Raw genomic sequence first — 55,664 nt, forward strand, 5'->3', positions numbered from 1 at the left:
CGGGAATATCAAGGCGCATGCCCTTGGCCTTGTCCCGGTCAAAGGCAAGGCCTGGATTGGTTTCGGCAAAGTGATAGTGGCTACCGACCTGAACCGGCCGGTCGCCGGTGTTGGAGACGTCCAGTTCGACCGTTTCCAGCCCGCTGTTCAGTTCGATCTCGCCATCGGCGGGGAATATTTCTCCAGGGATCATGGCGTTTTCCTTTTGAGTTTCAGCTCAGCCAGCTTTTCATGCTGCCTTGCTGTTCAGCGGTAAATTTCAAAAAATGATCGGCCCGCTGTTGGAGGCTTCAAGCAGGCGTCTGAGCCCTTTATACTGCTTTAGCGGATTGGCTCGTGCACGGTCACCAGTTTCGTCCCGTCCGGAAACGTTGCTTCCACCTGGACATCGTGGATCATTTCCGCAACCCCTTCCATGACCTGGTCCCGGGTGAGCACCTTGGCACCGGCGGCCATCAGATCGGCCACACTGCGCCCGTCGCGGGCGCCTTCCACGACAAAGTCGGTGATCAGGGCGACCGCCTCCGGGTAATTGAGTTTCACGCCGCGTTCCAGCCGGCGGCGGGCCACCATGGCGGCCATGGAAACGATCAGTTTGTCCTTCTCGCGAGGGGTCAGGTTCACTCGATAATCCTCCGAACTAGCAGGACCAGACGCGCGGCAGCTCTGCCGCGCGGTAACCGGTCAAAAAAGAAATCAGGGCCTTGCGCAGGGCACGGCTATCATTGGACACAAAGCGGGCAGTCAGCAAGCCGTTCCAGGCGCTGACCGCCGCTGCGACCTGGTGGCTTGCTGCTGCTGTGCGGGCGTTTTCAAGGCAGGTCCGGGCACCCGCAAGCCGGTCTTCGGCGTCCGGGTGGACATCGGCAAAGGTGGCAAACACATGCCCGCCCGCGGCGGTTGCCGGTCCGGCCAGAACGTTGTCTGGCCGGCCGGTCAGCCGGACATCGTCGGCAAAGATCAGTTTGCCGCCGCGCCGGATGCGCCAGCGGTCCTTGAAAGCAAGCGTGGCGATCGTCTCGTTCATGGCTGTACGGCCGACAATCACCGTTTCCAGCATCATCAGCCTGGCGTCTTCGGCAAGCTCTGCTGTCAGGGTCCGGGACAGGCACGAGCGGTCGAACAGGATGGTTTCCTGGGGCAGCCATTCCAGGGTGGCGCCGGGGCCGACCGTTAGCGACCCTGTTATTTTTGCGGAGCCGGACACGCTGCGATAGGCGCGTTCTGCGGTCTGGCTGGTCACAATTGCGTGTGTGTTTTCCGCAGCCTCGATCTTGTAAGACAGTTCATCCCCGCCGGTCAGGCCTCCGGCTGTGTTGATCAGGACCGCCGTCGCCGGGCTGTCATAGACCTTTGGCAGGCGCACTTTGGCCGAGCCCTTCTGATAAAGGTCTGCCAGCCGGGTGGTGCCGTTGCTGCATGCAAACCGGACGCGCGCGGCGCCCTTGACCCGCTGCAGATCCGGCGTCTCCGGTTTCAATTGTGATGCTGCCGCAGCATCATACATCCTGTTCCGCCTTTCAGGCCCGTTACGCCACTGCACTTTGAATGGGGTCCCGCCATGCTGTGTGAGAGGGGCATGGCAGGGAGGGGCACGTCAACCTGTCTGATGAAGCAAGAGCCGGGCCAGATTCCTGTGCGGCGATGAGCCTGTGCAACAGTTCAAAAAGCAGCTGCGTTTTCAAATGGCCCCGCACACCCGGCTTGTAAACTGCCTGGTAAATAGTCTTGTGCTTAAAAAAACACCACGCTGGGACTTTTCACAAGGGGTTGCCCTTACCCGTGCAATCCGGTTTTTTAGGGACACAGCAAAAAGGCAAACAGTCCTTAACCTGTGTGCGTTTCTCATGAGCAGTGTGACCAGAGAGGGATACACGTGTTTGCGAGCTCAATTGGCCGCCTGACCGTCTTTGTATATGTGCTTCTCCTGTCGGTGACCGGCGGGATGATGGGGCCTGCGCGCGCGGATATTGGCGCTTTTATCCTTGTTGATGCTACGTCCGGTGCGGTTCTTGAAGAAAAGAGCGCCACACGGAAATGGTATCCGGCGTCCCTGACCAAGATGATGACAGCCTATGTCACGTTCAAGGCGGTCCGCGAAGGCCGCATCACTTTGAACTCCGCCGTCGTCCAGTCCAAGAATTCCATTTCAGAGCCGCCAAGCAAGATGGGCTTCAAGGTGGGGACCCGGTTCACCGTTGATACGGCGCTGAAGATCATTCTGATCAAGTCGGCCAATGATGTTGCCGTGGCGCTGGGCGAGGCCGTGGGCGGATCGGAAGCAGCGTTCATTGACCAGATGAATGCGGAGGCCAAGCGTCTCGGCATGACCAGCACCCGTTTCACCAATCCGCACGGGCTGCCCGACAACCGTCAGGTCACCACAGCGCGGGACATGGCCATCCTGGCCATGGCGCTTCGGAAAGATTTTCCGCAGGCGCGGGAGTATTACAATCATCCGGGCATCCGCTTCGGCAAGAAGACTCTGCGGTCTGCCAACCGTGAATTTCTGCTGCGGGTGCCCGGCGCCAACGGCATGAAGACCGGCTATATCTGCAATTCGGGCTACAATGTTGCTGCGTCTGTCACCCGTCGGGGACGCACTTTGATTGCCGTGATCCTGGGGGCCAGTTCGGGGCTGGAGCGTACGGCGTTTGCCCGTCAGCTCTTTGACAAGGGATTCAAGAAGCGCAAAGGCGGCAAAACGGTCACTGCCTTGTCCGGACCATCCGCCAATCCACCAGCCGATGGCTATTGCCGGCGCAACAAAAGCCCGGGGGCCAAAAGTTACATGGCCCGGTTCGACATGCAGAACAAATCCGGCGGCGGATTTTTGTTTTTCAAGAAAGCCGACGACAAGCAGCTGAAAAAAATCGACGACAGCGGCTTCATGCTGGCCAATGGCAAGGCAGACTGGGCAAAGATCCTGGACCGGACCATTGGCCCGCGCCGCATCGCCTACCGGCCACTTCAGGTCGGGCTCGGCAATCCGGAGGGAGCACCGTCCGTTGAGGCTGCTGCTGCTGCAGGTTCTGCGGCGGAAGGTGCGGTTCCGGTGCCCACTGCCAATCCGGTGCGGCTTGCGGAGACCAAAATCCGTTCAAAACTGCTGGCCTCTGAAGACATTGGCAGTGCCGGGGCTATTCCCCAAACGGCCGCAGCCGCCTCTTTGGCGGGCACGGATGCCGTCCAGGCAGCGCCCGGGTCCATCTTCCGCAAAGGCCTTGATTTCACCGTGCCGGTCCCAACTCCAAGTCCGCGCAAATAACCGGTGACAAACGGGCTGGCGCGCGCCGTAGCGCTTGATCCGGATGGCTGGTTAACTGTTTATTTACAGTGATGCTTAACACTGGAGTAAGCATTTATTCGAAAATGGCAGGCTTTGGGCGCAGTTTGCAGTGACGCCCGTTAAGTCATCTTTTGCAGAGCGCTTGCCGGGACCCGTCAGATCGAGAGATCGCATGATGATTGAACCGAGATCCACTGCTACCATCCGGGCTCTTGCCAGCCTTGCCGAATTGTCTGCCGATCAGCTGGAAGATGGCGTTTCGGTTGATCAGGTCGTCGCGACCCTTCGAAAGGCCGCCGAGGCTGTTCGTCTTGTTGTGGATACGGACTCGATGGACGAGGACGGCGCTGCAGGGGAAACCGGCCTGGTTCAGGATCTGACCCCGATGGATCTGGCGGAAGAAGAGACAACAGCCGATGCATCCGGCGGCACTCCCGAAGAGGTGGTCGAGGACGAACCGGTTCTGAACGCCGGATAAACCACTTCCTCGTCACCTTCTCCTCTTAGACCAATCTGTCTGCCTTTTTTCTGCCCTTTGACGCTTGGGGGGAAAGGGTGTTAGCCGTGCGTCTTCAAAATCTTCAGCGGCGATACGACGGGAGACAGGCGCATGGGTGCCTCTGAAAATGCAGACAAGCCGGCCCGTGGGCCCAAACCGCCCATTCCCCTTTCGGTCATAACCGGGTTTCTCGGTGCGGGCAAAACGACGCTGCTCAACCGCATTCTGAAAGATCCGGAGATGGCGGACACGGCCGTCATCATCAACGAATTCGGGGAAATCGGGCTTGACCACCTGTTTGTGGATCAGGCAGGAGACGGCATTATCGAATTGTCCTCCGGCTGCCTGTGCTGCACGATCCGTGGGGATCTGGTCACCACCCTGGAAAATCTTCTGCGTCATCTCGACAATGGCCGCACGGAGCGCTTGAGCCGGGTGATCATCGAGACGACCGGTCTTGCGGACCCGGCTCCGATCCTGCACACGATCATGCTGCATCCCTATCTGGTCATGCGCTACCGGCTCGACAGCGTGGTCACGCTTGTCGATGCAGTCAATGGCCTGTCGACGCTTGCGGCCCATGAGGAGGCGCGTAAACAGGCGGCCGTTGCTGACCGGATTGTGTTCACCAAGACGGATCTTGTAACGCCGGGTGCTGCTCAGGCAGATTTTGACAGCCTGCACAAGCGCCTGGCCCAGCTTAATCCGGGAGCCAAACGGCTGGACGTGCAGTCGGGCGAGGCTGTGCCGGTCACCCTTTTCAATGCCGGTCTTTATGATCCGGACAGCAAGATTGCTGATGTGGCGGCCTGGCTGAATGAAGAGGCCTATGCGGCGGATCACGGCCATGCGCATCATGATCATCACCATGGCGGACACGCTCACAGCCATGGCCACAGCCACAGCCCCTCTCACGCTCATGGAGCCCATGCTCACGGGCATGACCATGCGCATGACGTCAACCGCCACAGCGAGACCATCCGGGCCTTTACATTGGCCACCAGCCGGCCTGTTTCAGCCTCAGCGCTTGAAATGTTCCTGGACCTGTTGCGTTCTGCCCATGGGCCGAAACTGTTGCGGGTGAAGGGCATTGTGCAACTGGCGGAAGATCCTGACCGGCCGGTCGTTATTCACGGGGTTCAGCACGTGTTTCATCCCCCCGCGACGCTCGAGGCCTGGCCGGATAAGGACCGGCGCACGCGCATGGTGTTCATCACCAAGGATCTGCCGGAAGGTTTTGTGCGCAAGATGTTCGAGGCGTTTTCAGGCGCGCTTCTGCCGGATACGCCCGATCCCAAGGCCATGACCGACAACCCGCTGGCAATTTCGGGCTTCACCAGCCCCTGACCGTCTCCGGGACCGGCAGACAGATCCTGGCTGGTCTGCAGAAGACCAGGGGCTTTGAAGAGAATTTAGTCCTTCTTGCGCAGCCGGATCAGACCTTCCTGGGCGGTGGAGGCGACAAGCGTACCGTCCATTGCATAAAGGGCGCCCCGGTTCATGCCGCGTGATCCGGAGGAGGAGGTGCTGTCGGTTGCGTAAAGCAGCCATTCGTCTGCCCGGAACGGCCGGTGGAACCACATGGCATGGTCCAGGCTGGCTGCCTGGATCTTCGGGCTGAAAACCGAGGTGCCATGGGGAAACAGCGACGTGTCCAGAAGCGTGAGGTCCGAGGCATAGGCCAGAACGCATTGGTGAATGCGTTTGTCCTCCGGCAAGGTCCCGGTTGCGCGCACCCAGACATATTGCGCCGGTGGCAGCGGTTCCTTGCTGAAATAGTGGGTCAGTTCCACAGGCCGCATTTCAATCGGCCGTTCCCGCTCCCAATAGCGGCGGACATTTTCAGGGGCAACGGACAGGAACTTGTCCTTCAGATCCTGATCGCTCGGCAAGTCATCGGGTTTGGGCACATCCGGCATTTCCGCCTGATGGCTCAGGCCGTCTTCCTGAACCTGGAAAGAGGCGGACATGGAGAAGATGGCTTCCCCATGCTGGATGGCGACAACACGCCGCGTGGTAAAACTGCCGCCATCGCGGATACGGTCAACGTCATAAATGATCGGAACCTGGGGATCGCCCGGACGCAGGAAATAGCCGTGAAGCGAATGGACATGGCGGTCTTCAACCACCGTACGGGACGCCGCCACAAGCGCCTGGCCAATCACCTGGCCGCCAAATACGCGCTGCCAGCCAACCTGGGGGCTGCGACCCCGGAACAGGTTGTGTTCCAGCGGTTCCAGATCCAGAATCTGAAGAAGATTGTCGATGGCGGTGGTCAACGGCGATATCCCTGTTACATAGAGCGGCACAAGAGGTGTCCGGACCGGGCGGCCCTGATCTGCACTCTTGGACGGGACCTCACCTTGAAGTCAAGATGCCCTTTGGGAAGCTGAGGGCCGGGAGAAAAGCAGTGGCGAAGAGCAAAAAGAGCGCCGGAATGTATGATGTGGTGATTGCCGGTGGCGGCTATGTGGGCCTGTCGCTGGCCGTTGCCCTCAAACAGGGAGACCCGGACTTGTCCTGCGCGGTGGTGGATCCCAAACCGATGGATCAGCTGCACAAGGACCCGCGCGCTTCGGCCATTGCGGCTGCAGCCTCACGCATGCTGACCCAACTGGGCATCTGGCAGACCATTCAGGGCAAGGCCCAGCCGATCACCGAAATGATCGTGACGGACAGCAAGCTGCGCGATACGGTGCGTCCGGTGTTCCTGACCTTTGACGGCGAGGCAACGGCCGGGGAAGCCTTTGCCCATATGATGCCGAACGGGGTGATGATGCCGGCGCTTTACAAGGCGGCCAAGGCGCTGGGTGTAGCCTTCCATGCCCCGGTGACGGCCGATACGTTCCGCACTCAGGCGGATCACACTGAGTTGATCCTGGACGATGGTACGGTTCTCAAAGGCCGCCTTCTGGTGGCTGCCGATGGGGTGCGCTCCAAATTGCGGGACCTGGCCGGCATCCGAACCGTCAACTGGGACTATGGCCAGTCGGGCATCGTCACAACCATCCGGCACGAGCGGCCCCATGGCGGCCGGGCGGAGGAACATTTTCTGCCCGCCGGTCCCTTCGCCATCCTGCCGCTTCCCGGCAACCGGTCATCGCTTGTGTGGACCGAAAAGACGGCAGATGCAGACCGGCTTTTGCGCGCGGATGATTTTACCTTCGAACTGGAACTGGAACGCCGGTTTGGCCACCATCTGGGCACGCTGGAGCTGGATGGCCCACGCCGCGCCTATCCGCTTGGCCTGAAACTGGCCCGGGACTTTGTGAAACCGCGCTTTGCCCTCATTGGGGATGCGGCCCACGGCATTCATCCGATCGCGGGCCAGGGGCTCAATCTCGGCTTCAAGGATGTGGCCGCACTCGCAGAAGTTATTGTGGAGGCCCGCCGTCTTGGCCAGGATATTGGCGGCTTTGATGTTCTTGAGCGCTATCAGCGCTGGCGCCGCTTCGACACATTCCAGATGGGGGTGGTCACTGACGTGCTGAACCGGCTGTTTTCCAACGACAATGATGTGTTGCGGGCCGTCCGGGACTTTGGACTGGGGCTGGTGGACCGGATGCCGTCCCTGAAAGGACAGTTCATCAAGGAGGCTGCAGGGTTTGCCGGACCGGTGCCGAAATTGCTTTCCGGCGACCCGATCTGATAGGACTCGGGCGCCAGGTGCGTCGTGCCTGTTGTCTATGGATCTTTTGTATTGGATCGGCCCGCAATGAATGACCTGCCAGAGGGGGTGTCTGCGCCTTGCTCCATCCTGATTACGGGGTGTTCTTCAGGAATTGGCGCGGAAGCGGCCCATATTCTGCGCGGCCGGAACTGGCGGGTGTTTCCGGCAGCCCGCAAAAAGGCCGATGTGGAGCGGCTGACCGCGCAGGGCTTCGAAGCCTGCCAGCTTGACTATGAAGACCCGGCTAGCATTGAGGCGGCCGCCCGGCATGTGCTGGACCTGACCGGAGGCCGGTTGACGGCGGTCTTCAACAATGGCGCCTATGCGGTGCCGGGGGCCCTGGAAGACATTCCGGTGGACGCCATGCGGGCCCTGTTTGAAGCCAATTTTATCGGCTGGCATGATCTGACCCGGCGCCTGATCCCGGCCATGCGGGCCAACAGGCAGGGTCGGATTGTGCAATGCTCGTCAGTTCTGGGTCTTGTTGCGATGAAATATCGCGGCGCCTACACAGCCTCCAAATTTGCCGTGGAAGCCTATAGCGATACCCTTCGCCAGGAACTGAAGGGCAGCGGCATTCATGTGTCGTTGATCGAGCCGGGGCCCATCGACACCAGATTTACCGAAAATGCTTTGGCCGGGTTCGACCGCTGGATTGGCGAGGATGGCCTCAAGGCATCTGTCTTCCGGGCGAGCTATGAAAAACGCCGCAAGCGTATGGAAGCGGGCGAGCCGGGGCCCTTCAAGCTGCCGCCAGGGGCGGTGGTCAAGCGGTTGGTGCATGCCCTGGAGGCGCAGCGCCCGAAAGCGCGTTACCATGTCACGGTTCCAACCAGGATCATGGCCGTGGCAAAACGGGTTCTGCCCACAGGCCTTCTGGATGCGGCCTGTATCAGGGCCGCAGATTCAGAAGAATAATCCGGGGCGCCGTACACGCGCTAAGACCCGATAAGGACAGATTATGGCGCAAGTGATCGATTTTCTCATTCCCGTCGGCATGGCGGCCGTGGCCCTGGTGCTGGTGCTCGGGCTTTTGAACATGTTCCGCAACGGACCTGCAAACCGCTCTCAAATGCTGATGCGCTGGCGGGTGGGATTGCAGTTTCTGGTCATTGTCCTGGTGATGGGTGGGCTCTACTTCTTTGGGTCCGGACGCTGATCCGGGGGAGATTTGGTCCAGTAAGCAGGGCCGTACGTACAGCCAGACGCTTTTGGGCGCAGCACGGGGAAACGCGACGACATGGTTGTTCTGAACAAGATCTACACAAAGACCGGGGATGACGGCACAACGGCCCTAGGCTCGGGCGAGCGGCGGCCGAAAAACGATCTGAGGATCGAAGCCTATGGCACGGTGGATGAAACCAATGCGGTGGTCGGAGTTGTGCGTCTGCACACGGGGAGCCGGGTGGAGGAGGTCGACGCGGTCCTGGGCCGGATCCAGAACGATCTGTTTGATCTGGGCGCGGATCTGGCCACTCCGGATACTGGAGAGGATCTTGGCTATGAGCCTCTGCGGATGACAGATGGCCAGGTGAGCGCCATTGAAGAGGCCATTGATGTGCTCAATGCGGACTTGTCGCCGCTGCGCTCCTTCGTGCTTCCGGGCGGCAGTTCTGCTTCTGCCCATCTGCACCATGCCCGCACCGTCTCCCGCCGGGCCGAACGGCTGATGGTGGAACTGGCGGCACGGGAGACCGTCAACCCGGCCGCAGTGCGCTACATGAACCGACTTTCGGATTATTTCTTTGCGGCCTCCAGATATCTCAATGCCAAAGGCGCGCAGGATGTTCTTTGGGTTCCGGGGCAGAACCGCTAAGGTCTGATCCTTCCCTGGTCTGTTTTGCCGTCCTGCCTCCAGACCGGTCTTGTCTTAACGCCGTTTCCCCGGAGCGCTGTTTGTGTTCATTCCGCTGCATGATCAAAACCGGCTCAAACATGTGCCGCGCCCTTATGTGAACCTGGCAATCATTGCCGCGAATGTGCTGATCTTTCTGGTTTTGCAGGGGGCTGGAGATGTGAAGACGGTCAATGCCTCTTCGGTTTCTCATGGCCTGATCCCGGTGGTCCTGTTTGATATCCGTGACCTGGCGCCTCAGGTTCAGGTGCTGCCGGATTGGATGTCGGTGGTCACCTATGCGTTTCTCCACGGCAACTTCATGCATCTGATTGGAAACATGCTCTTCCTGTGGGTGTTTGGCGACAACGTGGAAGATGCGCTCGGACATGTCCGCTATCTGGTTTTCTATCTTCTGTGCGCGGCGGCCGGGGGCCTGTGCTATGCTGGTCTCGACACGCAGTCTGCCGTGCCCTTGATCGGTGCATCGGGTGCCGTATCCGGTGTCGTGGCCGCTTATTTGATGCTGCATCCAAGGGTAAAGGTCTGGGTGTTGGCCTTCGGGCGTATTCCGCTGCGTCTGACGGCCCGGTGGTTGCTTGGGGCCTGGGTTCTCTATCAGCTGGTCAATGCGGTTTTTTCCACGGAAAGCCAGGTCGCCTGGAGTGCCCATGTGGGCGGCCTGATTGCCGGGGCCCTGCTTGTTGTGGTCATGCGCCGTCCGGGGGTTGCCCTGTTCGACAGGGAGCTCGCCTGAGGCAGCTGACCGCCTCTTTTCAGATAAGAGCAAACCGCGTTTCGCGTTAAAATGGTTTCAATCTGTTTTGTCTTCTGCCTGAAATCAGAGACTTCAACGCAAAAGACAAATCCGAATGATCGCGACACGCCACTGCCTGCCGCGGTCTGAAATTAAGTGTTGGGGGCAAGGCTCAGGCGGATTGCCAGACCGCATTTGCGGACCGGCAGGCAACGCCGCGGCGGCTCATGGCTTTGCCGGAGGCCAGAATAATCTTTTCACTGAAAGAGCGGCAATAGGTGCCGTTCGACGTCTTCCAGGTTTTCAGGGGGGTCACGCTGCCACTGGCACCGCTTTGCGGGTTTTGCCATCGGGTGGATTGGCCGGAGAGCGTCTTTTCCAGGGCCGTTTGAAGTTTTTGATCCGCGAGGGTCTTGTCGGACCGGGCAAGTTTTTCGGGCTTGGCCGGTTCCAGTATCTCGCTTGTTTCCTGTGTTGGCACGACCGAGCAAGCCGACGCCAAAGTGACGCAAATAGCTGCAAACACACCTCTTGCAGAGAGCAGATTTTCAAAAAGTCCCAACGCGATCCCGCCTCTTGGATCTACTTCCAGCCGCTGTCGATCGCCTCCCTTTCCTCGCTTCTGGACAAGGACCCACCGGAAGGCTCGCTGTCGCCGTTAAAACGGCGACCACCGACGACGCGGTTCAGAAGATCGTTAGATGTAGACTTTTGTGAGGCAGATTGGCTCGATTTTTGAGCTGATTTTGCGGCAGCTTTCCTTTGCTCGTCGGTCATCTTGCTCCGGTCCCGGGACGAATCAGCGCCCGACGACCCGCCACCGCCGGAGCCGCTGCCACCATTGCTTGAACTGCCGCTGCCGCCCGAGCTCCCACCGTTGGATCCGCCACCGCCTTTTCCACCACCCGAGCTGCTGCTGCCCCCATCCCCGGACTGGGCTTGGGCTGTCCCTGAAAACGTGAGATCGATCAGGGGGTTAAAGCAGAGAAAGGCAACAGTCAGAGCGGCCGTTACGGCAAAGCTTACACAGCGCGGAGCAGCTGAAACCCGGCCTCGCAGCGGCGTTTGACTTTTGCATGTCTTTCGGTGATGGGTTTTCGGCATCTGGCTCATTCTGTGGTCACGGTCGGGAACTGTACGGCTCCTCGCATTCATAACACTTGAAGGTCTGACTTCTTCCGAATCATAATTCAAAAAAAGCTGGGATTAAATGATCACTTTGCGGGTTGTGACCTTAGGGGTGGTTTGGCGGAGAACTCCTTGTCTGATGAAACACTGAAAGCGGAGATGATCCGTTTGCTCCCGAAACTGAGGAGTTTTGCGCTGAGACTGTGCCGGAATCCTGATCAGGCGGATGACCTGGTTCAAACCACGTGCGAGCGGGCCATCCGTTCTCTGGATCAATTTGACCCTGCGACCCGGCTTGACAGCTGGATGTTCCGCATTCTGCAGAATTTTTACTTTAATTCTGTCCGGGACGGGGCCAACCGGGCGCGCTTGTTTGATCTGGCCATGATCGACTTTGAAGAGAGTTACGACGGTGCAAAAGCCGCCGCCAGCAGTCTGGAACTGCAAAAGGTACAGTCCTTTATTGGGCAGCTTGAGGAAGACAACCGTGAGGTTCTTCTGAAAATTGCCGTTGAAGGGCAAAGTTACAAGGATGTTGCTGCAGAGCTGGGCGTACCGATTGGAACGGTGACAAGCCGTCTGGCCCGCGCCCGACTGAAACTAAGGGAATTTCTGGACGCAAAGGAAGCTGCGCCGGAAGCGGCGCTGCGCAGCCTGCCAGGAGGGGTGTCATGACGTTTGACAAGAAACGCGAGCAGATCACGTCGGCAGAAAAGGCTGGCAGGCTTCTCGACCGCGAGGGAAATGACAGCGAGTTGCTTGCGCTTTTGAACGAGGTCAAGCAGTCGGAGGCGTCCGGGCGCCTCCTGCGAGCGCTGGCGCATGATGATGCGGTGCTGCACAGCGCGATGCCCGCTGACGTGCCCGGCCGCAGCATGGACCGGTATCTGGAGGTCATTGACCGGGAATTCGACAAACGCAGCCCTCAGCATCTGCGTCGGGCCCAGCCCTTCTGGTCCAGTCCGATGGTGCAGATTGCCGCTGCGCTGGTTCTAATCGCCAGCACTTTCATGACGACCTCATTCTGGATGCAGTCCAGAATGGACACCGCAATGGTTGCACTGGCGGCCCATATGGAAACGGAACGCATGCTGCTGGCCAAAACGATCCAGGAAACCCTTGAGACAAAAGTCAGCGGGGAGCCGGTTTATATCGGTCAGGACGGCGCCTGGAGTGATGTGCTCACCCCGGTCAGGACCTACAAGAGCAAAAGCGGCCACTGGTGCCGCGAATACACACGTCAGACCACCTTCAGCAAACGGGCCCTGACCATTCGCGGCACCGCCTGCCGGGATGAAAATGGCACCTGGACGACTGTGTTTGCAGAACCCGTCTCGGACAAATTTGCCCCTGACCCAGGCGAAGCCGGTATCTGACGGCGATTTGTCTCCCGTCGCCCGGCCGGGCCGTTTGGCCCGGAAAGCTATGGCTGCAAGCTGGGGCGAGGTTTTTTTGAGCGGCGCGTTTGTGGCCAGCCGGACAGACTTGTGATCCCTAACATTTCCAGCCCTGGCCTGCTGCATTGCAGCGTTTCCTTGCTGCACTGCGCTGCATCTTCATTGCGACGCCGGTTTTTCAATGTCCGGCAAATCGCTCTTTTACCCCTCTTACAGCAATTGACAGCCGCTGTGCTGGTCAGTACCGTCCCCCGCCATGCGCCACAGTTGGCTTGAAACTGCCGTTTATGACCTTGCGTCATCCCGGTAGGTCGGCCGGGGTATGCGGTGCGGTGCATTCCGCCCATGAAGAGGTTGAGACCAAATGAAAATCCTCGTGCCCGTGAAGCGGGTCATCGATTACAATGTGAAAGTCCGAGTCAAACCGGATGGTTCCGGCGTCGATCTTGCCAACGTCAAGATGTCCATGAACCCGTTTGACGAAATCTCCGTTGAAGAAGCGCTCCGGCTCAAGGAAGCCGGCAAGGCAAGCGAAGTTGTTGTTGTCTCTGTCGGACCGCAGCAGGCTACCGAGACCCTGCGCACGGGCCTTGCCATGGGGGCCGACCGTGGCATTCTGGTCAAGACCGACGAAACCACGGAACCGCTGGCGGTTGCCAAGATCCTGAAAGGGATTGCCGAAGCCGAAGAACCGGGCCTGGTGATCCTCGGCAAACAGGCAATTGATGACGACTGCAACCAGACCGGCCAGATGCTTGCCGCGCTGCTCGGCTGGAGCCAGGGCACGTTTGCCTCGAAGGTCGATCTGGATGCGGAAACGGTGGATGTGACCCGCGAAGTCGATGGTGGCCTGCAGACGGTCAAGCTGAAGCTTCCGGCCATCGTGACCACGGACCTGCGCCTGAATGAGCCGCGCTATGCGTCGCTGCCCAATATCATGAAGGCTAAGAAAAAGCCGATTGATGAAAAGACACCGGCTGATTTCGGCGTCGATATTACGCCGCGGCTGACCGTTTTGAAAACCGCCGAACCGGCGGCACGCGAAGCGGGCATCAAGGTGGGTTCTGTGACGGAACTTGTCGACAAGCTGAAAAACGAGGCCGGCGTCCTTTAAGGGCCGTTGCAGGAGGATAGACCATGACAACACTTCTTGTAGCTGAACATGCCGCTGGCGCCCTGAATGATACCACCGCAAAGGCCCTGAGCGCGGCTGTTGCGCTTGGCGCCGACGTTCACGTGCTCGTGGCAGGCAAAGGGGTTCAGGCGGTTGCAGAAGAGGCAGCCAAGCTAACGGGCGCAGCCAAGGTGCTGGTTGCCGAAAGCGATGCACTGGAGCACCAGTTGGCCGAGCCGACGGCCGATCTGATCACAGGTCTCGCCGCTGGCTATGACGCCATCCTGGCGCCTGCGACCGCGAACGGCAAGAACACCCTGCCCCGTGTGGCGGCTCTGCTGGATGTGATGCAGATTTCCGACATCACAGCTGTCGTAGATCCGGACACTTTCGAACGTCCGATTTATGCGGGCAATGCTATCCAGACCGTGAAGTCCGGGGATGCGAAAAAGGTGATCACCGTGCGGACCTCCACCTTCCCGGCAGCGGAAGCGGGCGGATCTGCGGAGATTGAAATCGTTGCCGGCTCCGAAGGTGCCGGGCTGTCGCAATTCGTCGGTGAAGAACTGTCCAAGTCCGACCGTCCGGAACTGACCTCTGCCAAGATCATCATTTCCGGTGGCCGGGCGCTGGGCTCTGAAGAGAAGTTCCAGGAAGTCATCATGCCGGTGGCTGATGCCCTTGGCGCGGCTGTCGGTGCGTCCCGCGCGGCCGTTGATGCGGGCTATGCCCCCAATGACTGGCAGGTTGGCCAGACCGGCAAGGTGGTCGCCCCGGACCTTTATATTGCCTGCGGCATTTCCGGTGCCATCCAGCACCTGGCCGGCATGAAGGATTCCAAGGTGATCGTTGCCATCAACAAGGACGAAGAGGCTCCGATCTTCCAGGTTGCCGATTACGGTCTTGTGGCAGATCTGTTTGAAGTTCTGCCTGAATTGAAGGCGGCGGTCAGCTAGTCAACCTCATCTGAAGTTCGTCTCCTTTTCCAGCGCGTTCAGAACGAACTTCAGAGTCATGAGGGTGACTAGAAGGCTTATGTTTCTAATGTGGTTGTCGGATTTGAAATACGCTTCGGCGCGCGCTGCACAAATCAGGCGTATTTCAAGTCCACCACACTAGGATCTGCGGCAAATCGGACATGACCTCCAGCGCGGGAGCGCGTTTTCGCACTGTGGTTCTTGCCGTTCGGCAAAAGACTTGCCACAAATAACCGCGGACCGGTTTAGCGCGGTGTTTCTTACAGACGGAAGTTCAGGATGGCAGTCGAAATCAAAAAAATCGGCGTGATTGGCGCAGGTCAGATGGGCAGCGGGATCGCACATGTGTGTGCGCTTGCAGGCTTCGACGTCGGCTTGAGCGATATTTCCATGGAACGGATCGAATCCGGTCTGGCCTCGATCAATGGCAACATGGCCCGCCAGGTCTCCAAGTCCCTGATCACGGAGGACGAGCGCAAGGCGGCCCTGGACAGGGTCAAGCCCGCCGAGGATCTCGATCTTCTGGCGGAAGCGGATCTTGTGATTGAATCCGCTGTCGAAAACGAGCAGATCAAGCGCAAGATCTTTTCCCAGCTGTGCCCGATCCTGAAGCCTGAAGCTATTCTGGCCACCAACACCTCGTCCATTTCCATCACCCGTCTGGCCGCGACCACGGACAGGCCGGAACGGTTCATCGGCATTCATTTCATGAACCCGGTACCGCGTATGGAACTGGTGGAGCTGGTGCGCGGCATTGCAACGGAAGACGAAACCTTCGAAGCGTCCAAGGTCTTCTGCGACAAGCTCGGCAAGCAAATTGCCGTGGCTGAAGATTTTCCGGCCTTCATGGTCAACCGCATCCTGCTGCCGATGATCAACGAGGCGATCTATACGCTCTATGAAGGCGTCGGCTCGGTTGAATCCATCGACAAGGCCATGCGGCTGGGGGCGAACCACCCAATGGGGCCGTTGCAGCTTGCCGATTTCATCGGCCTGGACACCTGCCTGTCGATCATGCAGGTGCTTTATGAGGGCTTGGCGGATACCAAATACCGCCCCTGCCCGCTTCTGGTAAAATATGTCGAGGCCGGCTGGCTTGGCCGCAAGACCCAGCGCGGCTTCTATGATTACCGCGGAGAGATCCCCGTCCCGACACGGTGACGGGCTGATGAACCTTGCCCGCCACTGCCTGACAGCTGCCGGAGCCGATCCGGACAAGACCGCGCTGGAAGTGGCCGGGCCAGGGGGCGCCATTCAGGAAAGCTGGTCCTATGGTGCGCTGAAAGCTGCCATTCTGTCTGTGGCTGCAGGCCTGTCGCAGGCCGGGCTGGTGCCGGGAGACCGTATTCTTCTGCGCATTGGCCATAGCAGTGATTTTCCGCTGATGTATTTCGGCGCCATTGCCGGCGGATTTGTTCCTGTCCCCACATCCGATCAGCTCAAGGGCCCGGAGATTGCGGGTTTTTTGACGGATAGCGGGGCAAAGCTGGTTCTTCATGACGGCTGCAGCCCACTGCCAGAGGGCCTGGAGGTTCCGGTTCTGGACCCCGATGCGCTTGCGCAGCTCAAGGCCTGTGCACCGGGATCGTTTTTTGAGGCGGATCGCAATGATCCGGCCTTTCTGATTTATACGTCCGGTACAAGCGGAACCCCAAAGGGTGTCCTGCATGCGCACCGGGCTGTCGAGGCCCGGGCCTGTGCCCATGCCGGTTGGCAGGGTCTTGAAGCGGATGACAGGCTTTTGCATGCGGGTGCTTTTAACTGGAGCTATACGCTTACGGTTGGGCTGATGGATCCCTGGATCTGCGGGGCGACAAGCGTGGTCTATCAGGGGCCGCGCGAGCCTGACCTCTGGCCGCAGCTGCTGTCGGCCTCCGGGGCGACAGTCTTTGCCGCCGTTCCAAGCCTTTACCGCCGCATCCTGAAATATGGTGAGGTTTCCAAAAAAGCGTTCCCGCTGCTCCGCCACGGCCTCTCGGCTGGGGAAGCCCTGGCGGAAGGGATTTACCGGGATTGGCGGGACAGGACCGGCCGGGAACTCTATGAAGCCTTCGGAATGAGTGAGGTGTCCACCTTTCTCTCCAGCGGCCCCGGCTTTGCGGTCCGGCCTGGGGCGACCGGCCGGCCGCAGCCCGGCCGGTCGGTTGCCTTGCTGGAGGCGGAGCTGGACACGCCGCAGCCAGTTGCGCCTGGGGAAACCGGGTTGCTGGCCGTCCACCGTGACGAGCCGGGCCTGATGCTTGGCTACTGGAACCGTCCGCAGGACACAGAAGCGGCCTTCCGGGGCGACTGGTTCCTGACCGGCGACCGCATGCGGAGCGATGAGGACGGCTATTTCTGGTATGAGGGCCGGGCTGACGACTTGATGAACGCCTTCGGCTACCGGGTGGCGCCGGAAGAGGTGGAGCGGGTTCTGGCAGCGCATGAAGGGGTACTGGAAGTGGCCGTGACCGAAGATACGGCTGCCTCCGGGATCAGCCTGATCACGGCTTTTGTTGTGCCCAGGTCTCCGGACACTTTCCGGCAAAACGAGCTTGCCGCCCATGCGGCCCGGCATCTGGCCGAATACAAGTGCCCGAAAGCCTACCGCCTGCTTGAACAGCTGCCCCGCACGGGCTCCGGCAAAGTGCGCCGCGCTGCCTTAAAGTCCGGATAACCCCCGCTTCAGACTTTTCTCATGCAGAAGTAAGTCTTTGTTAACCCTTGATTAAGGGGAGGGGAGGTAGGCTGATCTGCAACCTGGGGATTTCTTATGGACAGCGCCGGAATTGCCACCAGCTACGCCGCAACCATGCAGGCGCAGACAAGCCAGTCGCTTCAGACAGAGATGCTGAAGATGATGGCGCAGCAGGATGCTGGCCTGGTTGCCCTGCTTCAGGAAGGCGCAGCCAATCTGGAGTCTGTTCAGGCCGCTCCCCCTTCAGGCCTCGGCGGCCAGGTGGACGTGACCGCCTGATCCAGGCTTTTTCTCCGTTCAAAGATTAAGATCCGCTGCTGAATAACGTCGGCATTGCTGGTGTTTGCATCCGGTAAAGCCGTGTTTGTGGGAAGGTGTGGCGGGTCGCGCTCATGCGTATGTGACGGTCTTGATCCTTTGAAATCAGATGCTTCAAGTCAAATATTTAAATTTTTAAGAAAAGTAGACAGAAACTATTTAATTTCTATTTTCTTATTCTGAGAGAAGATTTGAATATTTACGTTTGAAGTCAGATGTTCGGGCAAACTGATAGGGAAAGATTATCCCGAGTTTGGACCCACATGTCAGACGCGATCGCAGGCACAGCATCACAGGTTTTTCAGCCCTCCCTCAGGACACCGCGCACGGAGCAGGTGGCCGAGCAGGCGGAGACTGTGCAGGCCCGCCGCACGGAGGCGGCTGCCGAAACCGTGTCGCTTCAGGCAGATCAGAGTTCGAACCGGGCCGACTACCTGAGTGATCAGGCGGAAAGACTTGCAGAACGGGCGGCCTCGCGCAGCCCGCAAGAAGGCCTTGGACGTCTCGTGGACATCACGGTCTGATCCAGGAGCAGCTGTCCACAAAGGAGTGCGAGAATGGCGAGTGTCTCAGACAGCAGTTCAGCATCTTATGATGTTGCGCGTATCCGCAATGAATTTGCTGTCAATGCGGTGCGTAACCAGGCGGAACAGGAGCAGCAGGTGGCTGTGCGCCTGGAAGAAGCCCAGGAAACAGCAACCCAGGAAGAAGACCGCCGCGAGTCCCGTAAGGTTCCCGGCCTTGGTGAAGCGGTCGACGTCACGGTTTAGAGCGGAGCGTGCTCACCCGGCCATCACCCGGTTTGTCGGTTGCGCTGGCATGTCTGATGCCTTTCAGCGACAGGCAAATCCGGTGAAACACGATGTGCCCTGAAGGCGGGGCAGGACCAAAAGTCAAAGATGTCACTGTCCAGACTTACGAGCGGGTGCCCGTGCGGGCGCCTGCAATCAGCGCTTTTGCTTCGCCGGAGGCCCATTCGGCAGGGCCGTACATGGTTCCGATCTCACAGCCCTCCGGGCCCACCAGGATGGTGGTCGGCAGGCCGGTGGCGCGGCTGACCTTGCGCAAGTCTTTCAACAATCCGTTTGAGCTGTCCTGATAATAGGTCAGGTTTGACACCCCGATCTCATCCAGAAATGTCTTGGGCTTGTCCGGCCCGCCCCGATCCAGGTTCACTGCGACCACTTCGAATGTGTCATCGCCGAGATCGGCCTGGAGCTGATCCAATGCGGGCATTTCCTTCCGGCACGGGGCGCACCAGGTTGCCCAGAGGTTCAAGAGGATGGTGCGGCCCTTGAAGTCTTCAAGGGTGACGGGGCCGCCGTCAGGGCCTTTGAAGGTCAACCCGGTCAGGTCAAGGGGATGGCTGGCGGGCAGAAAGGCGGCGACCTCCCCCTTGGCAAAAGGTTTGGCGGAAGCGGCAGCCGACAGGGCCACCTGGCAGCTTTGGCCACCGGCGATATTGCCATTTGGGTCAGCGATCACGTATAGAGCCGCTACGGCGGCCACCACGCCTGCAAGCCCTGCGGCAAGGATGCCGCGTCTGGAGCTTTTCGCCGGGTCGGTTGGCTTATTCATTCGTTCACACCTCGCAAGGGGCGCCTTTTTGAAGGACAGGACATGAGCAATCGCATGTGGGGGGGCCGGTTCGCCGAAGGACCGGACGCCATCATGGAAGAAATCAACGCCTCCATCGACTATGACCGGAAGCTATATAAGCAAGACATTGACGGCTCGAAAGCCCATGTGCGCATGCTCGCAGAAAAAGACATCGTTACGCAGGACGATGCCGACAAGATTGTCCAGGGTCTAGACACAATTCTGTCAGAAATCGAAAACGGCACATTCACCTTCTCGCGTGCGCTGGAAGACATTCACATGAATGTGGAAGCGCGCCTGTCGGATCTGATCGGCCCGGCGGCTGGCCGTCTTCATACAGCCCGGTCCCGGAACGATCAGGTGGCGTTGGATTTCCGCCTGTGGGTGCGCGACACGCTGGACACGCTGGATGACCAGCTGAGCGAATTGATGCAGGTGCTTGCGGAAAAGGCGGAAACCCATGCAGGCGACGTCATGCCGGGCTTTACCCACCTGCAATCGGCTCAGCCGGTCACGTTCGGGCACCATCTTCTGGCCTATGTGGAAATGTTTGCCCGCGACCGCAGCCGGGTCCGTGATGCCCGCAAGCGGATGAATGAATGCCCGCTCGGCGCTGCTGCCCTGGCCGGAACCTCCTTCCCGATCGACCGGAAAATGACCGCCGAGGCCCTGGGCTTTGACCGGCCTTCGGCAAACTCGCTCGATGCCGTGTCCGACCGGGATTTTGTTCTTGAAGCTATGGCCGCCGCGTCGATCACCGCCATGCATCTCTCCCGTCTGGCGGAAGAGATTGTCATCTGGTGCTCGGCCCAGTTCGGCTTTGTCAAACTGTCGGACAAGTTTTCTACCGGTTCGTCCATCATGCCACAGAAGAAAAATCCGGACGCGGCCGAACTGGTGCGCGCAAAGTCCGGACGGATCTACGGCTCGCTTCAGGCGCTTCTGGTGATGATGAAGGGCTTGCCGCTCGCCTATTCCAAGGACATGCAGGAAGACAAAGAACAGGCTTTTGACGGGCTGGCCAGCACCTCTCTGGCCCTTGCAGCCATGACCGGCATGGTGCGCGATCTGGAGCCTGTCACCAAGGCCATGAAAAAGGCTGCCGGGTCTGGCTATTCCACGGCAACCGATCTGGCGGACTGGCTGGTGCGGGCGCTGGGCATGCCCTTCCGCGATGCCCACCATGTGACTGGCCGGATTGTCGGTCTGGCGGTTGAAAAGGGGATTGAGCTGCACAAGGTGCCTCTTGAGGACATGCAGGCGGTTGATGCCAAGATCACCCAGGACGTCTTTTCGGTGCTCTCCGTCGACAAATCTGTGCGCAGCCGGACCAGCTATGGTGGCACGTCGCCGGTCAATGTGCGCAAACAGGCGCGGCGCTGGCTGAAGGATCTGGCCAAAGGTTAGGCAATTGTGTGTCAGGGTGCCGAGCGGCCTTGCCGAACGCGCCCTGTCATGCGAGGACAAGGGCCGGAAACGCGATGACTGAAAAGGGCCTTTAGCGAATGACGATCCGGTTCAGAACCCTTGCACTGATCAGCCTGTGCCTGACACTGACTTTGGCAGGGTGCGGGCGAAAGGGCGCGCTGGAAGGCCCGGATGTGTCTGCGGCGCCGCAAGGTGCTGCGGCGGACCCGGCCGCTGCGCCGGCCATGGCGGGGCCCGAGAGCGAAGACGAGCCCTTTTTTCTCGATTTTCTGATCAACTGACGGCCGCAGGTCTGAACCGGGACAAAGTCCCTTTTGACGCGGCCCTGTTCTGCGAGGCATGACTTGCATCACTTTCACTACAAGAATGGCGTCCTTCACGCTGAAGACGTGGCTGTTGAAGAAATCGCCCGCGACGTTGGCACGCCATTTTACTGCTATTCGACCGCGACGCTGACCCGGCACTACGAAGTGTTCTCGTCCGCGTTTGACGATATTCCCTCGCTGGTCTGCTATGCCATGAAGGCAAATTCCAACCAGGCGGTTCTGGCCACGCTGGCCCGGCTGGGGGCCGGTATGGATGTGGTCTCGGAAGGCGAATTGCGGCGCGCACGGGCAGCTTGCGTTCCGGCCTCCAAGATTGTCTTTTCCGGTGTCGGCAAGACCGAAGCCGAACAGGCTTTTGCGCTGGAAGAAGACATCCTGTGTTTCAATGTGGAATCTGAGCCTGAGCTGCTTCAGCTCTCCCGCGTGGCGCACAGCATGGGACGGACAGCGCGGGTGTCCATGCGCATCAATCCGGATGTAGATGCCAGGACCCACGCGAAAATTGCCACCGGCAAGGCGGAAAACAAGTTCGGCATTCCCTGGCAGCGGGCCCGCGAGGTCTATGCGGAAGCCGCCAGCCTGCCCGGGATCGAAGTCACCGGGATTGACATGCATATCGGATCCCAGATCACCGAGCTTAAGCCGTTTGACGATGCTTTTGCCCGTCTTGGGGAGCTGATTTCGGACCTGCGCGGCCAGGGCCACACCATCGATCATGTGGATCTCGGCGGGGGGCTGGGCATTCCTTATGTCACGGACAATGATCCGCCGCCCCACCCGGACGCCTATGCTCAGGTGGTGAAAAAGCATGTGCGTGAGCTGGACTGCAAGGTCATGTTCGAGCCGGGCCGGCTGATTGCGGGCAATGCGGGCATTCTGGTCACGAAAGTGATTTACGTAAAAGACGGTGCGGACAAGACCTTCGTGATCGTGGATGGGGCCATGAATGACCTGATCCGGCCAACGCTTTACGAGGCCCATCACGAAGTGCGGCCGGTGTGCGAAGAAGACAGTGGCGCAGAGCGAATCAAGGCTGACATTGTCGGTCCGGTCTGTGAAACCGGCGATTTTCTGGCCCAGGACCGGGATATGGCGAGAGTGGCAAGTGGCGACCTTCTGGCGGTCTATTCGGCCGGCGCCTATGGAGCAGTTCAGTCCAGCACCTATAATTCGCGTTTGCTGATCCCCGAAGTCCTCGTAAATGCTGACCAATTTGCCGTGGTCCGGCCTCGTCCATCCTATGAGGATCTGCTTGAACTGGATGTCCTTCCGGACTGGTTCAACGCTTCGTGACGAAATCAACCCGGAATTAGTCGCTCGACCCTGTTGCCCGATGGCCTCCAATGCCTCACCTTAAAGAATGGTGAGACGATCCTGACCGTGTGGTATTTTAAAGTTGCGGCCGGATCAGGACCCGGAGGTGCCTTTGAGCCAGCATGACAGCAAGCAGGACCCCGAACGGCTGACAGACCCGACCCTGTCCGGCTGGCAGCGCTTCATCCGGACCCGTCTGGACCGGTTGGTGCGGCACAGCCGGCTGGCGCTCTTTGTGGAGCGGCTCTGGCGGGCGCTGTTGCCTGTGCTTGTTGTCATCGGTCTGTTTGTCGGCCTGTCCTGGCTGGGGCTCTGGCTGGTGCTGCCTGCCTGGGCGGGACCGCTCGGCGTGCTTGCCTTCGCCGGGGCCGCCATCTGGTCGGCGCGGGACCTCTTTCATCTCACGTGGCCCAGCCGCGAGGACGCCCTGCACCGGGTGGAAGAGGCCTCCGGATTTGACCACCGGCCGCTAACAGCGCTGGAAGATGAGCTATCTGCCGGGTCTGACGATCCATCGACCCGGGCCATCTGGGCGCTGCACCAGCGCCGGATGGCAGCCACCGTGGCTGCGATCCGCTCCAAGGGTCCCAATCCCCAAGCGTTTCGCCGAGACCCCTTTGCCTTGCGGGTGGCGGCGGCCTGTGTGCTCGTGATCGGGTTTGCAGCGTCCAGTGGTGACCATTTGGGGCGGCTGGCATCCGCTTTTCAGAACCCGTTCAACACGGTTGAACCGCCAAGCCGGCTGGATGCCTGGGTGACGCCGCCGATCTATACCGGTGAGCCGCCAATCTATCTGACCGGAGAAAGTGCCCAATTGCGTGACCCCGGTGCCCCGGTCACCGTTCCGGAAGGCTCTCTTTTCGTGGTCAGGGCCCAGGGTGCCAAGGACCTGAGCGTGACCTTCAAGGGGGCTGAGGACGAAGAACCGAAGGTGATTGCGCCGGAAACACCCGCCGAAGACACCGATCCGGAGCTGGCGAAACTGCTTCCTGAAGAACGGCGCCTGACGCTTGAGATAACCGGGGCCGTCACTCTCTTGAGCGCTGGTGAGCCGTTCCAGAGCTTTGTTTTTTCGGTGAACCCGGACCATGCGCCGGACATCCGGCTGACGGATGATCCGGAAGCACAGCTCAGCGGCGCGCTGAAATTCTCTTATCTGGTCAATGATGATTATGGGGTTGTTTCCGCCGAAGCGCGGATAACGCCGCTGCCGGATCCGGACCACAAGGACCGGGTGCCCCGGCCGCTGGTGGAGGCGCCGCAGTTTCCACTGTCCCTGCCGCCGCGCTCCGGCACGGCCAAAACGTCTGAGACGATCCGCGACCTGACGTCCCATCCCTGGGCGGGTAGCGAGGTGGATCTGACCTTGCTGGCGCGGGACCAGGCGGGGCAGGAAGGGGTCTCTCCGGCCTACCGCATCACGCTGCCCCAGCGCCGCTTTGCCAAACCTCTGGCGCGGGCCATCGTGGAACAGCGCCGCACCCTGGCGCTGGACGCCCAGAACCATGACCGGGTGATCATGGCCATGGACGCACTGATGCTGGCACCTGAAAATTTTGGCTTCAAGCCGCGCAACTATCTGGGCATGCGTTATGCCTATGGCGAACTGGTCGCTGCCGGAAACGACGAGGAGCTGAAAGCGATGCTGCCGCTTCTTTGGGAGCTGGCGCTCTCCATTGAGGACGGGGACCTGTCGGCAGCGGAAAAGAAGCTTCGCGATGCCCAGGAGGCTCTGCGCAAGGCACTGGAGGACGGGGCAAGCGATGAGGAAATTGCCAAGCTCACCCAGGAGCTTCGTGAGGCCCTGAACGAATATATGCAGGCCCTTGCCGAGCAAATGCGTCAGAATCCGCAAGCCATGCAGCCTTTTGACGGCAACCAGCAGACGCTGAACCAGCAGGATTTGAGCGAAATGCTGGACCGGATCGAGGAATTGGCCCGCACCGGATCGCGGGACGCGGCCCGTGAGCTGCTGGCACAGATGCAGCAGATGCTGGAGAACCTGCAAGCCGGGCGTCCGCAGATGATGCCTGAAGGCATGAGCAGTGAAATGATGGAAATGCTCAATCAGCTTGGCGAAATGATCCAGCGCCAGCAGCAGCTGATGGATGAGACACACCGGTTCAATCAGGACCAGCAGCGCCAGCGGGGCAACCAGCAGGGCCAACAGCAACAGGGGCAACAGCAGGGCCAGGGCCAGCAGATGACCCAGGAGCAGCTGCAACAGATGCTCCAGCAGCTTCAGGAGGGCCAGGGCAATTTGGCCCAGCAGTTGCAGGAGCTGATGGATCAGCTGAACCAGAACGGCATGGGACAGAATGAAGCCCTTGGCGATGCAGGTGACTCTATGGGCGAGGCGCAGCAATCCCTCGGTGATGGGCAGGGCCAGCAGGCGCTTGGCCAGCAGGGTGACGCCCTGGACGCGCTGCGCCGGGGGGCCCAAAGCATGACCGAGCAGATGATGGGACAGGGCGAAGGTGCAGGCAGCCCAAATGGCCCCTCACCTCTTGATGAGGACCCGCTTGGTCGTCCGCGCCGCACCGAGGGCCCGGATTTCAACAACCGGGTCAAGATCCCCGACGAAATCGATGTGCAAAGGGCCCGGCGGATTCTGGAAGAGCTGCGCAAGCGCTTCTCGGACCCGTCCCGGCCGAAACTGGAGCTGGATTATCTGGAGCGGTTGCTGAAACGCTATTAATCTTGCTAGGCTTTGGAAGGGCCGTTCGGTCCCCGGGGAGGCCATCGGAGGGGCTGCTGCTCTTCGGGTGGTGCTGGCGGCGGCGGCTAATACCAACCTCACTAGATAGGAACCGATCTGACCGTGTTTGGGGACTGTTCGGCAAGGAGCAGGTTGCAGGGCGATATGGTTTATCGTTCAAAACCTGGGACGCAGCTGAACAGTCCCCAAACACGGCCTCGGTGGCCTGCTCCGGCCCGCCGGACTGCGTTGCGCCGCTTGAACGGCCAACCAGGCCGTCCTGCGCAACGCGCCTTGCCGGCCAATCCGGACCAGCGCCATCAGATGGGTTTCTATCTAGTGAGGTTGGTATTATCTTCCAACCTATCCCTTTCAGCCCATCCCTTTCAGCTCAGGCGGTGCAGCCCGTTCCGCCGATGGAACATCCAAGTGAAACAGACCTTCAATCCCCCAAGCGTGCGCGCACCTTTCGGCAACTACAATCATGGACTTCTGGTGCCTCCGGGGGCCAGCCTTCTGGTCACTTCCGGCCAGCTGGGCATTGCCGTCGATGACTGCATTCCTCCGGATGTTGCCGGGCAGGCAGAACTGTGTTTTCAGGCCATTGAGGCGATCCTGCGAGAGGCAGGCATGAGCTTTGACGATGTGATCCGGATTTCGGGTTTCGTCACGCGCCGGGAGGATTTTCCCGCCTATATGGCCGTCCGGGACCGGTTCACCGGGCCGGTGAAGCCGGTGTCCACATTGCTTGTGGTGGGCGGCTTCACCCGGGAAGAGTTTCTGGTGGAAGTGGAAGTGACTGCCGCGAAAATCGTCTGATTTTCGTGGCTGGACGAAGCGTCAGAAGGCTTCCATTTCGCTTTTGACCTTGCTCAGAAAGGCGGAGCGGGTCTCAGGCGTGCAGTTGTTCATGTCGTAATGGGCCAGATATCTTACCGGGGCCCCGATCTTGATCTGGGCCCGGATGACCCGTTTGACGATCTTGCGCGGCGGGTCGCCGACGGCCAATGCCCGCCAGCGGCTGCCGCCATAGGTCATTACGGCACCCAGTTTGCGGATGTGGCGCAGGGTTGGCGTCAAGGATCCGTCCTCGAGATGGAAGGAGACGCCGGGCAGCCAGACCCGGTCAAAATAGCCTTTCAGCATGGCGGGAAAGCCGAAATTCCAAACCGGGGTGACAATCACCAGCCCTTCGGCTTTCAGCAGCCGCTGACAATAGGAATCCACTTTGGCCCGGTTTTGAGGAACGTCATGATAAATGTCCCGGTCTTCGCGCGACAGAACCGGATCGAAACCTTCCGCATAAAGATCGCAGCCGTCGACCTCATGACCGGCTGCGGCGAGGCTTTCGCAGGTCTGGTGATAAAGAGCCCGGCCGTAGCTGGTGTCCTGGGGGTGAGAGTGCAACACAAGAACCCGCATGACTTAAGCCCCGGCAAAGGATTGCAGCCCCGGAAAGAGATAGGTCTTCCCGGAATTGAAATCGAAATCGGGATTGTCCCAGGCGATCATCTTGCCTGGATTGAGCAACCCTTTGGGATCGGTTTCCTTCTTGAAATCCAGCTGTACCTGGTCGGTCTGCTTCATGCCGCCTTCTTCCAGCGTGTAGCGGTGCGGGTTGAAGATGCGGCAACCATTGTCCTCATGCAGGCGGATGATCTCTTCCAAGCGGTCTTCGCTGGTAAATTTCACCAGCGGCAGGCCGGAACACTGGATCTGCCCGTCAAAGCGGAGGAACTCCAGATGGCCGAAAATTTCGCCGGGGAACATCGCAGTTGATTTGCGCACCAGTTCCACATGGTTCGGGCCGGGATACTGCACCTGCAAATAGGTGAAGGCATTGTCGAATTTCAAAGCCCGCAAGGTGGTGTGGTTCCAGGCCAGCTCATAGGCATGGGGAATGCCCTTCATAGATTCCACTTCATCGGAGCGGAAGCGGATTTCGCCCTTCATCCTCTCGGCAAGCGCCACGACGGAGGACATGGAATGGGGGGCGACCATCAGCACGGTAACGGCCTCGCCATCCTTCAGCCAGGGTTTGTGGCGGGTGAAATAGTCAAACGGGATCGGGGCGGCAATCGGAGCGACTTCCTTTAAAAGCAGGCCGTTGCTGCGGGCCAGCTTGTCGGAAAAGACCACCGCATCCATGAAACTGTCATGGCCGACAATCACATCCACCCAGTCATAGGCCGGGGCGAGCGGCATTTCCACTTCGGTGATGATGCCGTTGGTGCCATAGGCGTGGCTGACCTTTTGGAGGTCCCAGGCCGAGAGGTCCAGCACCCGGGGTTCGGCTTCCATCGTCACGATCCGCAGTCGCAGAATGTTGCCGAGATCCCGTAAGCCTCCCCATGTAATCGACCCGACGCCGCCGGAGCCACCGGCAATGAAGCCGCCAATGGTGGCTGTTTGCGCCGTTGAAGGATGAAAGCGCAGCTCCTGTCCGGAATGTTCGCGCGTGTACTTGTCCAACTGGGCAATCACGATGCCTGCTTCACACACGACGCGGCCCGGATGAACCTCCTTGACCGCGGTCATGCGGGACATGTCGAGGACAATTCCGCCGGAAAGAGGCATGGCCTGGCCGTAATTGCCGGTTCCGGCGCCGCGCGGGGTCACGGGCACCCCGTGGGCATAGGCGGTCTTCAGAACGCGGATCACCTCTTCCTCGTCCTTCGGGGCGGCGATGAGGTTTCCGGTTACATGCTCCAGCTGCGCCTTCAGGATCGGGGAATACCAGTAGAAATCGCGGCTCTTGGCCTGAACCAGCCGGGGATTGTCTTCCAGGGCGATGCCGTCAAGATCTTCCATGATCTGTTTGTAGTCAGCCATTTTCAGTCTTTCATCAGCGGGTCAAGGTCGCGGTAGTCCGGCAAGCTGCGGTCGATGCCCATGCCATTCCGCATCACGATGCGGTCTGCCTGCGGACGGGATAGAAATTCGCTCCAGCTGCGCGCGTTGAACAGCACCAGATCGGCCCGCTGTCCGGCGGCAATCGTGCCCAGTTCCGGCCGCCCCAGGCAGCGCGCCGGGCTGGTGGTCACCACTCTTGCCGCCTCATCCAGTGGATGGTCCAGATGGAGAATGCGCACCGCTTCACGGAACACTTCCACCATGTCCAGATCGCCATAGGCGTAGAACGGGTCACGTGTGTTGTCGGAGGCAACGGCGGTGCGCACACCGGCGGCTGTGAGTTCATGCAGCAGCGTGACCCCTCTGGAGCGTGGGGTGCGGCGCGGTGCGTCTAGGCTGCCCCGGTCCTGAAGATACATGTTGCACAGGGGCAGGGAGACGACGGAGAGATCCGCCTTGGCCACCCGCTCAATCGTGCGGGCCGCGGAGGCCTCGTCCTGGCGGGCCAGGGAGCAGCAATGGCCCACGGTCACCATGCCGTCAAAGCTGTTGCGCAGTTTCGCCTCGGCAACGCCGAGCAGGGTCAGCACATTTGCATCCTGGGTCTCGTCCACGTGAAGGTCGATGCCCAGATTGTGTTTGGACGCTGCGCGGAAGAGCGTGTCCAGGCGCCGGTCCAGATCCGGCCCCGGCTGGGTTACCCCGCCCAGCAGGCCGCCTGCCCGGGCCACCACATTCACCAGATCGGTGAAATAGACCTCATCGTCCACCGCCTCCAGCGGAAACAGCGCGACGGCCTGAAGCGCGATCCGGCCTTTCCAGGTGGTGCGCATCTGTTCAAACACCTCAAAGGAGATTCGGTGCTGCGGCGCCAGACTGTCCAGATGGGTGCGCAGAAGGTTGGTGCCATGGGCATAGGCGCAGCGCAGGGAAAAATCCATGCGGGTTGCCACATCCTCTGCCGACCAGTTGGCCTCCCGGTCCGCACGCACTGCCGACAGGGCCCCGTCGAAGTCCCCGGTGGGATTGGGTTGCCGGTCCCAGATATGGCCCTTGTCGATATGGGTGTGCATGTCGGCAAAGGCGGGCCAGACCATAGCCCGGCCAAGGTCAGGTCCTTCGATCTCCGAAGGGGCAGCTCCGGCTGGCAGGACTGCTTCCAGGGTTCCGTCCGCGATGATCAGATCGGCCAGGGCAAGGCCTTCTTCTGCCCGCGCCTCCAGACCGGGGGCGGTGCACAGAGGCAGGGTCGCGGACCGCAGAACGAAGCGCGGGCTGCGGGGAAGGTCGGTAAACATCAGTTTTCCCGTTTCAGACTGCTTTCATGCCAGCGGTGCAGGCACCACCAGGAAATAAACGACGTGATGGCAAAAATGAGGACGCCGAGGGCCGCCAGAAGGATCAGGGCGGCAAAGAGACGTGCAATATTCATGCGGAACTGCGCTTCCAGAAGCCGGAAGGCGAGCCCTGATCCGGCTCCGGCGGATCCGGCCGCGAATTCGGCAACAACAGCTGCAATCAGCGCCAGCCCGCCGCCGATGCGCAGGCCGGTCATGAAATAGGGCAGAGAGGCGGGCAGCTTCAGATAGACCAGGGTCTGCCAGCGCGAGGCGCCGTAGAGCTCGAACAGGTTCAAAAGGTTATGGTCCACGCTTTTGAGGCCCTGCACCATGTTGGACAGGACCGGGAAGAAGGCGACCACGAAGGCACAGATCAGGAGGGCGACCTGGGTGGAGGGTGCGTAGATCAGGATCAGCGGTGCAATGGCAATGATTGGGGTTACCTGCAGCACGACGGTGATCGGGTAAAGTGCCCTTTCGATCCATTTCGACTGCACCAGCAAGATGGCCATGCCGCCGCCGCCGATCAGGGCCAGCGCCAGCGACACAAGGGTGATTTTGGTGGTCACCCAAAGAGCCGGCAGCAGGATCGGCCAGTCGGTCATGAGCGCCTTGGCCACGCGTTCTGGGCCGGGCAGGATATAGTGGGGGATCTTGTTGACGACGACGGTCACATGCCACAGGACGATCAGGCCGATGATCACCAGTAGCGGCACGGCAAAGGACAGCACCGTTTCCCGCCATCTGGCGAGGCTCTGGGGATCGCGGCCGGACGGTTGGGGCGTGTCCATCTGATCAGTGTCCTTCTTCGCCCATGGCTTCCAGCAGCATTCTGGAAACCTGTTCGCAGGTGCTGCGGTATTCTTCGGAGGTCCGGTAAAGCGCATCGCGCTCCAGACTGGTATGGAGCGGGAAATCCGCATGGACCCGGCCTGGACGGGCCTTCATGACCACGATGCGGTTGGCCAGATAGGCCGATTCATAGACCGAGTGGGTCACGAAGATCACCGAAATGCCGGTGGTTTTCCAAAGGGTGAGCACATCGTCATTGAGTTTCTGGCGGGTGATTTCATCAAGCGCTGCAAACGGCTCATCCATGAGCAGGAGCTTGGGTTTGGTCACCAGGGCCCGGGCGATGGAAACGCGCATTTTCATCCCGCCGGACAGTTCCCGGGGATAGGCTTTGGCGAAATCTTCAAGGCCGACGCTTTCCAGGGCCGACAGGATTGGCGTTTCGGCAGCTTTCTTGCTCATGCCCTTAAGGCGCAGCGGCAGATAGACATTACCGAACACGGTCTGCCAGGGCATCAAGGTGGGCTCCTGAAAGACGAAGCTGATATCCCCGTCCGGCAGACCTTTGGAATTGATGCGGAAGCTTGGCCAGTCGATGCTGCCGTCCGAGACACCGCCGAGCCCGGCGATAATTCTCAGAGCGGTGGACTTGCCGCAGCCGGACGGGCCGAGCAGGCTGATGAATTCGCCGGTCTTGACGGTAAGGGACATGCCGGAGAGGGCGACCGTGCCGTTGGAAAAGACTTTCGAGACCTTTTCCATTGCAACGAGCGGACGAAGGCCGGATGCGGCCGTCTTGTTGGTGTCGCCCAGTTCAGTGCTGACCATGATATTCCCGGAAATTTATGAAGAGGGCTCCGCCCGGGCAGGCGGAGCACCTGGGGCAAAGCAAGCAGGACTTACTTTTTCAGATCCAGACCGACGCCCTTGCAGACGAATTGGGTCGTGTAGGATTGCTTGTAGTCCAGACCGGCGTCAACCACGCCAATGGCAGCAAGCGTGTCGAAGAAGGTCTTGAAATGGGCATCAGTCATGCAGCCAATACCCTGCTCCAGCGCGTCGCCGGAATCCACAATGCCGTATTCCTTCATCTTGGCGAGGGAATAGGCGAGCTGGCCGTCGGTCATGTCCGGATTGTCTATTTTGATCAGATCGTTGGCGGCACTGTTATCGCCATACAGGTAATTGTACCAGCCTTCGATAGACGCGCTGACAAAGCGCTGAACCAGATCCGGGTTCTCGTCGACAAGCGCCTTTTTCGTGGTGATCAAGGTGGAATAGGGGGTCCAGCCTTCATCGGCGAGCAGGAAGACTTTCGGAGCCCAGCCCGCATCTTTTTCGATCTTGTAGGGCTCGGAGGTCAGGTAGCCCTGCTGGGCGGACTTCGGGTCGATGATGAAGGGCGCCGGGTTGAAGGTGTAGGGCTTGAACTGGGCGTCGGAGAAGCCCTTGAAGTTCTTCTTCATCCATTCGAAATAGGTGATGTAGCCGTCCTTGCCCATGTAGATGGTATCCAGCTTGGCAAGGTCGTCGAATGTTTCGATGCCCTGGTCCGGATGGGCCAGCAGCACCTGCGGGTCCTTCTGGAAGATACTGGCGACATTGATCAGTGGAATGCCTTCCTTCACATAGTCGAAGCCCTTCAGGGTGCCGCCCATGTAGAAGTCGATCTTGCCGGAGATCAGCAGGGCGTCATTGGCCGCTTGCGGCCCGCCGGGCACAATCGTGACTTTCAGGCCGTATTTCTCGTAAGTGCCGTCGGCAACCGCCTGGTAGAACCCGCCATGTTCGGCCTGGGCCAGCCAGTTGGTGCCATAGGAGACCTCGTCCAGTGCGAGGGCCTGAGATGTTGCGCCGAGGCCAAAAAGACCCGCCGCAAACAGTGCTTCCAAAGTACGTCTGAGTTTCATGTTGTGTCCCCTCTCAAGGCGCCAGCTTGAAAACATTTGGAAATTCAGGGTATTTGAGCTTTGTGAGCGTATATTGAAAAGCATCAAAATTAGCCAGCACCGCTGCCCAAAAGTCATCGGTCGGAAATTTGGTGGTGATTTCATCATCATGCGCAAGAAAGAGGCGGTTCAAATGCTGCATTCCCGAAAGCTGACTTATCTTGATGAGATTGCGCGCTGCGGCTCGATCCGTAAAGCCGCCGAGCGCCTGAATGTGTCCTCGTCTGCCATCAACCGGCAAATCCTCGCCTTGGAAGAGGAATTCGGCAGCCCGCTTTTTGAACGTTTGCCGCGTGGTTTGCGGCTGACTGCCGCAGGGGAGCTTTGCGTTGAACATGTGCGCGATGTGCTGAAGGACTATTCGAGGCTTGAAACGCGCATCCGGGCCCTCAAGATGCCCCAGGCTGGCCAGGTCTCAATGGTGACCACGGTCGGCCTTGCCTCCGGCCCGCTGCCCGGGATCATCGCGGACTATATCAAGGAGCATCCGCGGGTTCACATCAAGCTGCGCAGCGATGCGGGCACCACCACGATCACGCCGGTGCTGACAGGAGAGGCGGATATCGGCCTGGGCTTCAACATTTCAGCAACGCCGGGTATCCGCACTCTGGCCACATTCGACATCCCGATCGGGGCCGTGCTGCCGCCGGACCATGCCCTGGCCCGGGAAAGCGGTCCGGTGGACCTGGCCGATATTGTTCAAGAGCGTCTGGTTCTGGCGCAGACGGGTACCAGTTTGCGCGATGTGATCAATCTTGTCCTGTCGAGCCTGCCCGTGCCGATCGAACCGGTTCTGGAAACCAATTCCTCCGAGACCCTGCGCCAGCTTGTGCGCCGGGGCATTGGGGTCAGCCTGCTCAATCCGCTGGATGTGATTGCCGAATGCCGCCGGGGAGAGCTGGTGTTCCGGCCGCTGAAGGGCCACCGCACCCACCATCAGCCCATGAAACTGATCACCCGGGCCCGCACCACCATGGACGCGGCCACAAGCATGTTCATCGAAGTTTTGTTGCAGGACCTGGCGGATCTGGTCGAAGATTTGAAACAGGACGGCAAGCTGCCGGTGTCCTGAGTTCAGCTGGCTGGACCGGTCGCCGCAGCAATTGTTCCGGACAGGGGTCGCTGATCAGTCCGGCCGGTACAGCGCGCTGAGCGGATAGGCGGCTAGATCCTGCATCAGGCCAATGAACTCTTTGGCCTGGTGCTGCGCAATGGCTTTGCCCTTTTCAGCCGTGCCTTTGGAAGCATCTCCCACCACTCCGGCCGGATTGAGATCATGGGCGATCCAGGCCAGCGAATGGGGGGGGAGGGGCTGCAGATAGGTTGAGCTGCGCGCCATGTCTTCTGCCCGGGACACGAAATTGTCCGCCTTGTCCATTTTCACAAGCTCGGGCCGGAAATGCAGCATCAGGGAGGTTTCGACCTCGCCGCCATGGATGCCGAAGCGGGCCTCGTGGCTGGAGATCATGCCTTCGGGATGGCCGAACCGGCCCCATTGGGTGCTGACAACGGCCATGTCGCGGCGGACCCGCAATTCCCGGGCAACAATGCTCATCACATCCGTGTTGCCGCCATGGGAATTGACGATCACCATCTTGCGCACCCCGGCTTCGGCCACTTTTTCGCCAATGGCGGTCCAGCAGCGGATCAGCAGGTCCGCATCCAGGGACAGGGTGCCCGGCCCGTATTTGTGTTCATTGGCCTTGCCGACTTCCTGAAGCGGCAGAACAAGGCTGGCCAGATCCGCTGGACGCTGGCGGCGCACTTCGTCCAGCATCCCCTGTGCAATCGCCACGTCGGTGGCGATGGGCAGATGCGGCCCGTGCTGTTCGGTGGAGGCGATGGGCAGAACCGCGACCGTCCGGTCCGGGTCGAGTGCCGCAAAATCATAGGTGGTCAACTCGTTCCAGAAAAAGGGGGTCGTCACGGTGCATCTCCCGGTCATGCATTTGTCCTTAGCAGGGGTAGGAGACGCAGCGTCCGTTGAGAAGCATCAATATGTGGCTGGTGCGATGCTTTTTTGAGTGCGCTTCCGGGGGCGGTCAGGCGCCGGTCGGAAACAAACAGGCAAAATAAATGAGGTCAGGCGGCCGGAAGAAAGGCAGGGGCCGTGCACTTTTTCACTTCGGAACGCGGCCCATATCAGGCGTAGCGGCGGGTGTCCTGCGGCAGCTCTCCGGCGATGGCATGGCGCACGGCCTTGCGGATATCGGCCAGGGAAAACGGCTTGGTGATGACATCATGCACCAGGGCATCCAGGCCATTGGCCCGTTCGCGCTGATCGGCAAAACCGGTCATCAGGAGGATCGGCATTTTCGGATAGTCGCGCGCTGTGTGAAGCGCCAGGGCAATCCCGTCCATGACCGGCATCTTGATGTCAGATACCAGCAGCTCGAAGGCACCTTTTTCCCGCGTCAGGACTTCGACAGCTTCGCCGCCATCTTCAGCCACTTCCACACAATGCCCGTCGAGTTCAAGGGCACGCCGCACGAAGCTGCGAACCGCTTCATCATCTTCTGTCAGAAGAATGCGAGCCATGCTCAACCTCCCGTCCCATCGTCAGCCGCTGCCTCGTCCCCGGAAGCAACGACATATCCAATAAAGGGCAACTGCCGCCAAGCGTGGCCCATATCCATACCGTATCCGACGACAAACTTATCAGGACAGGCAAATCCCACATAATCTGCAGATATGGCAGCTTTGCGGCGCTCCGGTTTGTCGAGCAAGGCTGCGATCTTAACGGAGCGGGCTCCCCGGTCCATCAGCCGCTCCTTGGCAAAGGAAAGTGTGCGGCCGGATTCCAGGATATCATCCACCAAAATGATATCGCGGTCGTTAACGTCACTTTCGACATCGCGCAAAACACGGATGGTGTCTGATCCTTCCGTGCCGGCGCCGTAGGAAGACAGGTGCATGAACTCCATTTCGGGCTCCAGGCCGCTGCGGTGCATGGCACGCACAAGGTCGGCCGCGAAAATGAAACTGCCTTTCAGAACCGCGACCACCAGAAGGTTCTGCGGTTTGCCTTCCGCGATTTCAGCGGCAAGTGCGGCCACGCGGGTGGCAATGGCATCTTCATCAAAAAGGGTGCGGATATCGGCTGTCATATTCACTCGAGTACTATTTGGCGCTGGCCGCGGTCTGTGAAGCGGACCTGAATGTCGAACGCCCCGCCGGGCGGATCTGCAAGAATGGTTCGGAACCTGGTTTCGTCAAATCCGTTAAGCGCCTTTGTACGGGGTTCCACGGTCCAGGCATAGACCTCCTGGTGATCGGCATTGCGGATGGACAGCCTGACGGCCGGGACGGGGTTGGACTGGTCTTCAAGATTGCGGATCGATCCTTCCACCACCAGAACGCTCTTGCCGTCTTCCAGCTCGGAGAATGTGCGCAAATTGTGGAACTCCAGGCCGCGCAGATTAACGTCGAAGCCGACCATTTCAAACAGGCTGGCCAGATCGGGAAACTGTTTGACCATGGTGTCGCGCAGCAGCACAAAAGAGCCGACCGCCGACAGGGCTGCAACAAACACCAGAATGCCGACCACCCGCCGGTAATTGCGGCGGAACATCCAGTTCAGGAGCGCGCCGATATGATTGCGGCGGAACTTGTCCGGATTGACGGTGATTTTCGGCCGTTTTGCATGGCTCTCGATATCGGCCGGGCTGTCGTCTTCAGCCAGATCTGCTGAAAACTGCTCTTCGTCCTTGCGCGTGGCTGTGTTGGCGCCGGTGGAGGCGAATGCGGCCTCGTCATCTGACGGACTGTCCTCCGGTGCCGTTTCTTCCGGAAACGCGGCCACGTCGCCATCGGCGGCCGCATCGGCAGCCCATTCGGCCTCATCCGTCGCGGCCTCTTCTGTGTCGGCTTCGTCCTTGGGGGAGGGCTCGCTTGCGGGCGCGTCAAAGCTTCCCGTCTCCTCCTTGCCTTCATCGGGGGAGACGAACCATCGGCTGCCGCATTTGGCACATTTCACACTGCGCCCTTCAGGGCCGACGGCCTCGGCCTTGATCTCATAGGACGTACTGCAGTCCGGACATGTGATCTTCATGAGCGAAGACCTTTCGCCATGGCTTGCTCGCGCGCTATTGTCTTGTGACCGACGGGTCGAAACCGGCATCAAGCGTTGGACAAGTGCCGACAATTCCTGAGACAGGCTTTCAGGCCTCTAATGGACCTTTATATGATTAATGCAGCGTTAACGGCGTGATGATAGCACCGGTCCATCAACAGGAGACAAATTCGTGATCCGCTTCGAAAATGTCGGATTGAGATACGGCATGGGGCCGGAGATTCTGCGGGACCTGAGTTTTCAGATCGAGCCGCAGTCGTTTCAGTTCCTGACCGGACCCTCCGGAGCGGGCAAAACCAGCCTGATCCGCCTCCTGTTCATGTCGCTTCAGCCCACGCGCGGCCTTATCAAGGTGTTCAACCGTGACCTGAGCGTGATCGAAAAGCAGGAGCTGCCGCAACTGCGCCGCAAGATTGGTGTGGTGTTTCAGGACTTCCGGCTTCTGGACCATCTGACGACCTATGAAAATGTGGCCTTGCCGCTCAGGGTGGTCGGCAAGATGGAAGGGGAATACCGTTCCGATGTGATCGACCTGCTGAAATGGGTCGGTCTTGGCGAGCGCATGCATGTTTTGCCTCCGGTGCTTTCAGGCGGGGAAAAGCAACGCGCCGCGATTGCCCGCGCCCTGATCACGCGGCCCGAAGTGCTGCTGGCGGATGAGCCGACAGGCAATGTGGACCCGCCCCTGGCGCGGCGCCTGTTGCGTCTGTTCATCGAATTGAACAAACTCGGCACGTCCGTGGTCATCGCAACCCACGATATTGCCTTGCTGGAACAGGTGGATGCTAGGCGAATGGTGCTTGCGGATGGCCGCCTTTCCATTTTCGACTAGAAGACGGATCTGACTTCTGCAAAATACCCGCTTCTGCACATGCTGGCGGCAGACCATGATCGGGCAGCATAATGGCCAGGACAGATATGGATAATGACAAGCGGGCGCCCGTGGTGACCGTCAAACCGCCCAGGCGCCGCGATCCGGTCGTCAAGCGGCCGAAAAAACCAGCCGGGCCGAAACCGCAGCCCAAAGGATCGCCGGACGAGGCCAAGCTGCGGCCCGCTGCGGCTATTGTGCCGCCCCAGTCGGTGGCCGGCCGGGCGCTGACCCTTGTTGTAGCGATCATGAGCTTTCTGGCCTGCCTGACGGTCGGTGCCCTCTCCGTCGTCTGGGACGCGGCCGATGCCTGGCAGAATGATCTTGTGCGGGAAATCACCATCCAGATCCGGCCGACCGAAGGGGTCGATATGCTCCGGGAAATCGACAAGGCGGTGGCCCTGGTTCAGGAATTTCCGGGTGTTGGCTCGGTCCGGGCTCTCTCGGACCGCGACACCAAGGCGCTGCTGGAGCCCTGGCTTGGTGAAGGGTTTGAGCTGGACGGTCTGCCGGTGCCAAGACTGATCCAGATTTCGGTGCGTGATCCCCAGCTTCTCAATCTGCCCCAGCTCCGGGCGGCCGTGTCCCGCCAGGTAACCGGGTCGAGTGTCGACGATCATTCCATCTGGACCGCCCGCCTGTCGGCCATGGCCGGTGCGGTGGTCGCAGGTGGTGTCGTGATCATGTTCCTGATGCTGGGCTCCATGGTGCTGAGCGTTGTCTTTGCCACCCAGTCGGCCATGGCGGGCAACAAGGACGTGGTCTCAGTGCTGCACTTTGTCGGCGCCGAGGACAGTTTCATCGCCCGGGAATTCCAGCGGCACTTTCTGCTGCTGGGCCTGAAGGGCGGCGTTTCCGGCGGGGTTGCCGCTATTGTGTGCTTCGTGCTGCTGGATGTCTTTACCCGCGAGGGCACCGGACAGGCGGGAACCGACCAGCTGTCGGCCCTGTTCGGATCCGTTTCCGTCAGCCTGGCGGGCTATTTTGGCGTGTTCGCAGTTGTGTTCCTGGTTGCAATCCTGACCGCACTGACGTCCGGCCTTGCGGTCAAGGCCCATCTTGCGAAAGTGGATTGATTTCTGAGGCGAATGCCGCGAAATTGGCCGAATCAACTATCATATTGGCGCTATGCTGCACGCGGAGACTGTAATAGACCCAGCATCGAAGGACGGTGGCCCTGCCGCCGGATCAGGGTCTGCGCTGTCTGACGTCCGCGCGGAAGGCAGACGGGGCAAGAGGTCACGGTCTCCCCGCCGAAAGCGCTTCGGCCTCAGGCTTGCCTTTCTTTTGGTTCCGGCCGCCCTTGGCGCAGCGGTCATGATCCAGTTTCTGGTCTTTGCCCATCAGATCGCGACTGTGAAAGTGCCGCAAGCAGCAAATGCGGATGCCATTGTGGTGCTGACCGGTGGCCATGCCCGGGTGAATGAAGCCGTGCGGCTGCTGGAGGAAGGCCATGCGAGCCGCCTTCTGATTTCCGGGGTTCACCCCGGCACGACCCGCAAGCAGCTGGCGGCCGTCACCTCGTCCCACATGCCACTGGAAGAAGGCAGCGTTGATCTGGACAGAGTGGCCCTGAACACGGCGGGCAATGCCACCGAGACCGCAAACTGGGTCCGGAAAAACGGCTTCAAGTCCCTGCTCGTCGTCACAAGCGCCTATCATCTGCCCCGGGCCCAGGCCGAATTGTCCGACGCACTGCCGGATGTGGAGCTGATCGCCTATCCGGTGTTTTCAGCAGATCTGAAACTGGACACCTGGTACCGGGAACCGAAGACAATCCGGCTTCTCATGCGCGAATATGTGAAGTATATCCTCGCCAGACTGCGTAACTCCGTCAAAGCCGTTTCCTGACGCTTGTCAGCAGATGGGCCGGGGGCCACGCGGGCCTTGTTCACATATTCTGGTGCCATGATTCTCATCCGTTCCACCCTGTTTCAGGTGCTGTTTTATACGGTCACACTGATTGAAATGCTCCTGTTCTCTCCGGTCATGCTGCTGCCACGTTCCTGGGGCTGGGGCATCGTGCCGCTGTGGTCGCGCAGCCTGTTGTGGCTCATGCGCGTGGTGGCCGGGATCAAGGTGGAGTTCAGGGGGCTGGAAAACCTGCCTGACGGCGGTTTTATCGCAGCCATGAAGCACCAGTCCGCCTGGGAAACGGTCAGCCTGATCCCGCTTTTCTCCAGCCCCACCTTCATCTTGAAGCGGGAACTGCGCTGGATCCCGATTTTCGGCTGGTACACGGCCAAGTTCAAACAGATCCCGATCAATCGCGGCAAACGGTCCGAAGCGCTGGCGGCCATGATGGAAGCCGCCCGGGAAGCGATTGACGAAGACCGTCAGATCCTGATTTTTCCCGAAGGAACACGCCGTCCGGCGGGGGCGGCGCCGAAATACAAATACGGCATTGCCCATCTTTACAAAAACCTGAACTGCCCGGTCGTGCCGATTGCCCACAATGCCGGGCTCTACTGGCCGCGCTCGTCCTGGAAGGTGTATCCGGGCACGGTGATTGTCGAGATCCTGCCACCGATAGAGCCGGGGATGGCGCCAGATGCGTTTTATGCACAGATGGTTGAGAGCATTGAGTCTGCCAGCGACCGGTTGATGGACGAAGCGCGCCGGGCGCCGTCGCCTTCACCGGTCTTGACGTCCGCCGATGCGCTTAGAGCAAATCGCGCCTGACTGGATTTGCCTTATTTGCCTTTCGCCGGGCACCTGGGATGTCAGCGCAAAAAGCAGATCTGGCCCTTCGGGTGATGGAACGCAGCCCATCGGCAGCGTTGCGCCGCTTGCCTGGTCCTCCGCGTCGCGCCGCGAGACGTGCCTTGCCTTGCCGAATGAGCTGCTTGCGGGCATCAAATGCTGCAGTCTGCTCACCCGATGCTCCAGCGGCTTGAAGCGCCAGCGGGCAGGGCTGGGGCCAGCTCCCTGGCTCTGGTGTTTGTCAAAGAGCCTTCAGCTGTGCCGCCAGCCAGGCAAGGTGGGTGTCGGCAATGCCCATCTCTTCCAGATGGGCGGCTGTGTTGATGACATATTCAGGGTTTTCACCGGATTTTCCGGCCGCTCCCTTAACAATCTCAAGCTGCGTTTCCCTGGGCAAGGCACCTGCATATTGCGCATGGTCATGGTCGACCATATAGACCAGCGCCTTGACGGTCTCGCCCGTGTCCAGTTCAACGCCGTGCCAGTGTTCTTTGTAGACCATGGTGGTCTGTTCGCGGGCGCGCAGATAGTCGAGTGTTTGCGGCCAGACCGCTTCAGAAACCTGATAGACCATGCCCCGGCAAGCGCCGCCATTGTCGAGACCAAAGACAAGGCCGGGCCGCTCCTGGGTGCCCCGGTGAACCCAGGAATAGACACAAAGCGCCCGGTGGGCACCGCGCAACAGGGCCGGTTCGCAGCGCAAATGGTCAAATCCGGGATTCCACATCAAGGAGCCGTAGCCAAACACCCAATAGTCGTTCATCTCGTCCAATCAGCCTTTCCGGTCCTGCTGTCTGCCCCCCACGAGACCCGTGTTTCGCGCTCCTTGGCCGAAACGTCAACAGGCGCGGCGCCATGCCTTGCTGATCCCACAGTTTTGCGCCATCACTTGAATTGGCAAAAAGGATTTCCTCTGCCAGCTGTTATTGGCTGGAGCTGGAGCCGCAAATAGGGTGAGCAAAAGAGTGTCAGAGGGAACATCCAAATCTGCCGGATCATCAAGGCGCCGCTATATTCTGCTGCTGGTTGCAATCGGTCTGGTGATCGCAGGCTGGTCCGGCGCCTGGGTTTTCGGCCGGTCCGTTCTGGCCGGCCAGCTGGATCAGCAAATGGCGTCCCTGGGGCGCCAGGGACTGGATCTGTCTTGCTCGGACCTGTCCATTGGCGGGTTTCCGTTCCGCTACGAAGTCTCCTGCCGGGACCTTGCCTCCCGCGACCGGGCGGGGGCGGAAGGCGCCGTCGGCGCGCTGAACGCGGTTGCGCTGATCTACAATCCCTGGCATCTGATTTTCGAGGCGAAGCCGCCGGCGTCTGTTTCGGAGCCCCTGAGCGGTCTTTTGGGCGAGATGCATTGGGAAACCGCCCGGGCCAGTATCAAACTGGCCGATGGTGGTCTCGGGGCGCTGGACGCGGTTGTGCAACAGCCCGAAGCGGCGGTGGAGAACACGCTCTCCTCTGGGCTTTTTGGAGCCGACAAGGCGGAGCTTCACATCCGGCACATGCCGGATAGCAAGGATGATGCTGAAGGCTTTTTGTCCGTAAATGCCTTGAGGCTGAAGTCAGTACCGGAATTCGGCAAACCCATCGACCTGCGCGCCCATATTCAGGTAACCGGTGGGGCGCTGCTTCTGGATGGGCTGAAGCTGCCCGCCCTGGTGCAGATCGGCAATGGCCGGCTGCCGGTCAAGCTGGTGCTTCTGGAGACGGTGATCGGGCCGAGCCGTGTGGCAGCGCATGGAGAACTTGTGATCAATGGCGACGGCACGCTGTCAGGGCAGATGAGCCTGACCATTGGTCATCCGGAGGCGTTTATGGCGGCTCTCAAGCCGCTGTTCCCGAGCGGAGACAAGAACTATGAATTGGTGCGCACGGTCGTCCAGAACATGGCGCCCCTGACCAAGGAGCTGGACGGGGAGCCATCCATTGTGCTGCCATTTTCCCTTGAGCGGGGACTGGTCAGGGCCGGGCTCATGCCGTTGACCCGGATCCCACCGCTGTTTTCTGCAGGAAGTTAGGGAGGTGAACTCTGGTGCATGCCGCAAAAGGCAAAGCGGATGCAATGTGCTTTGCCTTCACCTGAATATTTGGTGATGTGCAGGCTCCCGTCCGGCCAGGCGGCCAAGACCGGGAGCCTGGTGTCCTGAAAGGATCAGTCGCCGGCAACCCGGTCGATCGGGATCAGGTAGCTCTTGCGGTGATCCGGCTCGGCGATCTTTTCATAAAGGGCAACTGCAGGTGCGTTCTTGCCCGGAACAATCCAGCGCAGGTGCAGCCAGCCGCGTTTCTGGCCTTCGCTGACCAATGTGTCGATCAGCTTCCGCCCGACACCCTGATTGCGGTGGTCGGGATGCACATAAATATCATCCAGCTGGCCGATCCTCAGTCCGGTGATCAGTTCCGGAAGGTCAAAATAGACGCCGAAGCCGATCAGCTCCGCGTCAACAAAGGCACCAAGAACCTCCGCCGTTTTGTCGCCCAGAATGCGTTCGGCGTAATATTCGTCCGGCCGGCGCGGGGCGCCGCGTTTGAGGGCCTGGGCGTTTTCAGCAATAAGTGGCGCGAGCTGATGGGCCTCTTCCGGCCCAAGGGCTCTGATCTCCGCTTTGGTCATGTATTCCCCGGGAATGACAAGTCAATGGTCGTGGTGGCCCAACATGTCCCGAAACGGCAACCGGGATCAAGGACCTGAATCAAATTCCACTTCTCGCCGTTTCCTGCTTTTGCTGTGCAGCTTTTCGTGCCAAGAGCGGTAAGGACACGGAAACGGGATGGAATGATGGAACGGGCCGCGCGGATGAAAGCAACGGTGATCGGTTTGAGCGCGGTTCTCATGTGGGCAACGCTCGGCCTGTTTGGGGCCGGATCCGGCGGTGTGCCGCCCTTTTTGCTGAATGCCCTGTGTTTCGGCACCTCGGGTCTTCTGGCACTGGTCTGGGTGGCTGCCAGGGGGAAACTCTCCCTGCTGCGCCAGCCGCTCAAGGTTTGGGTGTTCGGCACCGTTGGCCTGTTCGGCTTTCACTTCTTTTATTTTACGGCCATCCGCAATGCGCCGCCGGTGGAAGCCAATCTGATCAACTACACCTGGCCGTTGCTGATCGTGCTGTTTTCCGCCCTTCTGCCCGGCGAACAGCTGCGGCTGCATCACATTGCCGGCACGGTGCTGGGCCTTGCCGGTGCCGCTCTGCTGATCACCGGTGGTGAAGGGGTGCAGTTTTCCGGCCAGTTTGCACTTGGGTATGGGGCAGCAGTGGTGTCTTCGCTGTTCTGGTCGAGCTATTCGGTGCTGTCCCGGCGGCTTGGAACGGTCCCGACAGAAGCGGTGGCCGGATTTTGCCTGACCACGGCGCTGTTATCGGTTCTGTGCCATCTGATCTGGGAAGACACGGTCTGGCCCGCGTCAGCGCTGGAATGGGGATCGGTGTTAGCCCTGGCCCTGTTCCCGGTCGGGCTGGCTTTTTTTACCTGGGACATCGGGGTCAAGCGCGGCGACATTCAGGTTCTGGGGGCGGCAGCCTATTCCGCACCTCTTTTATCCACCCTGCTTCTGATTGCCTTCGGCTTCGGGGCTTTGACTGTCTCCGTCGGCCTGGCTTGCCTGGCCATCACCTTTGGGGCGGTGATAGCGGCCAAAGACATGATTTTCAAAGGGCAAGACAAGGCGGCTGCCTAGAGCATCGTGCTCTAATGGAAGGCGCGGGTCTTCCCCCTTCGGTGGATTTCGTTCCGCCGCGCAATCTCTTATGCTGCGGCGCAACGACTGCTGACAGCCTTGGGACTTTGCGATGACCTCACCGATCAGACCTCGCCGCTCCGCGCTCTATATGCCGGGCTCCAATGCCCGCGCGCTTGAAAAAGCCAAGACGCTTGATGTCGACTGCCTTTTGCTGGATCTGGAAGATGCGGTAGCCCCTGATGTCAAGGATCTGGCCCGGACCCAGATTGCCGAGGCGGTTGGGTCTGGCGGCTATGAGGGGCGGGAAGTGGTGATCCGCATCAACGGGCTGGACACGCCCTGGGGCGAGGCGGATCTGGAGGCCGCCGTCAAGGCGGGGCCGGACGGGATTTTGGTGCCCAAAGTCAATTCCCCTGCCGACCTGCAACGTGTGGCCCACATGCTGGCCCGCCACAATGCGCCGGCATCCGTCAAGCTGTGGGCGATGATGGAAACACCGGAAGCCATGCTGAACGCAGCAGCCATCGGGGCTTGCGGCCAGGATCCGCAGGTGCGCCTGTCCTGCCTGGTCATGGGTACGAATGATCTGGCCAAGGAGACCCGGGCGCGTCTGGCCCCGGGGCGGGCAGCCATGATGCCCTGGCTGATGACCTGCGTGGCGGCGGCCCGAGCCGGAGGGGTCGACATTCTGGACGGGGTGTTCAACGCCTTTCAGGATGCGGAAGGCTTTGCCGCCGAATGCGCGCAAGGGGTGGATATGGGAATGGACGGCAAAACGCTGATCCACCCCAAGCAGATTGCCGCCTGCCATGCGGCCTTCAGCCCTTCGGACGAGGAAGTGGCCTGGGCCCGGCGAATCAATGATGCCTTCGGCCGTTCCGAAAATGCGGGCAAGGGGGCAATCCAGGTGGACGGCAAGATGGTGGAACGGCTACATGCGGAAATGGGCAAGCGGGTGCTTGCAATTGCCGATGCCATTGAGGCACGTACGGCCAATGACAACGAGAGATCTTCATGAAGCTATACCGATTTATCACTGGCGTGGATGACAGCGAATTCTGCCACCGGGTCACCGAAGCACTCAACAAGGGTTGGAGCCTGTCCGGGTCGCCCTCCCTCACCTATGACGCGGCCCGCGGCGCAACCATTTGCGGTCAGGCGGTGACCAAAGAGGTGGGCGGGGACTATTCCCGGGACACCAAGCTGGGTGACTATTGAAACGGTGAAGGGGCGCAGCGGCACTGCATTATGCGGCCGTAGGGACCAGAGACCAGACGCGGTCGTTCGAAAGCCGGTCGCAGAACAGGCCAGCCCCTGAGCTGGCCTTGTTTCTTTCCTGTTTCAAAAGCGCAATCAAAATAAGAAATAACTTTGATATGCAACTTTTACCTAAGGTATTGGCTTTGGTTTGCTCAGAAAAGACGTTACTTTTTATAATGGACCGAATAAAATAGATTTTAGTATTTTAATGAGAGTTGTTTTTGTAGGCGTCGTAAGTGATTTAACGACTTATATTATAAATTCGATATAATGATCGCGAATACAAGCGATCATGTGGCTGGATTTGATCCTGGTTTATTGATCTTGATTTAAATAAGCAAGTAAATGACAGTGGTAAATTTACGGGGTGACTTGAACGAAGCGGCCAGACTTGCGGAACTCAAGAGCTTTGAGTTTCTGGAGCATGAGGCCAATTCCCTGTTTGACGATGTGACGCAAACCCTTGTGGCCATCTTCAAGACAGACATCGCCTTCGTGTGCTTTGTCGGCCGGGACCAGCAGAAATTTCTGTCCCAGATCGGCCTTGGCGTGAATGCGGCGCCGCGCGGCGATTCCTTTTGCTCCCATGCCATTTCGCAGGATCAGCCCTTCTGCATTTCCAACGCGGCGGTGGACGAAAGATTTAGCAGCAATCCGGCGGTGACGGGCGGGCCGAAGCTGCGCTTTTATGCGGGCGCCCCACTGATCACCAGCAACGGCTTCAAGATTGGTACACTCTCCATAGCCGACAGGGCACCCCGGGAGCTCACAGCTGATGAACGTGGCACGCTGGCGGCCATGGCGCGGCTTGTGGTCCACCAGCTGGAAGGCCAGAAGGCGAGATACGAAAAGGACCATGAGACGGCCAGACTGCAAACCCTTCTGGACGATGTTGCCAATGTGATTTCGGAAGGTCTTGCGGTTTTTGATCAGGATGACAGGCTGGTCTATTGCAACCGGAAATACCGGGAATATTACGGCAAGGGCGCAGGTTATGTGCGGCTCAAACGGACCTTTGAAGAGATTTTGAAAGACGGTGTCAATGCGGGTTACTTCGCCGATGCCATTGGCCGGGAAGAGGATTGGCTGCGCCAACGCCTAGCCCATCATGCAAATCCGCCGGACGAACCGTTAGAGCAACGGCATATCAACGGCCAATGGCTGCTGATTTCCGAACGGAGACTGCCCGGAGGGGGCATTGTCGGGGTGCGTACGGACATCACCCGGTTGAAGGAAAACGAGCGCAGCATTCGCGAGAGCGAGCAGAAGTTCAAGGACTATACAGCGACCGCCTCGGACTGGATCTGGGAGACTGGCATTGATGGCAAGGTAACTCATCTGTCCGGCAATCAGCTGGGCATGAAGGGTCTGGATTCGGACAAGATCCTTGGCAAAAGCCGGCATGAAGTCACCTCTGAAAACCGGCAAGAGGAAAAATGGAGCTGGCTCGACGCCACGATTGCGAACCGCGAACCCTTCAGCGAGTTCACCTACCGGATGATGGGAACCGACGGTACGGAACAGGTCATCTGCGTCTCGGGAGTGCCCGCCTATGACGAGACTGGGGAGTTCAGGGGATATCGGGGTACGGGGCGCAATATCACCGCTCAGGTGCGCACAACCGAACGTCTGCAGGCTGCCGAGGCGCGCATTCGGGCGGCGCTCAACAACACGCTTGTTGGGATTATCCTGATTGATGCGAAAGGCACTGTTCTTGAATTCAACCGGGAAGCCGAGCGCATGTTCCAGTATGACAGCTCGGATGTGATTGGCCGGAATGCGGCGATGCTTATGCCCGAAGACCACGCGATTCGGCATGATGCCTTCCTGGCCCGTTATTGGGAAACCGGGGAAAAACGCTTTCTGGGTCAGGCCCGCCGGGTCTTGGGGCGGCGCAAGGATGGTACGCATTTTCCACTGACGCTTGGTTTGGGAGAGGTGGATTTGCCGGACGGTATCCAGTTCATCGGATCACTGACGGATCTGAGTGAGCAGGAAAAGCTGGAAAACCAGCTGCAGCGGGCTCAGAAGCTGGAAGCGATCGGACAACTGACCGGCGGGATCGCCCATGACTTCAACAATATCCTGGGCATTATTGTCGGGAATCTGGAGCTTGGCCTGCGCCGGGCCGAGCCCGGATCGAAACTGGCCGGCTATTTTGAAAAGGCCCATTCGGCGGCGGCGCGTGCCACCCGCACGACCCAGCAGCTGCTCTCGTTTTCCCGGCAGAAGGATTATTATTCGGAAAGCCTGACCTGTGAACTGAACACTGCAGTCAAGGATGTGGAGGCTCTGCTCCAGGGCTCGATGACCAAGGGTGTCGAGCTGACGATCCGGCCTCTGCCCAGTCCACTGAAGGCCCATGTGGATGTGGGTGATCTTCAGGATGCCCTGATCAATCTTGCAGTCAATGCGCGCGATGCAATGAATAATCGCGGCACGCTGACCATTTCCCTGGATGAGATTCATCTTCAAAAAAACAGCTATGCCCCCGGCCTTGCGGATCTGCCTTGCGGCCGCTACGGGGTGATTTCGGTGGCCGACAGCGGCCCTGGCATTCCCGAAGAGGTCAAGAGCCGGATTTTCGAGCCGTTCTTCACCACAAAGCCGAAGGGGCAGGGCACCGGGCTCGGCCTCGCGATGGTATATGGCTTTGTCAAGCGCTCACGCGGCGATATCAATGTCTATTCCGAAACGGGCGTCGGCACCTGTTTCCGCCTCTATATCCCGCTTCTGGAGGATATGCCGGAGGTTGCGCCTGCTGCTGAAAAGTTGTCTGCGGGCATTCCAAGAGGCCAGGAGCAGGTGCTCGTGGTCGATGATGAGCCGGAGCTGGCGGACTACGCCAAGACCTCCCTTGAGGAGCTTGGCTATGAAGTCCGCACTTGCACCTCGCCAGCTGAAGCGCTGCAAGTGTTGATGGTCGACAGAGGCATATCCCTGCTCTTTACCGACATCGTCATGCCGGGGCCGCTCAATGGGGTTGAGCTGGTGGATCAGGCACGGGATATGAGACCGGGCCTGAAATGCCTCTATACTTCAGGTTTTCCCGGAGAAGTTCTGGAAAAAGCGAATCTCAAAGCCACGGATTTTCTGGCAAAGCCCTACAACCGCGCGGGGCTGGCCCGGGCTGTGCGCAGATGTCTTGACGAAGGTAAGACGCCATGAAGGTTCTGGTCTATGACGATGAGACCGAATTCGCCATGTTCCTCAAGGAGGCGGTGGAGGATCTTGGCCATACCGTTGCCATCGCAACCAATGCCAGCGAGTTTGCGGAGAATTTTTCAGTTGAAACCGACCTGATCTTTCTGGATCTGTTCATGCCGGAAGTGGACGGGATCGAATGCATCCGCTTTCTGTCGAGCACCGGCACCAAGGCCTCTTTGATCCTGATGAGCGGTCAGGATCCGGCTATCCTGAACTCTGCCCGGGAGGGCGCCAGAGCCAGCAATCTGACCGTTCTGGAAGTCCTGACCAAACCGATTTCTCTCAGTGCGGTCGACGCGGCGCTGGAGACGGCCGATGAGCATTTCCGCGACTCGAATTGCAAGAACGTGGCCACCACAAGTGAAGGCTGGGAATTCGGCCAGAGCGACATTCTGGCCGGTTTGTCGGCGGATCAGTTCTTTGTTGTCTATCAACCTCAGCTGCGGCTCAAGGACCGGGAACCGGTGGGGGTCGAGGCGCTGATCAGATGGCACCATCCCGACCATGGGCTCATCATGCCCAATGACTTCATCGAAATGGCAGAGCATTTCCCCGACACGCTGAACCAGTTGACCCGGTTCGTGATGGAAACGGTCTGCCATGATTTGGGGCCGTTGACCGCGATCAGCCCGGGCCTGACCGTGTCCGTCAACCTCTCCGCCGTGACCTTCGACGACATTGGTTTTGCAGAAAAGCTCTTGCAGATTGTCCGCAGCGCCGGGCTGGAGACCAACCGGTTGGTGCTGGAGGTGACGGAAACGGCCGCCTCGTCCAGCGTCGGGCGTGCTATAGACACTTTGACACGCCTTAGGATGGCCGGGTTTGGTGTGTCGATTGATGATTTCGGCACGGGATATTCGTCGCTGGAGCAGATCGTTCAGGTGCCTTTCACAGAGCTTAAGGTGGACAAGCGCTTTGTAAAAGACATGCTCACGAGCTCCAAATGTCAGGCGATCTGCGAGATCTCCTGCCTGCTGGGGCGCAAGACCAACATGCTGCCCGTGGCCGAAGGTGTGGAAGATGAGGACTCAGCCCGAGCGCTGGAAGCGCTGGGTTATGTGATTGCGCAAGGGTTCTACTTCGCAAAGCCCATGCGGGTGGCGGAGCTGTTTGCCTGGCTGAAGGCAAGGACCAGCAATCCACCTGTCGCCAAGCTCAAACAGGCCCGTGAAACCTCGATTGCGTGAGCGGGGAAAAGGAAGCCTGTCCTGTCCGCGCCGAGGCTTCACTTTCAGCGAAAAGCCACGGCGAAGAGTTTTTGATACAGGGCTTCCACCTGGTGCGATGCCTCTGGACCCTGGCGGGCAAGGGTCGAAAGCCCAGGGGCCGCATTGACTTCCAGGACAACCGGTCCTGTGCCGGGTCCGCCGGACGCGGGCAGGATCAGATCGATTCCGGCATAAGTCAGGCCCAGTGTGCTTGTGGCAAGACGAGCAAGATCCAGAACACCTTGAGGCACCTTACCGGTCACAAATTGCGCCGTGCCACCGGCGGACAGGTTGGCGACGGGCAGGAGCTGCAGCCTCTGGCCTTTGGCCGGAATGGTCTTGCGGGTGACGCCCTGGCGATGGAGTTCATTGTCGATCCGGCTGTCGGCAGGCTCAAGGGTTTCCCGTCCGGCAATCAGCTCCGAGAGGGTCTGGATGCCGTCGCCGATCACGCTTGGGCTCTGCCGTTCAATGGCACACAGTATTTCCCCTTCCAGAACAAGGACCCGTAGATCCCGGCCGGTGACCGCTTTTTGGACCAGAAGAAGGTCACGGCGCTGGCACAAATCCTCCAGCGCGTCCCAAAGGGCATTCCAGCCGTCCACCCGGATCACATCGCGGCCTTCCCGGCCTGAATTGGGTTTGACATAGAGGGGAAAGCCCGCTTCGGCGGCAAAGCTGCGGATGGCCCTTGCAGGGGTGTCGCAGGCCAGATCCCCGGCGCGGACCAGATGATGCGCTGGAACAGGCACGCCGGCCTGTTTCAGAAACGTGGCCGTATAGGCTTTGTCGGCAGCAATTTCGGCGCTGCCGAACCGGTTGAGATCAAACCGGGTGCCCTTGAAGAACCAGCGCTTGCCATCGGGGGCTTCCACCAGTCCCGCATGGCCGTAAGGATCTGCAGCCGTCAGCCGCAAGCCGTGGCGGGCGCAGTAAGTGTCTAGAAGGTCAAAGACGAGAGATCGGCGTTCCGGGTCCTTGCCGGATGTCAATTGCGGCCCTTGCGCTGATTGGCATTGGCCAGATAGTCGATCTTGAACAGGTCCGGATTGGTCGGCGCGTTGGACACCACATTATAGACCGCAACAGAGGTGTCATAGCCCTGCTGGTCGGTCACGGTCCATTGCTTGAGCGCGAAATCCTCACTGTCGAAAATGAGGGTCAGCGTGCCCGAATTGAACTTCGTCTTGTCGAAGATTGTGACGGTGATCAGGTCCTTCTCCACCAGAACATTGGTGACATTGGTGTCCTTTTCCAGGTCGATATTGTCGGACAGGAGAAAGCGCAGCGGTGTCTGGCCAAGGGGCCATATGTCCTGGGTGTTCAGCTTGCGGTCGCGCACGGAGACCGACTTGCCGTCGGCCACAATGTCCAGCACCGAGGGTTTGTTGTAGTAGAACCGCACCTTGCCGGGGCGGGCCATATAGAACTTGCCGTCGGACTGGCTGCCATCCGGGCCGAACTGGATGAAGTCCCCGTGCATGGTCTTCACGGAGTTGAAATAGGTGCTCAGCTCTTTCAGTGTCTTTTGCTCGTCAGGGGTCAGCGCATGGGCCGGAACCAGCAGCGACAGAACCAAGGCGGCCGCGAGCGCCGGGCGGCTCAAGGACCGGACGAGGCGGAGAGCAAAGCGTTTCAGCATGATGCAGTGTCCTAATTCGTTAAGCCGAACAGTTTGAGCTTTTGGCTATAAAGACTGTGTGGCAAAGCTTTGGCATTTGGGAGTTAAAACTCGTCTTCAACGCCGTTTTGCACCAGAATCTCCCGTTTTCCGGCATGGTTTGCCGGGCTGATCAGGCCTTCCTGCTCCATGCGCTCAATCAGGGAAGCCGCCCGGTTATAGCCGATCGACAGACGCCGCTGCACGTAGGAGGTGGAGGCCTTCTTGTCCTTCAGCACGATGGCAACCGCCTTGTCGTAGAGCTCGTTGCCTTCACCGCCCCCGGCCAGACCGCCGCCGCCATCATAGGGGCTGTCGCTTTCGTCTTCTTCCTCAGTCACCGCTTCCAGATATTGCGGTGTACCCTGGACCTTCAGATGCTTGACGATGTCCTCGACCTCGTCATCGGACACAAACGGGCCGTGAACACGCTGGATGCGGCCGCCCCCAGCCATGAACAGCATGTCGCCCATGCCCAGCAGCTGCTCGGCGCCCATTTCGCCCAAAATGGTGCGGCTGTCGATCTTGGAGGTCACCTGGAAGGAAATCCGGGTCGGGAAATTGGCCTTGATCGTACCAGTGATCACATCCACCGACGGGCGCTGGGTGGCCATGATCAGGTGTATGCCGGCGGCACGGGCCATCTGTGCAAGGCGCTGGATCGCGCCTTCAATGTCTTTGCCGGCCACCATCATCAGGTCGGCCATCTCGTCGACGATGACAACGATATACGGCATCGCCTCCAGCGGCAGTTCCTCTTCTTCGTAGATCGGCTGGCCGGTGTCCCGGTCAAAGCCGGTCTGCACGGTCCGGGTGAAATTCTCGCCTTTTTCGAGGGCCTGCTTGATCCTTGTGTTGTATCCGTCAATGTTGCGGACACCCATCTTGGACATTTTCTTGTAGCGCTCCTCCATCTCCCGGACCGTCCATTTCAGGGCAACAACGGCTTTTTTCGGATCGGTCACAACCGGGGTCAGCAGGTGCGGAATGCCGTCATAGATGGACAATTCCAGCATTTTCGGATCGATCATGATCAGTTTGCACTGGTCCGGGGTCAGCCGGTAGAGCAGGGACAGGATCATGGTATTGATGGAGACGGACTTGCCCGAGCCGGTGGTCCCGGCCACCAGCAGGTGGGGCATGCGGGCCAGGTCGGCCACAACGCTCTCGCCATTGATGGTCTTGCCGAGCGCGAGCGCCAGCTTGGCCTTGTTCTTTTCAAAGTCCTGGGCGGCCAGCAATTCGCGCAGATAAACGGTTTCCCGGCGCGCATTCGGCAACTCGATGCCGATGGCGTTCTTGCCCGGAATGACGGCAACACGGGCGGAGATCGCGCTCATGGATCTGGCAATGTCGTCGGCCAGGCCGATCACGCGGGAAGACTTGATGCCCGGGGCCGGTTCCAGCTCGTAAAGGGTCACGACCGGACCGGGGCGAACTTCGATGATTTCCCCGCGAACGCCGAAATCCTCCAGAACTCCTTCCAGGATGCGGGCATTCTGTTCCAGCGCGTCAGCGGACAGACCCGGCACCTTGCCGCCGGCCTGGGGTTCGGCCAGCAGGCGCAAGGGCGGCAGCTCATAGTCTTCCGGAGCACCGAGGAACGAAGGCTGGGCCTCGTCAATGGCGCGTTTGCTCTGTTTCGGGCGGGGCGCAGGTGGAATGACCCGGCCCGCCTGGGGTGCCTGGGCAGCAGCGTCGGGTGCCGGAGCCGCGGAGGGCGGCGATGCAATGCCGACGGGCACAGGTACAGGCACCGGGGCCGGGTCCGGCCGCACACCGGAAACGGGCCCCTTGTCGATCATCAGCTCCTCCGGCTCAAAACCTTCCCCCTCTTCGTCATAGGCGGACGGGGCGTAGGGATCATCATAGTCGTCGTCATGCGCCTGCTGGCCGCGCTCGTAAAAGGCGTCCAGACCGTCATCCTCTTCGGGCATCAAACGGCCGGTCAAAGCTCTTTTCAGGGCGCTGAAGCGGCCTTTGCGGCGATCGCTGCCGTCCTCACCGTCATCTCCGCCGTCATCGGGGCCAAAGCCGTCTTCGTCCCATTCTTCTTCGTCATGGGCGTCATGACCCTGGGTCTGGCCGGTGGCACGGCGGAACCTGGACAGCCCCAGCAGCCGCCAATGCTCCATTTGGCCCACCATGGCGCCGAAAGCGGCGGAGAGGCGGGATTCGCCATCTTCCTCATCCTCCAGGCCAAGCTCTTCTTCCAGTGAACGGCCATGGCCCTTGGGGGTCTTGGTGGAGCGTTTGCTCTTGGCCGTCTTCTCCGGTGCGGCCGCCTCGGCGCTGCTGCGGGCGCCCAGCCAGCCGGCGGCGGAAAGAAGCAGGAAGATGGCCGGAACACCAAGGCCCAGGCTGCCGACAATGGTGGCCGCCCCGCTGGTCATGTTGGAGGTGATCAGGGCTGGAATCCGGTGCACCATATCACCATAAAATCCACCCAGTCCGGTCGGCAGCGGCCAGCTGTCGGGAACGGGCAGGGCAGCAAGCGCACCTGCGGCAAGACTGGACCCGGCGGCCCAGTAAAACAGTTTCCTGCGGCCGATTCCAAGCGCATGTCCGGCCAGCAGCCGCCAACCCCACAGCACCAGCGGGATCAGGAACACGGCTGTGGCCAGGCCAATGGTCTGCATCAGGATATCAGCCAGGACGGCGCCGGGCGCGCCAAGGGCATTGCGCACCGGCGCGCTGGTGGCGTGGTTGAGACTGGGGTCGTTGACCGACCAGGTTGCGAGCGAGGCGGCCAGCATTGCGGCGAAGGCAATGACCGCCAGCCCACAGGCACCCACCAGATTGCGCCGCAAAAACCGTTTGAACGGGCTTTCCGTATCCAGAAGGTCAACAGAAGATCGGCGGCCGTTGCCGCGCACTGCGCTGGCCCGTCTCATGCTTTGTCTCCAAACCAGGTTGCCATGCGCTCAAGCGCAGTCCGTGTTGTCTCCAGCGGCGCGACCAGCCCGACCCGGATGAAATCGCGGCCCGGATTGCTGCCATCCTTCTGGTCCGAGGCGAGATAGCTGCCCGGCAGTACTTTTACGCCGATGTCCTGCCACAGGCGCCGGGTCACGGTGACGCCGTCGCCCCAGGTGCCGACATCAAGCCACAGGAAAAACCCGCCTTCTGTGGTCACCGGCCCCAGAATCGGGCCGAGCAGGCGTTCGGCGGTCTCGAATTTTTCATTATAGAGCCTGCGGTTTTCAATGACATGGTCTTCGTCCTGATAGGCTCTGACCGCCACGGCCTGATTGGGCAGGGGCACCTGCGGCGCCGCCAGGCCCCGGAACCGGGCCCATTTTCTCAAGAAGTCAGGGTCACCTGCGGCAAATCCGCAGCGCAGACCGGCCAGGTTCGAGCGTTTCGACAGGGAATTCAGAACGATGATGTTGGAAAAATCCGTGCCCATCGCCTTGGCAGCTTCCAGAATACCGGCCGGCGGCGTGCTGCGGTAGATTTCCGAATAACATTCATCGGCAAAAATATAGAAGCGGTGGGCACGCGCCAGTCCAATCAGGCGCTGCCAGAAGGCCATCCCGGCAGGGTAGCCTTCCGGGTTGGTCGGTGAGGCCACGTAGAAGGCAACCGTCCTGTCCAGAAGCTCAGGGTCGAGATTGTCCAGGTCCGGCAGGAAATTATGGCCCGGCACGGCGTCCAGCAGAACGGCCTCGGCATCGGCAATATGGGCGGCGGCGGCATAAGTCTGGTAGAATGGATTGGGCAGGATCACCACCGGATGGTCCAGTCCCTTGTCCAGCTGGTCGCGGGCGGCAATGGCGCCGAAGGACAGACCCTCGCGGGACCCGTTGAGCGGCAGCACCCCATGTTCGGGATCGACCATTCCATCAAGATTGTAACGCTTGTCCAGCCAGCTGGCGACGGCCTTGCGGAACTCCGGTGTTCCGGCAATGGGCGGATAGCGGCGGAAATCGGCCATATTGTCGGCAAGGACACTGGCCGTAAAATCCGGGATCGCGTGCTGGGGCTCTCCGATGGTCATCATAATCGGGTCACGCCCCGGGGTCTCGCCGTCAAGAAGCTCGGCAAGGCGCTGAAAAGGATTGGAGCCCGGCAGGACGGCGCCGCGCTTATAGGCTTTGGAGCTGGCAGTCATTCAACATCCGGCTGTCATTACGCATTACGGTGACCCGACCCTATCGTCTCCTTGGTAAATCTCTTATTAACCAAGCGCGGGGCCAAGCGTTTTCGGGGTCCCGATTGCCTGATGAATCGAACTTTTCTAAGGTCTGAAAACGGTTCACACCTTGATTGTGAAAGGAAATCCATGACCGGGAAAAAGGACCCCGTTTCCGTAGTCTGTTTTGGCGACTCCCTCACCTGGGGGTTCAACCCTGTGGACAAATCGAGATACGGCCATGATGTACGCTGGACCCGGCGGCTGCAGGCCGAACTCGGCCCGGATTTCTACGTGATCGAGGAGGGCGTCAACGGGCGCACGACCGTGTATGATGATCCGGTCCGGGGTGACAAGAACGGGCTCGCCCATCTTGCCACCATCCGCACCACTCATATGCCGATCGATGTCCTGATCATCATGCTCGGCTCCAATGATCTGCAGGACCGGTTCAACCTGAGCGCCAAGGCCATCGGCCGGGCCATGAGCCGGGTGCTCTTTGCCGCGACCCGCGCAAGCGATGATGTGGAAGGGCGGGCACCCAAAGTGCTGTTGATGTCGCCGCCGCCGCTGGGGGATTTCACCGGGCTGGAATTTGAGGGGGTGTATTCAAACGCCCATGGTGGCGTTCAGTCCCGGCTCTTGGCGGGCGTCTATGCCGAACTTGCAAAAATCTATGGCACGGCTTTTTTCGATACGGGCACGGTGATCTCCTCCAGCCCGGTTGACGCGGTCCATTTCGACGCGGCCCCGCAAGCGGACCTTGCCCGGGCCGTGGCCGGGCAAGTGCGCAAGCTGGTTTAGGGTGTGCCGGGTTCTCATCCGGATTCAAACCGCTTTGTCTTTTGCCCTGAAATCTCTGATGTCAGGCTGTGGAAGGCAAAATCGATCTAACGCGATTTGCATTCTCGTCACC

Annotated in this window: 58 protein-coding genes (1 of these 58 cut by a window edge); 34 read left to right on the forward strand and 24 right to left on the reverse strand. The window is 59.9% G+C overall.

Going from position 1 to position 55,664, the window contains the following annotated elements; translation table 11 throughout:
- The 3 genes from ACXAIC_RS14935 to ACXAIC_RS14945 all read right to left on the reverse strand — a co-directional run.
- On the reverse strand, positions 1-193 hold the 5' portion of the coding sequence (locus ACXAIC_RS14935) for an urease subunit beta (RefSeq protein ID WP_475180800.1). Its footprint begins 113 nt before the window's first position; the window shows 193 of its 306 coding nt (coding positions 1-193); its start codon is at positions 191-193; its stop codon lies off the left edge, out of view.
- Between the two features lie 128 nt (positions 194-321).
- Complete coding sequence (locus tag ACXAIC_RS14940) at positions 322-624, reverse strand: urease subunit gamma (RefSeq protein WP_475180806.1); 303 nt, start codon at positions 622-624, stop codon at positions 322-324.
- A gap of 16 nt (positions 625-640) precedes the next feature.
- A complete protein-coding gene (locus ACXAIC_RS14945; RefSeq protein ID WP_475180814.1) occupies positions 641-1,507 on the reverse strand; it encodes an urease accessory protein UreD in 867 nt (288 codons plus the stop codon).
- A 369-nt stretch (positions 1,508-1,876) separates the two neighbouring features.
- Between ACXAIC_RS14945 and ACXAIC_RS14950 the strand changes: the two genes are divergently transcribed.
- The 3 genes from ACXAIC_RS14950 to ACXAIC_RS14960 all read left to right on the forward strand — a co-directional run bounded on the left by ACXAIC_RS14950 (position 1,877) and on the right by ACXAIC_RS14960 (position 5,135).
- Complete coding sequence (locus ACXAIC_RS14950; RefSeq protein WP_475180817.1) at positions 1,877-3,268, forward strand: D-alanyl-D-alanine carboxypeptidase family protein; 1,392 nt, start codon at positions 1,877-1,879, stop codon at positions 3,266-3,268.
- Between the two features lie 193 nt (positions 3,269-3,461).
- Positions 3,462-3,767, forward strand: a complete 306-nt coding sequence (locus tag ACXAIC_RS14955) for a hypothetical protein (RefSeq protein WP_475180822.1) — start codon at positions 3,462-3,464, stop codon at positions 3,765-3,767.
- 132 nt (positions 3,768-3,899) lie between these two features.
- Positions 3,900-5,135 carry a CobW family GTP-binding protein gene (locus tag ACXAIC_RS14960; RefSeq protein WP_475180828.1) on the forward strand — a complete coding sequence of 412 codons (1,236 nt, stop codon included), beginning with the start codon at positions 3,900-3,902 and terminating at the stop codon, positions 5,133-5,135.
- A gap of 65 nt (positions 5,136-5,200) precedes the next feature.
- On the opposite strand, the gene tesB is transcribed toward ACXAIC_RS14960, so the two are convergent.
- On the reverse strand, positions 5,201-6,067 hold the full coding sequence (tesB, locus tag ACXAIC_RS14965) for an acyl-CoA thioesterase II (protein ID WP_475180832.1): 867 nt from the start codon (positions 6,065-6,067) through the stop codon (positions 5,201-5,203).
- A 158-nt stretch (positions 6,068-6,225) separates the two neighbouring features.
- On the opposite strand from tesB, the gene ACXAIC_RS14970 reads away from it, so the two are divergent.
- The 5 genes from ACXAIC_RS14970 to ACXAIC_RS14990 all read left to right on the forward strand — a co-directional run bounded on the left by ACXAIC_RS14970 (position 6,226) and on the right by ACXAIC_RS14990 (position 10,049).
- Positions 6,226-7,437 (forward strand): ubiquinone biosynthesis hydroxylase, encoded by a 1,212-nt coding sequence (locus ACXAIC_RS14970; protein ID WP_475181090.1) that lies wholly within the window; start codon positions 6,226-6,228, stop codon positions 7,435-7,437.
- A gap of 66 nt (positions 7,438-7,503) precedes the next feature.
- The gene (locus ACXAIC_RS14975; RefSeq protein WP_475180835.1) at positions 7,504-8,376 is read left to right on the forward strand and encodes an SDR family oxidoreductase; all 873 of its coding nucleotides are present in this window, start codon (positions 7,504-7,506) and stop codon (positions 8,374-8,376) included.
- A 43-nt stretch (positions 8,377-8,419) separates the two neighbouring features.
- On the forward strand, positions 8,420-8,617 hold the full coding sequence (locus ACXAIC_RS14980) for a twin transmembrane helix small protein (protein WP_475180841.1): 198 nt from the start codon (positions 8,420-8,422) through the stop codon (positions 8,615-8,617).
- 81 nt (positions 8,618-8,698) lie between these two features.
- Positions 8,699-9,274, forward strand: a complete 576-nt coding sequence (locus ACXAIC_RS14985; protein WP_475180845.1) for a cob(I)yrinic acid a,c-diamide adenosyltransferase — start codon at positions 8,699-8,701, stop codon at positions 9,272-9,274.
- An 82-nt stretch (positions 9,275-9,356) separates the two neighbouring features.
- The gene (locus tag ACXAIC_RS14990; protein WP_475180850.1) at positions 9,357-10,049 is read left to right on the forward strand and encodes a rhomboid family intramembrane serine protease; all 693 of its coding nucleotides are present in this window, start codon (positions 9,357-9,359) and stop codon (positions 10,047-10,049) included.
- 172 nt (positions 10,050-10,221) lie between these two features.
- Here ACXAIC_RS14990 and ACXAIC_RS14995 read toward each other — a convergent pair whose 3' ends face one another.
- Both ACXAIC_RS14995 and ACXAIC_RS15000 read right to left on the reverse strand, forming a co-directional pair.
- Positions 10,222-10,530, reverse strand: coding sequence for an RT0821/Lpp0805 family surface protein (locus ACXAIC_RS14995; protein ID WP_475180856.1), 309 nt, complete (start codon positions 10,528-10,530; stop codon positions 10,222-10,224).
- Positions 10,531-10,631: 101 nt separating this feature from the next.
- Positions 10,632-10,826, reverse strand: coding sequence for a hypothetical protein (locus tag ACXAIC_RS15000; RefSeq protein ID WP_475180864.1), 195 nt, complete (start codon positions 10,824-10,826; stop codon positions 10,632-10,634).
- Between the two features lie 483 nt (positions 10,827-11,309).
- Here ACXAIC_RS15000 and ACXAIC_RS15005 point away from each other — a divergent pair, with 483 nt between their 5' ends.
- From ACXAIC_RS15005 to ACXAIC_RS15045, 9 genes are all read left to right on the forward strand, one after another.
- A complete protein-coding gene (locus ACXAIC_RS15005) occupies positions 11,310-11,852 on the forward strand; it encodes an RNA polymerase sigma factor (RefSeq protein ID WP_475180869.1) in 543 nt (180 codons plus the stop codon).
- Complete coding sequence (locus ACXAIC_RS15010; RefSeq protein WP_475180872.1) at positions 11,849-12,553, forward strand: hypothetical protein; 705 nt, start codon at positions 11,849-11,851, stop codon at positions 12,551-12,553. The genes ACXAIC_RS15005 and ACXAIC_RS15010 overlap by 4 nt, the downstream gene beginning before the upstream one ends.
- A gap of 385 nt (positions 12,554-12,938) precedes the next feature.
- Positions 12,939-13,688 (forward strand): electron transfer flavoprotein subunit beta/FixA family protein, encoded by a 750-nt coding sequence (locus tag ACXAIC_RS15015; RefSeq protein ID WP_475180876.1) that lies wholly within the window; start codon positions 12,939-12,941, stop codon positions 13,686-13,688.
- A 23-nt stretch (positions 13,689-13,711) separates the two neighbouring features.
- Entirely contained in the window at positions 13,712-14,644 is a 933-nt protein-coding gene (locus ACXAIC_RS15020; protein ID WP_475180881.1) for an electron transfer flavoprotein subunit alpha/FixB family protein, read from the forward strand.
- Between the two features lie 300 nt (positions 14,645-14,944).
- Positions 14,945-15,826 carry a 3-hydroxybutyryl-CoA dehydrogenase gene (locus ACXAIC_RS15025; protein WP_475180886.1) on the forward strand — a complete coding sequence of 294 codons (882 nt, stop codon included), beginning with the start codon at positions 14,945-14,947 and terminating at the stop codon, positions 15,824-15,826.
- Between the two features lie 7 nt (positions 15,827-15,833).
- Positions 15,834-17,321: a class I adenylate-forming enzyme family protein gene (locus ACXAIC_RS15030; protein WP_475180888.1), complete on the forward strand. Its 1,488-nt coding sequence runs from the start codon at positions 15,834-15,836 to the stop codon at positions 17,319-17,321.
- Positions 17,322-17,417: 96 nt separating this feature from the next.
- The gene (locus tag ACXAIC_RS15035; RefSeq protein WP_475180893.1) at positions 17,418-17,621 is read left to right on the forward strand and encodes a hypothetical protein; all 204 of its coding nucleotides are present in this window, start codon (positions 17,418-17,420) and stop codon (positions 17,619-17,621) included.
- A 302-nt stretch (positions 17,622-17,923) separates the two neighbouring features.
- On the forward strand, positions 17,924-18,184 hold the full coding sequence (locus ACXAIC_RS15040; RefSeq protein ID WP_475180898.1) for a hypothetical protein: 261 nt from the start codon (positions 17,924-17,926) through the stop codon (positions 18,182-18,184).
- A 33-nt stretch (positions 18,185-18,217) separates the two neighbouring features.
- The gene (locus ACXAIC_RS15045; protein WP_475180903.1) at positions 18,218-18,430 is read left to right on the forward strand and encodes a hypothetical protein; all 213 of its coding nucleotides are present in this window, start codon (positions 18,218-18,220) and stop codon (positions 18,428-18,430) included.
- A 145-nt stretch (positions 18,431-18,575) separates the two neighbouring features.
- Here ACXAIC_RS15045 and tlpA read toward each other — a convergent pair whose 3' ends face one another.
- Positions 18,576-19,238 (reverse strand): thiol:disulfide interchange protein TlpA, encoded by a 663-nt coding sequence (tlpA, locus tag ACXAIC_RS15050; protein WP_475180906.1) that lies wholly within the window; start codon positions 19,236-19,238, stop codon positions 18,576-18,578.
- A 42-nt stretch (positions 19,239-19,280) separates the two neighbouring features.
- Here tlpA and argH point away from each other — a divergent pair, with 42 nt between their 5' ends.
- The 5 genes from argH to ACXAIC_RS15075 all read left to right on the forward strand — a co-directional run bounded on the left by argH (position 19,281) and on the right by ACXAIC_RS15075 (position 25,844).
- On the forward strand, positions 19,281-20,666 hold the full coding sequence (argH, locus tag ACXAIC_RS15055; RefSeq protein ID WP_475180909.1) for an argininosuccinate lyase: 1,386 nt from the start codon (positions 19,281-19,283) through the stop codon (positions 20,664-20,666).
- A 98-nt stretch (positions 20,667-20,764) separates the two neighbouring features.
- A complete protein-coding gene (gene lptM, locus ACXAIC_RS15060) occupies positions 20,765-20,968 on the forward strand; it encodes an LPS translocon maturation chaperone LptM (protein ID WP_475180914.1) in 204 nt (67 codons plus the stop codon).
- Between the two features lie 63 nt (positions 20,969-21,031).
- Positions 21,032-22,306, forward strand: a complete 1,275-nt coding sequence (gene lysA, locus ACXAIC_RS15065) for a diaminopimelate decarboxylase (protein WP_475180919.1) — start codon at positions 21,032-21,034, stop codon at positions 22,304-22,306.
- Positions 22,307-22,433: 127 nt separating this feature from the next.
- Positions 22,434-25,025 carry a TIGR02302 family protein gene (locus tag ACXAIC_RS15070; protein WP_475180925.1) on the forward strand — a complete coding sequence of 864 codons (2,592 nt, stop codon included), beginning with the start codon at positions 22,434-22,436 and terminating at the stop codon, positions 25,023-25,025.
- Positions 25,026-25,454: 429 nt separating this feature from the next.
- Positions 25,455-25,844: a RidA family protein gene (locus ACXAIC_RS15075; RefSeq protein WP_475180929.1), complete on the forward strand. Its 390-nt coding sequence runs from the start codon at positions 25,455-25,457 to the stop codon at positions 25,842-25,844.
- Positions 25,845-25,865: 21 nt separating this feature from the next.
- On the opposite strand, the gene ACXAIC_RS15080 is transcribed toward ACXAIC_RS15075, so the two are convergent.
- From ACXAIC_RS15080 to ACXAIC_RS15110, 7 genes are all read right to left on the reverse strand, one after another.
- Positions 25,866-26,447, reverse strand: a complete 582-nt coding sequence (locus ACXAIC_RS15080; protein ID WP_475180935.1) for an NAD(P)H-dependent oxidoreductase — start codon at positions 26,445-26,447, stop codon at positions 25,866-25,868.
- A 3-nt stretch (positions 26,448-26,450) separates the two neighbouring features.
- A complete protein-coding gene (locus tag ACXAIC_RS15085; RefSeq protein WP_475180941.1) occupies positions 26,451-27,857 on the reverse strand; it encodes an FAD-binding oxidoreductase in 1,407 nt (468 codons plus the stop codon).
- A gap of 2 nt (positions 27,858-27,859) precedes the next feature.
- On the reverse strand, positions 27,860-29,176 hold the full coding sequence (locus ACXAIC_RS15090) for a cytosine deaminase (protein WP_475180944.1): 1,317 nt from the start codon (positions 29,174-29,176) through the stop codon (positions 27,860-27,862).
- Positions 29,176-30,009, reverse strand: a complete 834-nt coding sequence (locus tag ACXAIC_RS15095; RefSeq protein ID WP_475180948.1) for an ABC transporter permease — start codon at positions 30,007-30,009, stop codon at positions 29,176-29,178. The genes ACXAIC_RS15090 and ACXAIC_RS15095 overlap by 1 nt, the downstream gene beginning before the upstream one ends.
- A 4-nt stretch (positions 30,010-30,013) precedes the next feature.
- Complete coding sequence (locus tag ACXAIC_RS15100) at positions 30,014-30,838, reverse strand: ABC transporter ATP-binding protein (RefSeq protein ID WP_475180953.1); 825 nt, start codon at positions 30,836-30,838, stop codon at positions 30,014-30,016.
- A 71-nt stretch (positions 30,839-30,909) separates the two neighbouring features.
- Positions 30,910-31,920 carry an ABC transporter substrate-binding protein gene (locus ACXAIC_RS15105; protein ID WP_475180958.1) on the reverse strand — a complete coding sequence of 337 codons (1,011 nt, stop codon included), beginning with the start codon at positions 31,918-31,920 and terminating at the stop codon, positions 30,910-30,912.
- A gap of 13 nt (positions 31,921-31,933) precedes the next feature.
- Positions 31,934-32,092 (reverse strand): hypothetical protein, encoded by a 159-nt coding sequence (locus tag ACXAIC_RS15110; protein ID WP_475180961.1) that lies wholly within the window; start codon positions 32,090-32,092, stop codon positions 31,934-31,936.
- On the opposite strand from ACXAIC_RS15110, the gene ACXAIC_RS15115 reads away from it, so the two are divergent.
- On the forward strand, positions 32,093-33,031 hold the full coding sequence (locus tag ACXAIC_RS15115; RefSeq protein WP_475180966.1) for a LysR family transcriptional regulator: 939 nt from the start codon (positions 32,093-32,095) through the stop codon (positions 33,029-33,031).
- 54 nt (positions 33,032-33,085) lie between these two features.
- Here the strand turns inward: ACXAIC_RS15115 and ACXAIC_RS15120 are convergent, their stop codons facing one another.
- The 4 genes from ACXAIC_RS15120 to ACXAIC_RS15135 all read right to left on the reverse strand — a co-directional run bounded on the left by ACXAIC_RS15120 (position 33,086) and on the right by ACXAIC_RS15135 (position 36,010).
- Positions 33,086-33,886: a creatininase family protein gene (locus ACXAIC_RS15120; protein ID WP_475180972.1), complete on the reverse strand. Its 801-nt coding sequence runs from the start codon at positions 33,884-33,886 to the stop codon at positions 33,086-33,088.
- A gap of 215 nt (positions 33,887-34,101) precedes the next feature.
- The gene (locus ACXAIC_RS15125; protein ID WP_475180976.1) at positions 34,102-34,497 is read right to left on the reverse strand and encodes a response regulator; all 396 of its coding nucleotides are present in this window, start codon (positions 34,495-34,497) and stop codon (positions 34,102-34,104) included.
- Between the two features lie 2 nt (positions 34,498-34,499).
- Positions 34,500-35,066, reverse strand: a complete 567-nt coding sequence (hpt, locus tag ACXAIC_RS15130) for a hypoxanthine phosphoribosyltransferase (RefSeq protein ID WP_475180978.1) — start codon at positions 35,064-35,066, stop codon at positions 34,500-34,502.
- A gap of 2 nt (positions 35,067-35,068) precedes the next feature.
- On the reverse strand, positions 35,069-36,010 hold the full coding sequence (locus tag ACXAIC_RS15135) for a zinc-ribbon domain-containing protein (RefSeq protein WP_475180983.1): 942 nt from the start codon (positions 36,008-36,010) through the stop codon (positions 35,069-35,071).
- A 193-nt stretch (positions 36,011-36,203) separates the two neighbouring features.
- Between ACXAIC_RS15135 and ftsE the strand changes: the two genes are divergently transcribed.
- From ftsE to ACXAIC_RS15155, 4 genes are all read left to right on the forward strand, one after another.
- The gene (ftsE, locus tag ACXAIC_RS15140; RefSeq protein WP_475180987.1) at positions 36,204-36,863 is read left to right on the forward strand and encodes a cell division ATP-binding protein FtsE; all 660 of its coding nucleotides are present in this window, start codon (positions 36,204-36,206) and stop codon (positions 36,861-36,863) included.
- Positions 36,864-36,949: 86 nt separating this feature from the next.
- Complete coding sequence (locus ACXAIC_RS15145; RefSeq protein ID WP_475180991.1) at positions 36,950-37,978, forward strand: cell division protein FtsX; 1,029 nt, start codon at positions 36,950-36,952, stop codon at positions 37,976-37,978.
- Between the two features lie 241 nt (positions 37,979-38,219).
- A complete protein-coding gene (locus tag ACXAIC_RS15150; protein ID WP_475180994.1) occupies positions 38,220-38,753 on the forward strand; it encodes a YdcF family protein in 534 nt (177 codons plus the stop codon).
- 57 nt (positions 38,754-38,810) lie between these two features.
- Positions 38,811-39,584 carry a lysophospholipid acyltransferase family protein gene (locus ACXAIC_RS15155; RefSeq protein WP_475180998.1) on the forward strand — a complete coding sequence of 258 codons (774 nt, stop codon included), beginning with the start codon at positions 38,811-38,813 and terminating at the stop codon, positions 39,582-39,584.
- 262 nt (positions 39,585-39,846) lie between these two features.
- On the opposite strand, the gene ACXAIC_RS15160 is transcribed toward ACXAIC_RS15155, so the two are convergent.
- On the reverse strand, positions 39,847-40,368 hold the full coding sequence (locus tag ACXAIC_RS15160; RefSeq protein ID WP_475181093.1) for a gamma-glutamylcyclotransferase: 522 nt from the start codon (positions 40,366-40,368) through the stop codon (positions 39,847-39,849).
- 202 nt (positions 40,369-40,570) lie between these two features.
- Here ACXAIC_RS15160 and ACXAIC_RS15165 point away from each other — a divergent pair, with 202 nt between their 5' ends.
- Positions 40,571-41,620, forward strand: coding sequence for a DUF2125 domain-containing protein (locus tag ACXAIC_RS15165; RefSeq protein WP_475181003.1), 1,050 nt, complete (start codon positions 40,571-40,573; stop codon positions 41,618-41,620).
- Positions 41,621-41,754: 134 nt separating this feature from the next.
- Here the strand turns inward: ACXAIC_RS15165 and ACXAIC_RS15170 are convergent, their stop codons facing one another.
- Positions 41,755-42,216, reverse strand: a complete 462-nt coding sequence (locus tag ACXAIC_RS15170; protein WP_475181008.1) for a GNAT family N-acetyltransferase — start codon at positions 42,214-42,216, stop codon at positions 41,755-41,757.
- Between the two features lie 162 nt (positions 42,217-42,378).
- On the opposite strand from ACXAIC_RS15170, the gene yddG reads away from it, so the two are divergent.
- From yddG to ACXAIC_RS15195, 5 genes are all read left to right on the forward strand, one after another.
- Positions 42,379-43,275, forward strand: a complete 897-nt coding sequence (yddG, locus tag ACXAIC_RS15175) for an aromatic amino acid exporter YddG (RefSeq protein ID WP_475181011.1) — start codon at positions 42,379-42,381, stop codon at positions 43,273-43,275.
- A gap of 112 nt (positions 43,276-43,387) precedes the next feature.
- Positions 43,388-44,296 (forward strand): HpcH/HpaI aldolase/citrate lyase family protein, encoded by a 909-nt coding sequence (locus tag ACXAIC_RS15180; RefSeq protein WP_475181017.1) that lies wholly within the window; start codon positions 43,388-43,390, stop codon positions 44,294-44,296.
- Positions 44,293-44,496 (forward strand): DUF1737 domain-containing protein, encoded by a 204-nt coding sequence (locus ACXAIC_RS15185; RefSeq protein ID WP_475181021.1) that lies wholly within the window; start codon positions 44,293-44,295, stop codon positions 44,494-44,496. The genes ACXAIC_RS15180 and ACXAIC_RS15185 overlap by 4 nt, the downstream gene beginning before the upstream one ends.
- A gap of 387 nt (positions 44,497-44,883) precedes the next feature.
- Positions 44,884-47,706, forward strand: coding sequence for a PAS domain S-box protein (locus tag ACXAIC_RS15190; protein WP_475181026.1), 2,823 nt, complete (start codon positions 44,884-44,886; stop codon positions 47,704-47,706).
- The gene (locus ACXAIC_RS15195; RefSeq protein WP_475181031.1) at positions 47,703-48,932 is read left to right on the forward strand and encodes an EAL domain-containing response regulator; all 1,230 of its coding nucleotides are present in this window, start codon (positions 47,703-47,705) and stop codon (positions 48,930-48,932) included. The genes ACXAIC_RS15190 and ACXAIC_RS15195 overlap by 4 nt, the downstream gene beginning before the upstream one ends.
- A gap of 44 nt (positions 48,933-48,976) precedes the next feature.
- On the opposite strand, the gene ACXAIC_RS15200 is transcribed toward ACXAIC_RS15195, so the two are convergent.
- From ACXAIC_RS15200 to ACXAIC_RS15215, 4 genes are all read right to left on the reverse strand, one after another.
- Entirely contained in the window at positions 48,977-49,945 is a 969-nt protein-coding gene (locus ACXAIC_RS15200; protein WP_475181035.1) for an ATP-grasp domain-containing protein, read from the reverse strand.
- Positions 49,942-50,595, reverse strand: coding sequence for an outer membrane lipoprotein carrier protein LolA (locus ACXAIC_RS15205; RefSeq protein WP_475181039.1), 654 nt, complete (start codon positions 50,593-50,595; stop codon positions 49,942-49,944). Before ACXAIC_RS15205 ends, ACXAIC_RS15200 begins: the two co-directional genes overlap by 4 nt.
- An 83-nt stretch (positions 50,596-50,678) precedes the next feature.
- Positions 50,679-53,507: a DNA translocase FtsK gene (locus ACXAIC_RS15210; protein WP_475181043.1), complete on the reverse strand. Its 2,829-nt coding sequence runs from the start codon at positions 53,505-53,507 to the stop codon at positions 50,679-50,681.
- Positions 53,504-54,727 (reverse strand): aminotransferase class I/II-fold pyridoxal phosphate-dependent enzyme, encoded by a 1,224-nt coding sequence (locus ACXAIC_RS15215; protein WP_475181048.1) that lies wholly within the window; start codon positions 54,725-54,727, stop codon positions 53,504-53,506. Before ACXAIC_RS15215 ends, ACXAIC_RS15210 begins: the two co-directional genes overlap by 4 nt.
- A 171-nt stretch (positions 54,728-54,898) precedes the next feature.
- On the opposite strand from ACXAIC_RS15215, the gene ACXAIC_RS15220 reads away from it, so the two are divergent.
- Entirely contained in the window at positions 54,899-55,552 is a 654-nt protein-coding gene (locus ACXAIC_RS15220; RefSeq protein ID WP_475181054.1) for an SGNH/GDSL hydrolase family protein, read from the forward strand.
- Positions 55,553-55,664 lie beyond the last annotated feature (112 nt).

It is taken from the genome of Roseibium sp. AWQ4_254, from assembly GCF_056161025.1.

Bases quoted from the DNA above. Each gene is read 5' to 3' on its own strand.
- ACXAIC_RS14945 (WP_475180814.1), bottom strand. From the start codon at position 1,507: ATGTATGATGCTGCGGCAGCATCACAATTGAAACCGGAGACGCCGGAT.
- ACXAIC_RS14955 (WP_475180822.1), top strand. From the start codon at position 3,462: ATGATGATTGAACCGAGATCCACTGCTACCATCCGGGCTCTTGCCAGC.
- ACXAIC_RS14960 (WP_475180828.1), top strand. From the start codon at position 3,900: ATGGGTGCCTCTGAAAATGCAGACAAGCCGGCCCGTGGGCCCAAACCG.
- ACXAIC_RS14970 (WP_475181090.1), top strand. From the start codon at position 6,226: ATGTATGATGTGGTGATTGCCGGTGGCGGCTATGTGGGCCTGTCGCTG.
- ACXAIC_RS14975 (WP_475180835.1), top strand. From the start codon at position 7,504: ATGAATGACCTGCCAGAGGGGGTGTCTGCGCCTTGCTCCATCCTGATT.
- ACXAIC_RS14980 (WP_475180841.1), top strand. From the start codon at position 8,420: ATGGCGCAAGTGATCGATTTTCTCATTCCCGTCGGCATGGCGGCCGTG.
- ACXAIC_RS14985 (WP_475180845.1), top strand. From the start codon at position 8,699: ATGGTTGTTCTGAACAAGATCTACACAAAGACCGGGGATGACGGCACA.
- ACXAIC_RS15000 (WP_475180864.1), bottom strand. From the start codon at position 10,826: ATGACCGACGAGCAAAGGAAAGCTGCCGCAAAATCAGCTCAAAAATCG.
- ACXAIC_RS15010 (WP_475180872.1), top strand. From the start codon at position 11,849: ATGACGTTTGACAAGAAACGCGAGCAGATCACGTCGGCAGAAAAGGCT.
- ACXAIC_RS15015 (WP_475180876.1), top strand. From the start codon at position 12,939: ATGAAAATCCTCGTGCCCGTGAAGCGGGTCATCGATTACAATGTGAAA.
- ACXAIC_RS15020 (WP_475180881.1), top strand. From the start codon at position 13,712: ATGACAACACTTCTTGTAGCTGAACATGCCGCTGGCGCCCTGAATGAT.
- ACXAIC_RS15025 (WP_475180886.1), top strand. From the start codon at position 14,945: ATGGCAGTCGAAATCAAAAAAATCGGCGTGATTGGCGCAGGTCAGATG.
- ACXAIC_RS15030 (WP_475180888.1), top strand. From the start codon at position 15,834: ATGAACCTTGCCCGCCACTGCCTGACAGCTGCCGGAGCCGATCCGGAC.
- ACXAIC_RS15035 (WP_475180893.1), top strand. From the start codon at position 17,418: ATGGACAGCGCCGGAATTGCCACCAGCTACGCCGCAACCATGCAGGCG.
- ACXAIC_RS15040 (WP_475180898.1), top strand. From the start codon at position 17,924: ATGTCAGACGCGATCGCAGGCACAGCATCACAGGTTTTTCAGCCCTCC.
- ACXAIC_RS15045 (WP_475180903.1), top strand. From the start codon at position 18,218: ATGGCGAGTGTCTCAGACAGCAGTTCAGCATCTTATGATGTTGCGCGT.
- tlpA (WP_475180906.1), bottom strand. From the start codon at position 19,238: ATGAATAAGCCAACCGACCCGGCGAAAAGCTCCAGACGCGGCATCCTT.
- argH (WP_475180909.1), top strand. From the start codon at position 19,281: ATGAGCAATCGCATGTGGGGGGGCCGGTTCGCCGAAGGACCGGACGCC.
- lptM (WP_475180914.1), top strand. From the start codon at position 20,765: ATGACGATCCGGTTCAGAACCCTTGCACTGATCAGCCTGTGCCTGACA.
- ACXAIC_RS15080 (WP_475180935.1), bottom strand. From the start codon at position 26,447: ATGCGGGTTCTTGTGTTGCACTCTCACCCCCAGGACACCAGCTACGGC.
- ACXAIC_RS15085 (WP_475180941.1), bottom strand. From the start codon at position 27,857: ATGGCTGACTACAAACAGATCATGGAAGATCTTGACGGCATCGCCCTG.
- ACXAIC_RS15090 (WP_475180944.1), bottom strand. From the start codon at position 29,176: ATGTTTACCGACCTTCCCCGCAGCCCGCGCTTCGTTCTGCGGTCCGCG.
- ACXAIC_RS15095 (WP_475180948.1), bottom strand. From the start codon at position 30,009: ATGGACACGCCCCAACCGTCCGGCCGCGATCCCCAGAGCCTCGCCAGA.
- ACXAIC_RS15100 (WP_475180953.1), bottom strand. From the start codon at position 30,838: ATGGTCAGCACTGAACTGGGCGACACCAACAAGACGGCCGCATCCGGC.
- ACXAIC_RS15105 (WP_475180958.1), bottom strand. From the start codon at position 31,920: ATGAAACTCAGACGTACTTTGGAAGCACTGTTTGCGGCGGGTCTTTTT.
- ACXAIC_RS15115 (WP_475180966.1), top strand. From the start codon at position 32,093: ATGCTGCATTCCCGAAAGCTGACTTATCTTGATGAGATTGCGCGCTGC.
- ACXAIC_RS15125 (WP_475180976.1), bottom strand. From the start codon at position 34,497: ATGGCTCGCATTCTTCTGACAGAAGATGATGAAGCGGTTCGCAGCTTC.
- hpt (WP_475180978.1), bottom strand. From the start codon at position 35,066: ATGACAGCCGATATCCGCACCCTTTTTGATGAAGATGCCATTGCCACC.
- ACXAIC_RS15135 (WP_475180983.1), bottom strand. From the start codon at position 36,010: ATGAAGATCACATGTCCGGACTGCAGTACGTCCTATGAGATCAAGGCC.
- ACXAIC_RS15145 (WP_475180991.1), top strand. From the start codon at position 36,950: ATGGATAATGACAAGCGGGCGCCCGTGGTGACCGTCAAACCGCCCAGG.
- ACXAIC_RS15150 (WP_475180994.1), top strand. From the start codon at position 38,220: ATGATCCAGTTTCTGGTCTTTGCCCATCAGATCGCGACTGTGAAAGTG.
- ACXAIC_RS15155 (WP_475180998.1), top strand. From the start codon at position 38,811: ATGATTCTCATCCGTTCCACCCTGTTTCAGGTGCTGTTTTATACGGTC.
- ACXAIC_RS15160 (WP_475181093.1), bottom strand. From the start codon at position 40,368: ATGAACGACTATTGGGTGTTTGGCTACGGCTCCTTGATGTGGAATCCC.
- ACXAIC_RS15170 (WP_475181008.1), bottom strand. From the start codon at position 42,216: ATGACCAAAGCGGAGATCAGAGCCCTTGGGCCGGAAGAGGCCCATCAG.
- yddG (WP_475181011.1), top strand. From the start codon at position 42,379: ATGATGGAACGGGCCGCGCGGATGAAAGCAACGGTGATCGGTTTGAGC.
- ACXAIC_RS15180 (WP_475181017.1), top strand. From the start codon at position 43,388: ATGACCTCACCGATCAGACCTCGCCGCTCCGCGCTCTATATGCCGGGC.
- ACXAIC_RS15185 (WP_475181021.1), top strand. From the start codon at position 44,293: ATGAAGCTATACCGATTTATCACTGGCGTGGATGACAGCGAATTCTGC.
- ACXAIC_RS15190 (WP_475181026.1), top strand. From the start codon at position 44,884: ATGACAGTGGTAAATTTACGGGGTGACTTGAACGAAGCGGCCAGACTT.
- ACXAIC_RS15195 (WP_475181031.1), top strand. From the start codon at position 47,703: ATGAAGGTTCTGGTCTATGACGATGAGACCGAATTCGCCATGTTCCTC.
- ACXAIC_RS15205 (WP_475181039.1), bottom strand. From the start codon at position 50,595: ATGCTGAAACGCTTTGCTCTCCGCCTCGTCCGGTCCTTGAGCCGCCCG.
- ACXAIC_RS15210 (WP_475181043.1), bottom strand. From the start codon at position 53,507: ATGAGACGGGCCAGCGCAGTGCGCGGCAACGGCCGCCGATCTTCTGTT.
- ACXAIC_RS15215 (WP_475181048.1), bottom strand. From the start codon at position 54,727: ATGACTGCCAGCTCCAAAGCCTATAAGCGCGGCGCCGTCCTGCCGGGC.
- ACXAIC_RS15220 (WP_475181054.1), top strand. From the start codon at position 54,899: ATGACCGGGAAAAAGGACCCCGTTTCCGTAGTCTGTTTTGGCGACTCC.